Annotated in this window: 59 protein-coding genes and 1 riboswitch (1 of these 60 running past the window's edge); of the genes, 4 read left to right on the top strand and 55 right to left on the bottom strand. The window is 39.9% G+C overall.

The genetic code is table 11. The annotated features are described in order from the left end of the window. Positions 1-779: the 3' portion of a YitT family protein gene (locus tag AC1DVK_RS09315; RefSeq protein ID WP_410860454.1), read on the top strand. The gene continues 94 nt to the left of window position 1, outside the view; the window shows 779 of its 873 coding nt (coding positions 95-873); its start codon lies beyond the left edge, outside the window; the stop codon is at positions 777-779. Between the two features lie 159 nt (positions 780-938). Here AC1DVK_RS09315 and AC1DVK_RS09310 read toward each other — a convergent pair whose 3' ends face one another. From AC1DVK_RS09310 to AC1DVK_RS09140, 35 genes are all read right to left on the bottom strand, one after another. Next, positions 939-1613: a zinc metallopeptidase gene (locus tag AC1DVK_RS09310; RefSeq protein ID WP_061463861.1), complete on the bottom strand. Its 675-nt coding sequence runs from the start codon at positions 1611-1613 to the stop codon at positions 939-941. A gap of 85 nt (positions 1614-1698) precedes the next feature. Continuing rightward, a complete protein-coding gene (gene ypjB / locus AC1DVK_RS09305) occupies positions 1699-2484 on the bottom strand; it encodes a sporulation protein YpjB (protein WP_089363160.1) in 786 nt (261 codons plus the stop codon). A 119-nt stretch (positions 2485-2603) separates the two neighbouring features. Beyond that, positions 2604-3200, bottom strand: coding sequence for a lipoprotein heptaprenylglyceryl N-acetyltransferase LhaT (gene lhaT / locus AC1DVK_RS09300; RefSeq protein WP_089363159.1), 597 nt, complete (start codon positions 3198-3200; stop codon positions 2604-2606). Between the two features lie 178 nt (positions 3201-3378). After that, positions 3379-4146 (bottom strand): menaquinol-cytochrome c reductase cytochrome b/c subunit, encoded by a 768-nt coding sequence (locus AC1DVK_RS09295; RefSeq protein ID WP_061463864.1) that lies wholly within the window; start codon positions 4144-4146, stop codon positions 3379-3381. 56 nt (positions 4147-4202) lie between these two features. Continuing rightward, positions 4203-4877 (bottom strand): menaquinol-cytochrome c reductase cytochrome b subunit, encoded by a 675-nt coding sequence (gene qcrB / locus AC1DVK_RS09290; protein ID WP_034307974.1) that lies wholly within the window; start codon positions 4875-4877, stop codon positions 4203-4205. A 3-nt stretch (positions 4878-4880) separates the two neighbouring features. After that, entirely contained in the window at positions 4881-5387 is a 507-nt protein-coding gene (locus AC1DVK_RS09285; protein WP_061463865.1) for a QcrA and Rieske domain-containing protein, read from the bottom strand. 160 nt (positions 5388-5547) lie between these two features. Then, a complete protein-coding gene (locus AC1DVK_RS09280) occupies positions 5548-6009 on the bottom strand; it encodes a YpiF family protein (RefSeq protein WP_061463866.1) in 462 nt (153 codons plus the stop codon). A gap of 162 nt (positions 6010-6171) precedes the next feature. Further along, positions 6172-6723, bottom strand: a complete 552-nt coding sequence (locus AC1DVK_RS09275; RefSeq protein ID WP_477626341.1) for a ReoY family proteolytic degradation factor — start codon at positions 6721-6723, stop codon at positions 6172-6174. 41 nt (positions 6724-6764) lie between these two features. Continuing rightward, positions 6765-8036, bottom strand: a complete 1272-nt coding sequence (locus AC1DVK_RS09270) for a tetratricopeptide repeat protein (RefSeq protein ID WP_061463868.1) — start codon at positions 8034-8036, stop codon at positions 6765-6767. A 368-nt stretch (positions 8037-8404) separates the two neighbouring features. After that, positions 8405-9691 carry a 3-phosphoshikimate 1-carboxyvinyltransferase gene (gene aroA, locus AC1DVK_RS09265; RefSeq protein WP_089363158.1) on the bottom strand — a complete coding sequence of 429 codons (1287 nt, stop codon included), beginning with the start codon at positions 9689-9691 and terminating at the stop codon, positions 8405-8407. 22 nt (positions 9692-9713) lie between these two features. Next, positions 9714-10817: a prephenate dehydrogenase gene (locus tag AC1DVK_RS09260; RefSeq protein ID WP_284470317.1), complete on the bottom strand. Its 1104-nt coding sequence runs from the start codon at positions 10815-10817 to the stop codon at positions 9714-9716. A 48-nt stretch (positions 10818-10865) separates the two neighbouring features. Then, the gene (gene hisC / locus AC1DVK_RS09255; RefSeq protein WP_410860453.1) at positions 10866-11978 is read right to left on the bottom strand and encodes a histidinol-phosphate transaminase; all 1113 of its coding nucleotides are present in this window, start codon (positions 11976-11978) and stop codon (positions 10866-10868) included. Positions 11979-12061: 83 nt separating this feature from the next. Next, the gene (gene aroH, locus AC1DVK_RS09250; protein ID WP_061463872.1) at positions 12062-12430 is read right to left on the bottom strand and encodes a chorismate mutase; all 369 of its coding nucleotides are present in this window, start codon (positions 12428-12430) and stop codon (positions 12062-12064) included. Positions 12431-12455: 25 nt separating this feature from the next. Beyond that, a complete protein-coding gene (gene aroB, locus AC1DVK_RS09245; RefSeq protein WP_061463873.1) occupies positions 12456-13535 on the bottom strand; it encodes a 3-dehydroquinate synthase in 1080 nt (359 codons plus the stop codon). A 3-nt stretch (positions 13536-13538) separates the two neighbouring features. After that, positions 13539-14711, bottom strand: coding sequence for a chorismate synthase (aroC, locus tag AC1DVK_RS09240; protein WP_377384129.1), 1173 nt, complete (start codon positions 14709-14711; stop codon positions 13539-13541). A 251-nt stretch (positions 14712-14962) separates the two neighbouring features. Continuing rightward, positions 14963-15736 carry a CheR family methyltransferase gene (locus tag AC1DVK_RS09235; protein ID WP_477626340.1) on the bottom strand — a complete coding sequence of 258 codons (774 nt, stop codon included), beginning with the start codon at positions 15734-15736 and terminating at the stop codon, positions 14963-14965. A gap of 78 nt (positions 15737-15814) precedes the next feature. Further along, positions 15815-15967 carry a hypothetical protein gene (locus AC1DVK_RS09230; protein ID WP_477626339.1) on the bottom strand — a complete coding sequence of 51 codons (153 nt, stop codon included), beginning with the start codon at positions 15965-15967 and terminating at the stop codon, positions 15815-15817. A 105-nt stretch (positions 15968-16072) separates the two neighbouring features. Next, entirely contained in the window at positions 16073-16519 is a 447-nt protein-coding gene (gene ndk, locus AC1DVK_RS09225; RefSeq protein ID WP_034308008.1) for a nucleoside-diphosphate kinase, read from the bottom strand. Positions 16520-16615: 96 nt separating this feature from the next. Beyond that, the gene (gene hepT, locus AC1DVK_RS09220) at positions 16616-17578 is read right to left on the bottom strand and encodes a heptaprenyl diphosphate synthase component II (RefSeq protein ID WP_061463876.1); all 963 of its coding nucleotides are present in this window, start codon (positions 17576-17578) and stop codon (positions 16616-16618) included. Positions 17579-17612: 34 nt separating this feature from the next. Beyond that, positions 17613-18323, bottom strand: a complete 711-nt coding sequence (locus AC1DVK_RS09215) for a demethylmenaquinone methyltransferase (protein ID WP_061463877.1) — start codon at positions 18321-18323, stop codon at positions 17613-17615. Between the two features lie 3 nt (positions 18324-18326). Next, positions 18327-19157, bottom strand: a complete 831-nt coding sequence (locus AC1DVK_RS09210) for a heptaprenyl diphosphate synthase component 1 (RefSeq protein WP_477626338.1) — start codon at positions 19155-19157, stop codon at positions 18327-18329. 248 nt (positions 19158-19405) lie between these two features. After that, entirely contained in the window at positions 19406-19654 is a 249-nt protein-coding gene (gene mtrB, locus AC1DVK_RS09205; RefSeq protein WP_061463879.1) for a trp RNA-binding attenuation protein MtrB, read from the bottom strand. 20 nt (positions 19655-19674) lie between these two features. Then, positions 19675-20241: a GTP cyclohydrolase I FolE gene (gene folE, locus AC1DVK_RS09200; protein ID WP_410860447.1), complete on the bottom strand. Its 567-nt coding sequence runs from the start codon at positions 20239-20241 to the stop codon at positions 19675-19677. Positions 20242-20545: 304 nt separating this feature from the next. Then, on the bottom strand, positions 20546-20818 hold the full coding sequence (locus tag AC1DVK_RS09195; RefSeq protein ID WP_034308023.1) for an HU family DNA-binding protein: 273 nt from the start codon (positions 20816-20818) through the stop codon (positions 20546-20548). Positions 20819-21323: 505 nt separating this feature from the next. Continuing rightward, positions 21324-22802 carry a stage IV sporulation protein A gene (gene spoIVA / locus AC1DVK_RS09190; protein ID WP_061463881.1) on the bottom strand — a complete coding sequence of 493 codons (1479 nt, stop codon included), beginning with the start codon at positions 22800-22802 and terminating at the stop codon, positions 21324-21326. A gap of 231 nt (positions 22803-23033) precedes the next feature. Beyond that, positions 23034-23759: a hypothetical protein gene (locus tag AC1DVK_RS09185; RefSeq protein ID WP_375166216.1), complete on the bottom strand. Its 726-nt coding sequence runs from the start codon at positions 23757-23759 to the stop codon at positions 23034-23036. A gap of 13 nt (positions 23760-23772) precedes the next feature. Next, positions 23773-23970, bottom strand: a complete 198-nt coding sequence (locus AC1DVK_RS09180; RefSeq protein WP_061463882.1) for a DUF2768 domain-containing protein — start codon at positions 23968-23970, stop codon at positions 23773-23775. A gap of 220 nt (positions 23971-24190) precedes the next feature. Continuing rightward, entirely contained in the window at positions 24191-25561 is a 1371-nt protein-coding gene (locus AC1DVK_RS09175; protein WP_410860445.1) for a putrescine aminotransferase, read from the bottom strand. 299 nt (positions 25562-25860) lie between these two features. Beyond that, positions 25861-27966, bottom strand: a complete 2106-nt coding sequence (locus tag AC1DVK_RS09170) for a sigma 54-interacting transcriptional regulator (RefSeq protein ID WP_317777330.1) — start codon at positions 27964-27966, stop codon at positions 25861-25863. Between the two features lie 392 nt (positions 27967-28358). Beyond that, complete coding sequence (locus tag AC1DVK_RS09165; RefSeq protein WP_477626337.1) at positions 28359-28550, bottom strand: hypothetical protein; 192 nt, start codon at positions 28548-28550, stop codon at positions 28359-28361. A gap of 24 nt (positions 28551-28574) precedes the next feature. Next, positions 28575-28802 carry a hypothetical protein gene (locus AC1DVK_RS09160; RefSeq protein WP_410860443.1) on the bottom strand — a complete coding sequence of 76 codons (228 nt, stop codon included), beginning with the start codon at positions 28800-28802 and terminating at the stop codon, positions 28575-28577. A gap of 43 nt (positions 28803-28845) precedes the next feature. Beyond that, complete coding sequence (locus AC1DVK_RS09155) at positions 28846-30183, bottom strand: APC family permease (RefSeq protein ID WP_477626336.1); 1338 nt, start codon at positions 30181-30183, stop codon at positions 28846-28848. Between the two features lie 396 nt (positions 30184-30579). Next, the gene (locus AC1DVK_RS09150) at positions 30580-31632 is read right to left on the bottom strand and encodes an NAD(P)H-dependent glycerol-3-phosphate dehydrogenase (RefSeq protein WP_477626335.1); all 1053 of its coding nucleotides are present in this window, start codon (positions 31630-31632) and stop codon (positions 30580-30582) included. Between the two features lie 16 nt (positions 31633-31648). Beyond that, positions 31649-32959, bottom strand: coding sequence for a ribosome biogenesis GTPase Der (der, locus tag AC1DVK_RS09145; RefSeq protein WP_089364788.1), 1311 nt, complete (start codon positions 32957-32959; stop codon positions 31649-31651). A gap of 515 nt (positions 32960-33474) precedes the next feature. Further along, positions 33475-34095, bottom strand: a complete 621-nt coding sequence (locus AC1DVK_RS09140; protein ID WP_089364789.1) for a YphA family membrane protein — start codon at positions 34093-34095, stop codon at positions 33475-33477. Between the two features lie 134 nt (positions 34096-34229). Between AC1DVK_RS09140 and AC1DVK_RS09135 the strand changes: the two genes are divergently transcribed. Continuing rightward, positions 34230-34361, top strand: coding sequence for a YpzI family protein (locus tag AC1DVK_RS09135; protein ID WP_081108853.1), 132 nt, complete (start codon positions 34230-34232; stop codon positions 34359-34361). Positions 34362-34423: 62 nt separating this feature from the next. On the opposite strand, the gene fni is transcribed toward AC1DVK_RS09135, so the two are convergent. From fni to AC1DVK_RS09040, 19 genes are all read right to left on the bottom strand, one after another. Further along, a complete protein-coding gene (fni, locus tag AC1DVK_RS09130) occupies positions 34424-35470 on the bottom strand; it encodes a type 2 isopentenyl-diphosphate Delta-isomerase (protein ID WP_089364804.1) in 1047 nt (348 codons plus the stop codon). Between the two features lie 19 nt (positions 35471-35489). Beyond that, complete coding sequence (gene rpsA, locus AC1DVK_RS09125) at positions 35490-36629, bottom strand: 30S ribosomal protein S1 (protein WP_061463893.1); 1140 nt, start codon at positions 36627-36629, stop codon at positions 35490-35492. 215 nt (positions 36630-36844) lie between these two features. Then, positions 36845-37426 carry a lysophospholipid acyltransferase family protein gene (locus tag AC1DVK_RS09120; protein WP_477626361.1) on the bottom strand — a complete coding sequence of 194 codons (582 nt, stop codon included), beginning with the start codon at positions 37424-37426 and terminating at the stop codon, positions 36845-36847. Between the two features lie 2 nt (positions 37427-37428). Continuing rightward, entirely contained in the window at positions 37429-38103 is a 675-nt protein-coding gene (cmk, locus tag AC1DVK_RS09115) for a (d)CMP kinase (RefSeq protein ID WP_061463894.1), read from the bottom strand. 189 nt (positions 38104-38292) lie between these two features. Next, on the bottom strand, positions 38293-38478 hold the full coding sequence (locus tag AC1DVK_RS09110) for a YpfB family protein (protein WP_061463895.1): 186 nt from the start codon (positions 38476-38478) through the stop codon (positions 38293-38295). A gap of 502 nt (positions 38479-38980) precedes the next feature. Further along, positions 38981-40336 (bottom strand): germination protein YpeB, encoded by a 1356-nt coding sequence (gene ypeB / locus AC1DVK_RS09105; protein WP_318686070.1) that lies wholly within the window; start codon positions 40334-40336, stop codon positions 38981-38983. A gap of 14 nt (positions 40337-40350) precedes the next feature. Then, the gene (gene sleB, locus AC1DVK_RS09100; RefSeq protein WP_061463897.1) at positions 40351-41199 is read right to left on the bottom strand and encodes a spore cortex-lytic enzyme; all 849 of its coding nucleotides are present in this window, start codon (positions 41197-41199) and stop codon (positions 40351-40353) included. Positions 41200-41324: 125 nt separating this feature from the next. Further along, complete coding sequence (gene prsW / locus AC1DVK_RS09095) at positions 41325-42011, bottom strand: glutamic-type intramembrane protease PrsW (RefSeq protein ID WP_061463898.1); 687 nt, start codon at positions 42009-42011, stop codon at positions 41325-41327. Between the two features lie 89 nt (positions 42012-42100). Beyond that, positions 42101-43063 (bottom strand): asparaginase, encoded by a 963-nt coding sequence (locus tag AC1DVK_RS09090; protein ID WP_089364794.1) that lies wholly within the window; start codon positions 43061-43063, stop codon positions 42101-42103. A 28-nt stretch (positions 43064-43091) separates the two neighbouring features. Beyond that, positions 43092-44060 (bottom strand): YpdA family putative bacillithiol disulfide reductase, encoded by a 969-nt coding sequence (locus tag AC1DVK_RS09085; RefSeq protein WP_089364795.1) that lies wholly within the window; start codon positions 44058-44060, stop codon positions 43092-43094. Positions 44061-44210: 150 nt separating this feature from the next. Continuing rightward, positions 44211-45488 carry a Glu/Leu/Phe/Val family dehydrogenase gene (locus AC1DVK_RS09080; RefSeq protein WP_089364796.1) on the bottom strand — a complete coding sequence of 426 codons (1278 nt, stop codon included), beginning with the start codon at positions 45486-45488 and terminating at the stop codon, positions 44211-44213. 271 nt (positions 45489-45759) lie between these two features. After that, positions 45760-46335, bottom strand: coding sequence for a genetic competence negative regulator (locus tag AC1DVK_RS09075; protein WP_061463902.1), 576 nt, complete (start codon positions 46333-46335; stop codon positions 45760-45762). An 88-nt stretch (positions 46336-46423) separates the two neighbouring features. Continuing rightward, positions 46424-47317 (bottom strand): MerR family transcriptional regulator, encoded by an 894-nt coding sequence (locus AC1DVK_RS09070; RefSeq protein ID WP_477626334.1) that lies wholly within the window; start codon positions 47315-47317, stop codon positions 46424-46426. Between the two features lie 98 nt (positions 47318-47415). Next, complete coding sequence (locus AC1DVK_RS09065) at positions 47416-48231, bottom strand: metallophosphoesterase (RefSeq protein ID WP_410860437.1); 816 nt, start codon at positions 48229-48231, stop codon at positions 47416-47418. A gap of 100 nt (positions 48232-48331) precedes the next feature. Next, entirely contained in the window at positions 48332-48790 is a 459-nt protein-coding gene (locus AC1DVK_RS09060) for a YpbF family protein (RefSeq protein WP_061463905.1), read from the bottom strand. A 140-nt stretch (positions 48791-48930) separates the two neighbouring features. Continuing rightward, complete coding sequence (locus AC1DVK_RS09055) at positions 48931-49734, bottom strand: LysM peptidoglycan-binding domain-containing protein (protein ID WP_477626333.1); 804 nt, start codon at positions 49732-49734, stop codon at positions 48931-48933. Beyond that, positions 49712-50338, bottom strand: coding sequence for a CPBP family intramembrane glutamic endopeptidase (locus tag AC1DVK_RS09050; RefSeq protein ID WP_089364800.1), 627 nt, complete (start codon positions 50336-50338; stop codon positions 49712-49714). The genes AC1DVK_RS09055 and AC1DVK_RS09050 overlap by 23 nt, the downstream gene beginning before the upstream one ends. Further along, positions 50328-51839 (bottom strand): RecQ family ATP-dependent DNA helicase, encoded by a 1512-nt coding sequence (locus AC1DVK_RS09045; RefSeq protein WP_477626332.1) that lies wholly within the window; start codon positions 51837-51839, stop codon positions 50328-50330. The genes AC1DVK_RS09050 and AC1DVK_RS09045 overlap by 11 nt, the downstream gene beginning before the upstream one ends. Next, on the bottom strand, positions 51839-52903 hold the full coding sequence (locus AC1DVK_RS09040) for a YpbB family protein (RefSeq protein WP_477626331.1): 1065 nt from the start codon (positions 52901-52903) through the stop codon (positions 51839-51841). Before AC1DVK_RS09040 ends, AC1DVK_RS09045 begins: the two co-directional genes overlap by 1 nt. A gap of 290 nt (positions 52904-53193) precedes the next feature. On the opposite strand from AC1DVK_RS09040, the gene AC1DVK_RS09035 reads away from it, so the two are divergent. Beyond that, positions 53194-53442, top strand: coding sequence for a ferredoxin (locus AC1DVK_RS09035; protein WP_034308087.1), 249 nt, complete (start codon positions 53194-53196; stop codon positions 53440-53442). 136 nt (positions 53443-53578) lie between these two features. Here AC1DVK_RS09035 and AC1DVK_RS09030 read toward each other — a convergent pair whose 3' ends face one another. Beyond that, entirely contained in the window at positions 53579-54160 is a 582-nt protein-coding gene (locus tag AC1DVK_RS09030; RefSeq protein ID WP_477626330.1) for an ECF transporter S component, read from the bottom strand. A gap of 166 nt (positions 54161-54326) precedes the next feature. Next, positions 54327-54463: riboswitch (FMN riboswitch) on the bottom strand. Between the two features lie 1360 nt (positions 54464-55823). Here AC1DVK_RS09030 and serA point away from each other — a divergent pair. Further along, positions 55824-57398, top strand: a complete 1575-nt coding sequence (gene serA / locus AC1DVK_RS09025; RefSeq protein ID WP_061463911.1) for a phosphoglycerate dehydrogenase — start codon at positions 55824-55826, stop codon at positions 57396-57398. Positions 57399-57671 lie beyond the last annotated feature (273 nt).

The following is a 57671-nucleotide window of genomic DNA, read 5'->3' as shown; positions in this document are numbered from 1 at the left end:
ATTTGGCCGAAGGCGGATTCACCGGTCTCACCTTGATTATATATCAACTTATTGGGATAAATCCTTCTTATTCTAATTTGGTTTTGAATATTCCCTTATTTGCAATAGGCTGGAAATATTTAGGTCGCACATCTTTCTTTTATACGCTTATCGGAACGGTTGGCCTCTCCGTTTGGTTATGGGTTTTCGAGAAATATCAAATCGAAATCAATCTCGGAAACGATTTGATGCTGGTGGCATTGTTTGCCGGGGTATTTGTTGGTGTCGGGTTGGGCATCATCTTTCGTTATGGGGGGACTACAGGCGGTGTAGATATCATTGCCCGTTTTGCCCACCGGTACTTGGGAATTGGCATGGGACGGACCATGTTCATCTTTGATGCCGTCGTTATCGGCCTGTCCATCCTTACCTACCTGGATTACCGGCAAGCGATGTATACCCTCGTTGCCGTATTTATAGGTGCTAGAGTAATCGACTTTATGCAAGAAGGAGCTTATGCCGCTAGAGGTGCCATGATCATTAGTGAGAAAAACAAGGAAATTGCAGAAAAAATCATGAATGATATGGAGCGGGGCGTAACAGTATTAAGGGGATATGGGTCCTTTACACGCAATGACCGGGAAGTGCTCTATTGTGTTGTTGGGAAAAATGAGCTTGTCCGCTTAAAAAATGCCATAACATCGGTGGACCCCCATGCATTCGTATCTGTAAGTGAAGTGCATGACGTATTAGGTGAGGGCTTTACCCTTGATGAGAATAAGAACCCGATTGAAAGATAATCGATTGGCAGAGGCATTACCGAATTGAATGTAATCCTTTTGAATTTTTCCCCGAATACTGAAATTTATAAGCAGTGTACAACAAATATTTTTATAGGCTTTTAAAAACGCATATTAATTTATAAAAGGACGCCATAATGATGGCGTCCTCCTTCTAAATTAATCCTCTTCTCTCATTCCTGAATACATAAGCAGAAGACGAACTAATTCCAGTACGGCAACTAGAGCGGCAGCAACATAAGTCATCGCAGCTGCACTTAATACTTTTTTCGTTTCCCGTTCTTCGTCATTACGGATAACTCCTACAGAAACGAGTTGATCCATTGCCCGAGAGGAAGCATTGAACTCCACTGGCAGAGTGATTACTTGAAATAATACTGCTGCTGCCATAAATACGATACCTGCTATTAGTAAGCCTGGAATTCTGGCTAACACCCCGATTAAAATTAAGATCCAAGATATATTGGAACCGAAGTTAGCGACAGGCACTAAAGCATGACGGAAACGTAAGAATGCATATGCTTCTTTATCTTGAATCGCATGTCCCACTTCATGGGCTGCAACAGCTACGCCTGCAACTGAATGGCCGTGATAGTTATCCGTTGATAAACGCACCGTTTTATCCCTTGGATCATAATGGTCCGATAGCATTCCAGGTGTCTCTTCGACCCTGACATTGAACAGTCCATTTTGATCCAAAATGGCCCGCGCCGTCTCAGCACCATTCATACCAGAAGAAGCCTGTACTTTTGAATATTTTTTATACGTGCTTTTCACTTTCATTTGTGCATAAATCGGGATTAAAATGATAATCGCCAAATAAATGAAATACATGGTATCCTCCTATAACTATTATTACTCTTAATTCTATGGAATGAAGGCACCCCTGTCAAATATAGTGTTCTCTTCCCATGTCTTTTTAATCATTATGTCCTTTCCTTGGCTTTTCCCTATCACCTTTATATTTTCTCCAGCCTACATAAGAAAGCGTCATGATAATGATGCTGCCGGTTGATATGATGACCCACCAAAGGGAAGGGTCGGCATCATCTTCTCCCATATCATCAAAAATGGAGGTTAGTTCGTTTTGTAACGCATCAAGTTCCTTTTGACTTTCTTCATCTCTGATCACTTCCGGGCGGTATTGGTTGATGTATTGAATTCTCGTGTCCAGTTGCTGCATCGTTTCTTTAGAAAGGTCGACTTTCAAGCTTGGATATATCATTTCATATTGTGAAAGGAATAAGTTCAATTGGCTATTGAATGTAATTGTGTCTTGATTGATTGCGGCATTCTTTGTCTGCTGGAAAGAATTCATCATTTGATCCTCCATCTCTGTCCAAAGGGGCTGATGGGTAGACTTTACCGCATCGACAACAAGCCGGAACTTTGTGACAGAATTAATCTTTTCGGAGTCTCCCTTATTCATATCCTTTATTGTCATCAACGCCTCGTTATGAGCTACAGTGATAATTCGAAGTTCGTCCATGTCAAGTATCTGCTCTTTCGCTGTCTCTTTTAAAAACCGATCAGAAAAAAACGTCAGCATCTTTTCCGAATCTCCATATCGCTTCAACTTGGTCATTTCCAAGGCTCTATCGGAAATGTTATCTAATTGCTCCAAACTTGAAGAGGATTCTGCATAGACAGGGAAATGTAAGACGACAAATAAAACAGCAATGGTTAATATGAATTTTTTCAACATGCTACTCGTCCCTCCTCATATCTCTACTAAAACGATATGAAAGAAAAAACATGAGTAGACCTCGTTCAACATAAAAAAGTTAACCCCGCTTTTACAAAGCTATACGCGGGGTTAACTTTTTAATGGATGAAGGATAGGGTGAACCGCTTTTTTCTATACCCAAAGTACCAGCCGACAAAAATGGAAAGTATGCTGAGCCAGAATGTAAAATAACCAATCGAATTCATATATACCAATAGATCACGGTATATAGGCATCATTTCAAAAACATAATCGATTATGTCATTATGTATGGTCCAAATCCCTGCCACTATCAAATGCCATGGTTTTATTCGATAAAATGGTGCATATAATATCCCTTGAATCGCCATCCCCAAATGAGAAGCCATTAGCATATAGCCTTCCCATGGCAATGATCCTGTTGTCACCAAGGTCAGTAAATTCATAACGACTGCCCATATACCATATTTGAAAAGTGTTATTATCGCCAACGCTTCCATAAGTCCAAAATTTCTTTTTAATAGGAACGCCAATAATACAAATACAAAAAATAGGCTAGCCGTCGGGCTGTCCGGTACAAATGCCAAAAAAATGGCCGGAGTATTTTCCAATTGACTGCCGTACCAATAATATCCAAAAGCGGTACCAAATATATTTATTACTAATAACAAAACGAGCATTTGCCGATTCGCAAGCCAGCTGTAGATAACATTCATTCTTTAACCCTCTTTTACATTCTTATGTACACTCATTTTACAGGTCATCAACTTGAAAACCAAGCTTCATTTCAAATTATTTTCTTTTACGCTTCAATTTACCAATAAAAAAGCCGACAACCGTAGTCGTCAGCTTTTCATTTGCAGCATATGAAAGAAAATGCTGTTGATGGTTATATTATTTTGCTGATAATCCAGATACAAATTCAGCTAATGTTGCCAATTCCTCATCTGTACCTTTGAACATGCCAGCTGGCATGGCACCCTGTCCTTTGACAGCGATTTTAGAGATTTCTTCTGGCTTTAATCCAGTGTCAATTAAGCTTGGCGCTCCAGCTCCACCAGTTAATTCTGCTCCGTGACAACTAATGCAGCCATTGGAATCCATCAATTTATACCCATCGCTCTCTTTATCAATGTCTGCACCTTCCACGATTGCCCCTTGCTTCTTAGAAGCTTCCCAATCGTGATGGGCTGCGGACTCCCATGTTAAATAGAATACCCCTGCCATTGCCAATAGCATGAAGCCTACAGCAAAAGGACGTTTCGCGGGGCTCCGGTCTGGGCCACGGTCTAAAAAAGGTGCCAAGAGCAATGCCCCGAAAGCCAAACCAGGTATTACCATGGACCCTATTGCATTATAAGGTCCTGAAGCATAAGTATACTTAAGTAATTGGTAAAGGAAAAGGAAATACCAGTCCGGCAGCGGAACATAAGCTGTATCCGTAGGGTCTGCTATCCTTTCCAATGGTGACGGATGTGCGATTGTCAGGCATAGATAACCTACAAGAAATACAGCTCCGACCATCCATTCTTTTAAAAGGAAATTAGGCCAAAATGCTTCAGTTTTCCCAGGATACTCTGAATAATCTTTCGGAATATTCGGTTTACGGTCCGCGGAGATACGCGAGTCACCTACGAATTTCATACCTTTCCCACGATGCATTGAACAATTCCCCTCCTTTATGAAAAGGTTTTTTTGGATCTTGGTTCATAATTCTTTTATAGTGGACCTGAAATACCTTGTTTTCGGATCATTAGGAAATGAGCCGCTAGTAAAGCAAATAATGCTGCAGGCAGGAAGAATACATGAATTGCAAAGAATCGTGTTAAAGTCTGTGCTCCAACAATGGTTGGATCTCCTGCTATCAATGTCTTTAGTGCCGGTCCCATTAACGGTACCGATTCGACGATTGTCAAAGTAACTTTCGTTGCGAATAGCGCTTTCATATCCCATGGCAATAAATAACCGGTCAATCCTAATGCCAGCATGATGAAGAAAATCAATACGCCGACCATCCAGTTCAATTCGCGCGGTTTTTTGTATGCTCCCTGGAAGAAGACACGAAGAGTATGTAAAAACATCATAACAATAACTAGACTTGCTCCCCAGTGATGCATACCACGGACAATTTGACCGAAGGCAACTTCATTTTGTAAATAATAAACGGATTCCCAAGCGTTTTTAATGTCCGGGACATAGTACATCGTCAAGAACATTCCTGACAAGATTTGGATGACCGTAATAAAGAAAGTTAACCCGCCAAAACAATATACGAATGCAGAAAAATGATGTGCGGGGTTAACATGTTCAGGAACCTCATGGTCAGCAATATCCCGCCATAATGGCGTAATATCTAAACGCTCGTCCACCCAGTCATATAACTTTGTTAGCAATGTTTACGCCTCCCCATGCGGTTTTAGTTGACCCAAATAAAGAATTCCATCTTTTTCTTTCGTGGCATAGACATCCAATGGTTTAACCGGCGGTGTCCCTTTCACGTTCACTCCATCTTTCGTATACCTGCCATAATGGCAAGGACAGAAAAATTGATTCGGATTAGACTTATCCGTATTCCACGCTACCGTACAGCCTAAATGCTTACAGATTGGAGATAAAGCAACGATAGTACCATCATCCATTTTGTAAACCCAAGCTGTATTTGTTTCTTCAGACTCATACCACCCATCGACCTGCTTAAAAGTAAAGTCGACACGGGTCGGTTCGGTAGTCAGTTCACTTACCTTCTGTTTAGTTGCAATATAATCCCCGCCTTTATCTGCTGATAATACAGGATCAATTGCAAACCTAACCATAGGCATCAACATACCGGCCGCCATAAATCCACCAACGCCAGTAAGTGTGTAATTAAGGAATTGACGTCGTGAAACATTATGCTTGCTCATGCGTTTTCCCCCCCTCTATTACTATACTGAGAGCCCAAAGGACCAATAAATAGCAACACTATAAAACTAGGACATTTCCATGATATCTCAATAATTTACCAAGGTCAATATTTGTAAAACCCAAAAGGTGGCAACTATGTGTCAAATAATGCGAAAAATCCTACTTTTTTTCATTTTTCCAATTATAAGTGAAAACATCAAGTATTTGGAGAACCTGCTGGTTAATCATTTCCCTTGCTTGTTCAGTTTCAAGACTCTCCAGGGGGATGGCAGGAATCCATACTAAATTATTTTCCAATTCCCTCTCTTCCTTTTTCCACTCAAAATCTGAAGTTAGGAAAAAAATATGCTTGAAATCTTTTTCTTTCACTTCCTTGGCCCAACGATTTAACCGCTCTACCTTATCCATTTCATCACTTAAATAATGGAATGTTGGCAATAAAAGAATTCTCCCTTTCATCTGCTTTTCAATTTCCAAGCTTAAAATGGTAAGAAATTCATTCATTGAGCCCGTTTGCTTCATTTGCCCCCCAAAAGATAAGGGAACCAAAGGAATTAAAACGGTATCCACATACTCTTTTGACTGTATATACATGTCAAGATCTTTTGCTGTCCATTTCATGTTTTTTCTTCACTCCCGATTTTTCAAATCAACTCCTTATCATTTTACCATTATTTTTATAATATCTTTACCATATACCCATAGTCTTTACAAAAATGTTGATTTTATCTATCTTTTATAAAAAATAAAAACCTTTCCTGATTACGGAAAGGTCATTTTATTTCATCCAAGTACTTTTAATTGATTCAATTGCTCTGTTAAGTTTTTAAATGCTTGTTCATCATGCTTATCAAGTGCTTCATCGATTTCCTTAAGCAGGCGGTCCCTCTGAAAATACAACATGCTTCTTTCTAAAAATTGTTCAGCTAGCAGCTGATCCTTTTCGTTCGCTGCCATAGATTTCGGCATGAAGGGATTGCTTTCCAGTACCGCTGCATATTGATAGGAAGAGTAAGATGATTTAAAGTTGAGCTGAATATAAATATCTTCATCCCGATTTAAGCGGATATCGTGAAAGGATTTCTCTGCATCGGTCGTCATGATATTAGACTTATAGAACCTGAAAGGGACCTCATCCACACAATGTGTCGACATTATTAGTCCACGTGGGCAATATTGGGCATTTTCTACAAAATGAACCTTTTTCATTAGTTGATCATGACTCATTAAGTAATTCAATATCCACACGCATTCTCTTCGTTTCAGTTGATAATGATTTAAAAACCACCGAATAAAATCCTTCTTCTCATTCACAGAAACAGGGGCAGCCACCATGAATTCCCTCCTCTGTCTAGATTTAGTTTTATTTCCCTTATCTACATTCCATCTGTACTTTCACCTAGCCGCTCCAAAATCATCACATACTCATCATTCGCTGGGTTTATCTCAAGCAGCTTATTAAATATTTCTCTAGATGTGGCTCTGTCTCCTTCTTCAATTAAAAAGAAACCATAGTCTTCCAGGAAATCTTGATTGTCCTTGAATGAATTATATGCTTTATGATAGCTGGTTAATGACTCTTTAAATTGTTCGGTGTGTTGATAAGATACAGCAGCGATCCATTCAAACTGCGGATCATCCTCTCCATATCTCCTAACTTCACCAATACACTCCAATACATCTTCATACCTTTCGTGATGCATATACAATTTCAAGAGGGTGAGTGCAGCTTCCAAATAACCTGGATCTATGGCAAGAGCTTCTTTAAATAGATTTTCCGCCTCTTCTTCAAGTCCGCTTTTCAAGGCTATCTTTCCGCCGAAGAAGTAAAGTTCCTTATTGAATTCATCAGCCTTGATTCCTTCTTTGACCACTTTCAAGGCATTTTCCAAATCTTCAAGATGTTCATAACTCTTTGCCAGATATAAATATAGGGAATGGTATTCATGATCCATTTCTTTCAGTTCTGTAAACTTACGAACGGCTGTCTCGTAAAGGCCTGCCTGAAATGCTGTAAATGCATATTCAAATAGGGTATTGATTTCAAGTCCCTCATTTAAGGCCTTTTCAAAGTGCGGAAGGGCCTCCTCGAACTTTCCGGAGCTGCTTAATGCTTCAGCAAGTCTCTGATTGACATTGACTCCTGCGATTTCTTGTTCCTGTTCCAAAACCCTTATGTAATTTGCAATGGCTTCCTGATCCCTTCCTTGATGAAAGTACAGTTCACCTAGCGCAAAATCAATGATGACTTCATCTGGAAGTATTTCCTTGGCCTGAAGCAATTTTCGTTCACTGACCTCATCCATCCCCTGTAATTGATAAAGGTCCGCTTCTAAAAGTAAAGCACTTGGATATACTTCATCATCTACACTCACTTTTTCAAGCATTAGCATCGCTTCATCTTCCTGGTCCATGTCAATCAGGATTTCCGCCAACGAAACAATCAATTCTCCTTCATCAGGATAAAGTTCCAATAGATGTTCAAATAGATCCTTTGCCTCCTCCACAAAACCAAGCTGGAGCATTTCCTCGGCCAGCATCAATATGTCCTCTGCTGACTCTGATGATTTAATTCGATTTATATGTTTAAGAGCTTCAGTTAATTCCCCTTTTTTTAAATGCTGTACAACTTGTTCCACTGTGTTCATTGTTGATTCCTTCCTTTTGCATGATAGACTTGGTTTCTAGTCATACACACTCACGCCATAATGTCATCTTCTCTGCCATAAAGAACCAAATCCCCTTGTAATCGTGAGATGCATAGTAAACAGTATTCATTAGTTTACCATACTGTAGCCCTGTATTCCATTGATGAAGTCCCCTCCATTCTCATTAAAAAAAGGTTACTAGTTAATTCTCCATTCTACGGTCAATCTCCTTTTTGATCAGGGATCCCTTTTTCATAATTTTCTTGAATAATAGAGGCATAAAAGCCCATATGTTAGCGCTTTCAACACTTTCAAGCAAGTAAAAAAAAGTTTACAAACCAAATAAGGTTTGTAAACTTTTTATATATTTACTTTATCAATTGTGTCAAATGCCCAAAAAATTGTGGGTATGATACATCTATGGCATCAGGGTCAGCAAGTTCCACTTCCCCATCCGTTATTAAAGCCGCGACAGCGAGCATCATCCCGATACGATGATCTCCATGACTTGTAACCTTGCCCCCATTGAGGGCTTTACGTCCATTGATAATCAATCCGTCTGCTGTCGGAGTTATATCTGCCCCCAGGATGGAAAGCTCATTTGCGACCGTATCAATTCTATTGGTCTCTTTCACTTTAAGTTCTGCTGCATCCTTGATTGTCGTTATCCCTTCAGCCTGTGTTGCCAGAAGTGCAATTACCGGTATTTCATCGATGAGACGGGGAATCAGTTCACCGCTGATGGTGGTTCCTTGTAAGCGGGAGCTTCTGACAGTGATATCTCCTGCAGGTTCACCTTCACTCGTCTTCTTCTCTATCGTAATATCTGCCCCCATCGATTTCATGACTTCGATGATTCCAGTCCTTGTCGAATTAAGGCCCACATTCTTTAACACTACTTCACTATTTTCCGTAATCGCTGCAGCCACCATGAAGAAAGCCGCTGAAGAAATATCACCCGGCACATGGATGGTGGTTCCTTTGAAGACTTGATTTCCGCTTACTTTGATCGTTTGACCGTCCTTTTCGATTTTCCCGCCAAACTCTTGGATCATTCGTTCAGTATGGTCACGGGTCTCTTCTGGTTCGATAATGACCGTTTCCCCTTCAGCCTGTAAGCCTGCCAAGATTATTGCTGATTTGACCTGCGCACTTGCCACAGGCAATTCATAGCGAAACCCTTGTAACTTGCCTCCTCTTATGAAGAGCGGGGTATATTCGGCTCCTTTACGGCCATCAATGACCGCTCCCATCTGACGAAGAGGGTTTACTACCCGTGTCATAGGACGTTTGGCTATCGATTCGTCCCCTGCCAGCACGGCCGAAAAATCCTGCCCTGCCAAAATCCCCATCATTAACCTTATTGTGGTACCAGAATTTCCGACATCCAGCACTTCTTCCGGTTCCTTTAATCCATTAAAACCTTTGCCTTCAATTCTGACGTGCTGGCCTTCTTGTTCAATATGGACTCCAAGCTGCTTAAAACAGGAAATCGTACTTAAACAATCGGCTCCTGGAAGAAAATTAGTGACTGTCGTTTCCCCCTCGGCAAGGGCTCCGAACATTACCGAACGATGGGAGATGGACTTGTCTCCCGGTATGGCAATCGAACCACGTAATGATTGGATGTTCGTTTGTAATTTTTTTGTATTCATACAACCATCCTTCCTTATTATATTATGCCAGGATCGTTTCATAATCTGTATGTCTTGAGATACAATCTGCGGCTTTTATGCGATCTACATCCGTTTGGAAGCTGATGACCAGCACACCATATATCTCTTCCCTTGTTTCTATGATCCTTATGTTTGTAATGCTGATACCTTCTTGTGCCAAATATCCGGTAATCTCAGAAATTATTCCGGCATAATCCGGTATATCGATATATAAATCATAAAACGCTGGTATGGCGCCTTTCGCATCGGTTGGTAAATCATCCCTGAAAATCTTGGCATCAGTAAAGAATCGAAGGATTTCTTCACTATCTTCATTTGCTACCAACCCTTTTATATGCTCCATTTCATTCAGCCAATCATTCATTAATTCAAGTAAAACATCGCGGTTATGTAACAAAATGTCACGCCACATTTCCGGACTGCTTGAAGCAATTCTTGTAATATCCCGAAAGCCACCAGCTGCAAGCCTTGAAATCAACTTATTTTCCTTACTATAATTTTCTGCCTGCTTGACCAGCCCTGATGCGACAATATGCGGAAAATGACTGATGACTCCAGTCAGCTTATCATGTGTAGCAGGGGTGACAACCAAAAAGTTCGCTCTTGTCCCTTGTAACCACTCTTTCAATTGCTCAACTTTTTCTTCGTCAATTGAATCTCCAGGAGTTAGCAAATAAAACGCATGTTCAAATAAATGCAGTTTGGCTGCCCCGGCGCCGCTTTTATGTGAACCAGCCATAGGGTGCCCCCCAATGAAGGCCACCCCTTTATCTATCAATGGTTTTGCTGCCTTAACCACTGTATCCTTCGTACTTCCTGCATCCGATATGATGACATTACTTTTTAAATCCATATTAGCTAATTGAGCTAAAATCTTGACGGTTTCATTGACAGGCACAGCAAGTAGAATCAAATCAGCTTCACATGCTCCCGCTTCCAGAGATGATACAGAATCATCAATGATCCCCAATAGCATCGATAGCTGAATATTCTTTTCACTTAGGTCCGTACCAACAATCACGGCTTCAGGATGTGCATGGCGTATGGCCATGGCCAATGATCCGCCAATTAGACCTAGACCTATTACAAAAACCTTTCCCTTCACTCTTCTCTCCCCCGCATCTTTTATGCTCCTCTAGGTTTGATAAAAACGTTAAAGCAGCGAATCAGAAGGTGCCTCAACTTCATTCAAGAAAGTTTTAATAGCGTTAATCATTCCTTCATTTTCTTCAGTAGATCCAATCGTTACCCTTAGGCTGTTAGGAAAGCCGAAGGATTTCCCCGATCTTGCAATGTATCCGCGCTCAAGCAAATATTGAAACACCACATCGGCATCCTGTTTAAAATGGATAAAGATAAAATTACCTTGTGACGGGTAATAAGCTAAATTTTCCATATTGCAAAATTCATAGTACCGCTTGAGCCCTTTTTGATTTTCTTCCTTGCATTTTTCAATGAAAGCTTGATCTTCCAAAGCGACGATAGCAATATTCTGTGCGAATGTGTTGACATTGAATGGTTCCCGGGATGGATCTAGTTTCTGAATAATATCCTCATCTGCCAAACCGTACCCTACCCTAAAACTTGCAAGCCCATAAATTTTTGAAAATGTACGAAGTATGATCAAGTTTTTAAATTTATTAATCCATTGATTCGTTCTCGGGTAATCCTCAGCCGTTGCATATTCACAATAAGCTTCATCCAGAACGATAAGAACATCTTCCGGCACTTTTTCGATGAACGATAATAAGTCCTGTTCCGAAATGTATTTACCAGTAGGATTATTGGGTGTACAAAGCCAGACAACAGCCGTTTTTTCATCTATAACTTTTAGCATTCCTTCTAGATTATGAGCTCCGTCTATATGAGGAACTTCCCTTATTTCCGCACCTTCTAGCGTGGCATTATGGCGATACTGCGAAAATGTGCCTGTTGCCATGACCGTATTCTTTCCAGCTCCCAATAGGCTTCTGGAAATGATTTGAATGTTCTCATCAGATCCATTCCCAAAAATAAGCTGAGTTTCTTTCACACCTGTATGTTTTGCAACAGCTTCCCTAAGCATCGTTGCATATCCATCCGGATAGATGGCAAAAGAATGGGTTGAATTCCTAACGGATTCCTTGACCTTTTCAGAACAGCCAAAAGGATTTTCATTTGAAGCCAATTTCGTTATTTTTTCCAGCCCGTATAATTTTTTCACTTCATCAGTGGATTTTCCCGGTTGATAAGACTTCAAGGATAGGACCGCTTCATTCCATTTCATGTCAATCACCTCTATATTTTTTCACTTAAAGTAAGAAAGTGTTAGAATCGTATTCATATTCATATATTAAAATCATCTTATATTTATCTTTTTTGTTTTAAATCTGGTCGTAATACGGTAGCCCCTGCCTGGTATACATGCTGTATTTCTTTTTGAGATTTCGCCGTATTTACATGGATCATAACCCGGATGCAAAATGGCAAGGAATTGCTCACCGGTATTTCTTTCATGCATGTGACCGGTACATAGGTCCAGCCTTCGAATTTCCTCAAGGCTTTGGCAGGGAAGACAGAACGAATCTCATCCGTAGCAGAAAAAAATACAGAAGCCACCATATCGGGGTCAATCTCGTTGACCTGAATGATTTCTGCCATCAACTTTTCGACAGCGGCAATCACTTCCATTTCTGAGTCTTTTTCTACTGTTGTGGCACCCCTTATTCCTCTTATCACACATAGTTCCCCCTTATCCTGAACCCTATATCATATCAACCATTTCCTCTATCAGCTCAGAGTCGGCTATATCCATTAATAGTGGTGAACCCACTTGCTTTAGCAAGACAAAGGTAGCTGCATCATTGACTGACTTTTTGTCTGTTTTCATTAAATTAAGTAAAATTGCACTTTCCAGTCGGGTTGGAATTGTAACTTGATAACCTAAAGAAGATACCCAATTAATAAACTCCTCTAGTTTAAAATCGAGATCCTCTTTCTTTTTGCTTAATTTAAGAGCATATACCATCCCGATTAAAATGGATTCCCCATGCGTAAAGTTTCCATATCCCATTGAACCTTCCACTGCATGTCCAAGCGTATGACCAAAATTCAAAAAGGCACGAATGCCGTTTTCCTTCTCATCCTCTTCGACAATTTTAGCTTTAATGCCAATCCCTTTTGTAATCATTGTTAGGAATTGCTCATCCGTTATATCATTCAAATCCATAATATTCGACTTTAACCATAGATAAAACTCATTATCGGCTATCAAGGAATGTTTAATGACTTCAGCAAAACCTGACCTTAATTCTTTAAGAGGCAGGGTTTTTAAAAATTCAAGATCATATATGACCGCTTCAGGTTGATGAAAGGCACCAATCATATTTTTTCCTAGTGGGTGATTGATGGCAACCTTGCCGCCCACCGCACTATCGTGAGCGAGCAAAGTCGTCGGAACCTGTATAAATGGAATCCCTCTCATAAAAGTAGCCGCAACAAATCCAGCCAAGTCGCCGACTGCACCACCACCAAGGGCGATAATCAGCGACTTTCGATTAATCTGTTGTGATAAGCAGTAACTTTGGCATTCATAAAACACATCGAATGTTTTAGCATGCTCCCCCTCTGGCACAACATGATGCAGGACCGGTTTCCCCGTCTTGATCAGGGTGTTTTTCACGGTTTGCAAATGCAATTCCGCCACTTTCTCATCAGTTATGATCAGAATCTTGTTTAAATGATTTAATTCCTGTGTTATTAATTCGGGTAATTCATTTATCGCCTTCTTGCCAATTAAAACCGGATATTGCTTGGAAGCCGTTTTTATTTGGATGGATTCCATGATTTAAAACCCCTTTACTTCTTTCCGATATGATCTAATGTATTCCGCTAATTGCTCATAACGATCTGAAGGGAATTGCTCAACGATCGCAGCCGCCAGTTCCCATGCCACTACTGCCTCAGCAACCACTGCTGCGGCGGGAACTGCACAACTATCAGAACGTTCGACACTTGCTTCGAACACTTCCTTCGTATCAATATCAACACTTTTCAAAGGTTTATATAAAGTAGGGATCGGCTTCATTACACCGCGCACAACTATCGGCATTCCAGTAGTCATACCGCCTTCAAAACCGCCAAGGCGATTGGTTTTCCGGTAATACCCCTGTTCTTCATCCCATGCGATCTCATCATGGACATCACTGCCGAATCGATGGGCCGCTTCAAACCCAAGACCAATTTCTACCCCTTTAAATGCATTGATGCTCATTATCGCAGCGGCAAGTTTTGCATCAAGCTTACGGTCATAATGCACATAACTTCCTACACCCACCGGCATTCCTTCTACAATGACTTCAACGATGCCGCCGATGGAATCCCCTTTTTGTTTCGCTTCATCAATTGCGTCCTTCATCTGCTGCTCTACGTTTTTATCAAAACATCTAACAGATGATTCTTCTGTCACCTGCTGCAATTGCTGAATCGTTTCGTACTTTAGCGGTTCTGCCTTCACTCCACCAATTTCCAAAACATGTGATGCCACTTCTATCCCCAATAAAGACAAAAGCTTTTTAGCGACAGCCCCTGCTGCTACCCTTACGGTCGTTTCACGGGCTGAAGACCGTTCCAAAACATTTCTTAAATCGCGGTGCCCGTACTTAATCCCACCGTTCAAATCAGCATGACCAGGGCGAGGCCGGGTGATTTTACGTTTGATTTCTTCAGCTTCTTCCTCTGAAAGCCCTTCACTTCCCATGATCTTCGTCCAATGCTTCCAGTCGTCGTTCTCAACCACTAAAGCCACTGGTGATCCTAGTGTGTAGCCGTGTCTGATTCCCGAAGATATAAAAGCTTGATCTTTCTCGATCTGCATCCTTCGTCCACGCCCATGCCCTTTTTGCCGGCGTCCTAATTCTTGATTTATATCCTCAGTCGTAATCGGCATTCCTGCCGGTAATCCCTCAATAATAGTAGTAAGTTGCGGACCATGCGATTCTCCCGCTGTTAAATATCTCATCTTCCAGCCCCCTTTTAGCACTTTAAAGTGTATATGTATCAATATACCACAATTTTATGAGTTGTGGGTATATGTAAAACGTAAAAACTATATTGTTTGAATTTTATCACTTTTCGTTCCATTTTACATGTTCACCAACATTTTCGATATAGTTTAATCTTTCCGATCCATGGGTACTACGTTTGCCTGATTCCATGGCAAACGAAAAGGGACTGAATGCGCATGCAGGTTCAGCCCCTTTTAACAAGTATTTACTTTTTCTTATAAAAAAATGTGTCGACCGTTTCAAATTGATATTTTCCAGGAGTGAATATTTGCTCAGTACTTCCTACAAAGAATATCCCGCCGTTTTTTAGAGACGCACTGAATTTTTCATATAATAAACTTTTGGCTTCTTCAGTGAAATAAATTAAAACATTGCGGCAAACGACTAAATCGAACCCCCGATCGAACCGATCCGCAAGAAGATTTTGCTTTTTAAATGTCACTCTCTTCTTGATTTCATCATTGACACGATAAAAACTTCCTTCTTTTTCAAAGTATTTCCTTTTTACTTCTTCCGGCACTTCAGTTAAGGACCGTTCAGGATAAATCCCCAATACCGCACGCGCCAATACATTTTCATCCAAATCCGTCGCCAAGATCTCTATCTGGCTAAGTGGAACTAGATTGGATAATATCATTGCAATGGTATATGGTTCCTCACCCGTTGAACAGGCCGCACTCCAAATTTTCAACTTTTTTTTGCTTTCTAATAGCCCAGGAAGGATTTTCCGCTCTAGCACTTCCCATCTTTTCGGATTTCTATAAAATTCGGAAACATTGATTGTCATTCTATCCAAAAACTCATTTAAAACTCCCGGACAGGTTTGAATGTCTTTATAGTATTCACGAAATGAATGATAACCTCTTTTTTCATATAGAGATGTTAGTCGCCTTTTCATTTGGCCTTCCTTATATGATGCCAAATCAATGCCTGTCAACATTTTGATATTACGAATGAACTCTTCATATTCTTGAGGCATTCCTACGACTCCCCTGTACATAATTATTTTAAGTGGTTCTTCTCTTTATATATCGGAGAGTGCCATATTTTCTTTAAACTAATAATATTCCCTTACGATTGCAGCTCTAAAATAAAGGCTGTTTTCACATACTTTGTTGCTATTTATCAGGTAGTGAGTTGTGGTTGATTTCCCCTTCAGATGCTCGCTTTCCGCTCCAATCAACCTTAAATAGTTTCGATTTAAAAACAACAATCTTTACGAAAAGAGCCAAAATAAAAAAAAGCAATTCAAAAAAAAGCGGATTCCATCGCATAATGTCGATGGAACCCGCTTTTTATATAATGATCGTATTAATTAATAAACCCACTCGTTAACAAGTTTTGAATACTCAACAAGCTCTTCTTCTTTGAAGAATAAACCAATTTCACGTACAGCACTTTCAGCTGAATCAGATCCGTGAATGATGTTTTTGCCAACAGTTACGGCAAAATCACCACGAATTGTTGCTGCTGCTGCATCTTTAGGGTTAGTAGCACCCATCATTTGACGTGCAGTAGCGATTACATTTTCACCTTCCCAAACCATTGCGAAGACAGGACCTGAAGTAATGAAGTCCACTAATTCGCCAAAGAAAGGACGTTCTTTGTGCTCGCCGTAATGTTGCTCAGCCAATTCCTGGGAAATGACCATTAATTTTGCTCCTGCAAGAAGGAAGCCTTTCTTTTCAAAACGGGAAACGATTTCACCGATTAAATTGCGTTGAACGCCGTCAGGCTTTACCATTAAAAATGTTCTTTCCATGAATGTCACTCCTAATATGTATCATTGTTATTTGCCTTTATAAGGCAATCCTTTTAGAATATTACCATTGTTTGATAAGTTTCGCAACTCCTAGTATCAAAACTTTCTTTTTCCGATATTTTTTGCGATATCGGATAAAGTTTTTCTGGCTTTAATAGCAGGAAGACCTTTCAACTCAGTAAAAGCCTTTTCTAAATACATATCGCTGATTCTCGCTGCCTGTTCAATGGCCCCGGAAGATTTTATCGCATTGATTATATGCGACATTTCGTCTTTTGGCGTATCTTCCCGAACTGTTTCGATAAGTTTTTTCAACTTTGGATCTTCCATTGCAATCAAAACGGGTAAAGTGATATTCCCTTGAATCAAATCACTTCCGGCTGGTTTCCCAAGCTCTTCTTCCGAAGCCGTAAAATCCAATATATCATCTGTGATTTGATAAGACATACCGACATAATATCCGAATTTAAATAGCTTTTGGTGAACTTTCTCTTCAACCCCCGCTGAAATTGCTCCCAACTGGCAGCTGGATGCAATCAGTAATGCCGTTTTTCGTTTGATCCTTCTAAGGTATATCCGCCAATTCTGTTCGAAATTGTATTTATCTTTTATTTGTTCAATTTCCCCAAGACATAGTTCAACCATAGTATCAGCGAGAATTTGATGCGCAAGAGGAGACTCGATCACCGCCATCATTTCCAGTGCACGAGCAAAAATGAAGTCGCCTGTATACATGGCGACACGATTATCCCATTTTGATTTAATGGTCGCAGATCCCCTGCGTAAATCCGCATCATCCACAACATCATCATGTACAAGGGAAGCCGTATGAATCAGTTCCAATGTCGCTGCAACATGCTTTACGACATGGATATCATAACTGCCAAACTTCGCACCCAATAGGACGAATACCGGACGGATCCGCTTTCCACCGGATTGCAGTAAATGCAGGGAAGCTTCCCTTAAAACAGTGGAATCCGCTTCAATTGCGGCTTCTAGTTCTTTTTCTATTAATTGCAAATCTGCATTCAAAAATGAATACATCATTTTAAATTTCATACATTCCACCCAGCTTTGTCCATTGCTATTATGCTTATTTTGAAGGCTTGTACCCGAAATGTGTTGCTGCAACACCGCCGAAATGTGCCTTGTAACTGACATTTTCCATTCCAGCCTGCTTGAACATGCTTTCAAGCTTTTTCATGCCTGGGAAATCTCGAGCTGACTCCTGCAACCATGAATATTCGCTATAGCTTTTTGCGAATAATTTGCCGAACATGGGCATGATGAAACGGAAATAAAAATAATAGCCCTGTTTAAAACCAAGCATAGTCGGCTGTGAAGTATCCAGGCAAACGACCATTCCACCCGGCTTGGCTACCCGGTTTAACTCTTTAAGCACTTGCATGTAATCAGGGACATTCCGCAGCCCGAAACCGATCGTGACATAATCAAAGCTATTGTCCTCAAAAGGCAGTTCCATTGCATTCCCATGCCTTAGGGACACTTGATCTAAATTGAGTTCATTCACCTTTTGTTCGCCGATTTTCAGCATGTTCTTACTAAAATCCAAACCAACAACCTTTCCTTCTGGTCCTACTTCGTTAGCAAGGGCAATGGTCCAGTCCGCTGTTCCACAGCATACATCAAGTGCATGGGCGCCTTTTGGGACATTCATGATGGCCATTGTAGCCTTCCGCCATTTAAGATGCTGTTTAAAGCTGATGAGGGAATTCATCTTGTCATAGTTTCCATAGATCTTTTCAAAGACATGATGAACTTTTTGCTCTTTAGACTGCTCCATGACTCACCCTTCTTTCACATATGAATTTGCGATACTCTCTGTTTGCTCCAAGATGACATTCACTCTTTCCTGAAGTTCATCACCCAATTTAGACAGCTTCCGCATCGAGCACTGTACGGATTGCCTGGCATCCCTTAGGCACTTGTCGAATTGGGTCCGTACCCGTTCTTCTTTTTCTGACATCAGCATGGTTCCACTAATCGAGTCATCAAAAGGCATTTCCCTTAGGACATCAAAAACTATCGATTGACCCGACTTCAGATAACTCCTCTTCTCGGCAAGCAACCGATTCAAAAGCAGCAGATCTTCCGATATGTCTATCCAGTCAGGCTGATTATAGTAATCCGCCAGTTTATGAATCAGCGAAGCCTCGATCGCTTTTATCGTCTTTAAAAGCGTTGGCACATCATTAATGGACCCTTGTTGATAAAGGATGATTTTATTATCATTTATTTTTTTTATCGCGCTTGAAAGGATACGGATCATATCAACATTACCTACACTGGCAAGCCCTTGATAGTATAAGCCACTATAGTAATCGCCAGCAAGCACTTGTAGTTGGCGATTTTTCAAAACCTCAGGCAACTCGGCTCCTTCACCAGAATTCGATACGATTTCATGGGTATCCAGAGCTATTTGCACTAACATTGTTGAAATGATGTATTGATTCCGTTTTCCGCTTAAAACGTCCAAATCGCTAAACAATCCCCAAAGCAATAACAGTTTATCTTCATCTAAGCTTGGCTTTTGTATATACTTCAATAAATATGGATGTTGAGCTTTCGTTTCTATTAATCGTTTTAATTGCCTTATGTCGTCCGTTATGTTTAACAATTGAGATCACCCTTGCATCCCCGAAAGATAATTTTTTTCATACATATTGGTTTCTGTCCGTGTAAAATACACATTATTATACCATAAAAACAACCAGATGAAATGGACAACGTTTATAAAAAGAAACTTCCAAAACTAAGGAAACCATCGTCTTTTGTTCTTCAAAAAAATGGATGCGGGAAATTTACAGCTTGTTAAACGCGATATCAGATGATTGATTTAATATTTAACCCATTAGAGATAAGCTATCATTTGTCAGATGCATTCTTTTTAGAATCACTTTCTATCTCCCCGAATGGAGTATAAACTTTTGCATGTCCCCTGATTTTTATCGCCGAGGTGTGCTCCGTGAATTGTGCGATCATAACCTCTCCTGAGTCAAGTTTTTCAGAGTGATGAAACTTGGTGTCGGTTCCTCTTGTTAACCCGATGACATTCACACTATCCTCAATGGCCTTGATTACGACAAAATCATTCAGAATCTTTTTTTCATTCATTTTTCCCTGCCCCCAAGTCCTTAGTCTTTAATGAATGCCAACACTTCAGCTCTAGTGCGGTGATCCTTCGCAAACGTTCCCCTTACAGCAGAAGTCACTGTTTTAGATCCGGGTTTTTTCACGCCTCGCATGGTCATGCACATATGTTCAGCCTCCACTACAACCATTACACCATGAGGCTCGAGCTTTTCCATGATCGAGTCTGCAACTGTAGAAGTGATGCGCTCTTGAAGCTGCGGACGCTTCGATACAGCCTCAACCGCCCTTGCCAATTTGCTTAAACCAGTCACTTTTCCGTTTTTCGGAATATATGCTACATGGGCTTTCCCGTAAAAAGGGACTAAATGATGTTCACATACCGAGTAAAACGGAATATCCTTTACAAGTACGAGTTCTTCATGGTCCTCCCCAAAAACAGTATCGAAATATTCCTTTGGATCCTGATTAAGTCCAGAAAAAATTTCTTCATACATTCTGGCTACCCGAGCAGGAGTATCCAGCAGCCCTTCTCTCGTAGGGTCTTCCCCTACAGCCTCAAGAAGCATTTTAACCGCTTCTTCTATTTTGGCATGATTAACATTAGCCATTTATAGTACCTCCTAAAAATTCATTAATATTATGTATTCAGAAATTCAAGGCATTACACCCTGATATCCATATTTCCTATAATTAAAGCGGCCCATTACCTCCAGCAATGACAAGCCCAAGAAACGCAGCACCGCCGGAAACGGTTTTTTTACTGATTATTTCCTGATGACAAATTCACCATTTACAGCGTTTCTAAAATATTCACTGTCTTTTATATTATCACAGATAGAAATTAAGAAGCAAAAAAAGGACCGCGTTTTCACGCGGCCCTTTTCGGTTAAGCACCCGTATGTAATGGTAGAATTACTTCACTGCATCTTTCAGTGCTTTACCAGGTTTGAAAGCTGGCACTTTGCTAGCTGCAATTTCGATTTCGTCACCAGTTTGTGGGTTACGACCTTTACGAGCCGCACGTTCACGAACTTCAAAGTTACCAAAACCAATCAATTGGACTTTATCACCGTTTTTTAGCGCTTCTAAGATTGTATCAAAAACAGCATCAACAGCTTTTGTAGCGTCTTTCTTAGAAATTTCAGTTGCTGTCACAACTTCATTAATTAATTCTGTTTTGTTCATGCCATTCACCTCCTCCCAAAAGGATTCTTTATAAAAAATCATTATTACAACACTATAATAGTGATTTGATATTAGTTTCGGTTTACAAATTTTCATTCCCTGGAAATCAAGGATTACCTAGCCGAATTAATTTCCAAATAATGCATCCATAAATTTAAAAATAGGTTGAAATCGCTGTTATAACGCGTTTTCTGTATGTAGATTATCACAAATCCTATTAGCTTAGCAAGGGAATTCAAAAAATAATGGGAATCTTTTCATAAATAATTGTATATATTATAAATTTTGTCTTTCGCTATTCATCATTTCCCTTTTTTATAGAAATTAAACTTATTATATTACTGAAAATCGCTTAACCACAGGGTTTTTTCAAGATTATACTAAAAAACAATAGTTTTTTTCAACTATAAGCCTCCGCAAGTGATATTTTATTTGTGACCCTTCCGTCCATAGCATGCAAAAAGACCAATCCATTAATGGAGTTGGTCCAGCTTTTAAACGTTTTTTATAAGATGATGGCAATCAATCCCCCACTGCCCTCATTAATAATCCTCTCCAGTGTCTCTTTCAATTTATAGCGTGCATTGTCTGGCATCATTGCTAATTTCACCTGTATGCCTTCCCTTACATAGGAACTTAGGCTTCTGCCAAAAATATCAGAGTTCCATATGGAAAGTGGATTGTCTTCGAAATCCTGCATCAGATAACGGACCAATTCTTCACTTTGCTTTTCCGTTCCGATGATTGGCGAGAATTCGGATTCGACATCGACCTTGATCATGTGGATGGAAGGAGCTACAGCTTTTAGCCTGACACCGAACCTGGCTCCCTGACGGATGATTTCCGGTTCATCAAGACTCATATCGTTAAGGGAAGGGGCTGCGACACCATATCCAGTTTGTTTGACCATTCTCAATGCATCGGCCACCTGATCATATTCTGCTTTCGCATACGCAAAGTCCTGCATCAAAGATAACAGATGATCCTTGCCCCGAATCTCCACACCGACAATTTCCTTCAGAATATCATCATAAAGTTCATCTGGGGCGTATAGGTCGATTTCTGCAACACCCTGCCCCATCTCAATGCCTGCAAGCGCGGCACGGTCAATGAACTCGAATTCATTGAAATGACCGACTACACGATCTACATCCCTCAGGCGTTTAATGTCCTTGACTGTCTCTTTAACCGCTTCCTGGTAACTTTCCCTTAACCAATGATCCTCTCGCAGAACCATTACCCAACTTGGTAGATTAACATTGACTTCGAGAACAGGGAATTCGTACAGGGCCTCACGAAGTACGCTGTAAACATCCGATTCCCGCATTCCTTCGACACTCATGGCCAATACAGGGATATCATACTTTTCCTGCAAGGATTCCTTCAGTGCGACCGTATTTGGGTGGTGAGGCTGAACGGAATTGACAATCATGATAAATGGCTTGCCAACCTCCTTCAATTCTTCAACAACCCTTTCCTCGGCATCTAAATAATCACTTCGCGGGATTTCTCCTATTGATCCATCCGTCGTGACGACTACGCCTAATGTGGAATGATCCTGTATTACTTTGCGAGTACCGATCTCAGCCGCTTCATTGAACGGAATCGGCTCTTCATACCAAGGCGTATGAATCATGCGGGGACCATTTTCATCTTCATACCCTTTAGCCCCAGGTATTGTATAACCGACACAATCGACTAAACGGATGTTCACATCGAGACCTTCAGCTACCTGAATCGATGCTGCCTGATTCGGTACGAATTTTGGTTCTGTAGTCATGATCGTCTTTCCAGCAGCACTTTGAGGCAATTCATCCTGTGCCCTGGCACGGTCCGCCTCTGACGGGATATTCGGAATAACGACTAACTCCATGAATTTTTTAATAAATGTGGATTTCCCAGTCCTGACGGCACCGACAACCCCCAAATATATATCGCCACCGGTCCGCTCAGCTATATCTTTAAAAATATCTACCTTTTCCAAGGTATCCCCTCCCGAATTAGAGTTTTGGGATTTCGTTTATCCATTTGATTTTATTTAGGACACTATATATCTATGATGTTGTCCTAAAAATTTATTCCAATTATTTCCCTGGTTCAATCCCTTCCTCCACCAGAAATTTTATATAAGGGTTGTTATTTAAAATGTAGGATGAAATAAAGATAAAGAAATAACCCTTCCCCTACAATATATTTTGCAGAAGAAGGGTTATGCCTATTTTGTAAGAAATATTGGATTATTTGTTTTTTCATCAATTGTATATGGCAATGAATAGGCAGGGACGAACTCCGAACTCTGCACTAGCAAGTCCCGGATATCATCACCTGGCTTGATTTCCCCATCATGCTTCTTCAATGCCTCAAGTAAATCCGGGGTATAATCAACAAAAATATCACCTTGACCATCAACTACAAGGTATAAGTCTTTTTGTGAAAATGGACTCGTGACCGTAGGAGCTTCCTTCAGGCCCATTTTTTCATAATCAAGTGTAAAGACATTATCGGATAACCTTTCCCTAAATGGCGGATATCCGTTGCTTTGCTGATAAGCAGTCAATCTCAAGGAAACATCCTGAATCTTCTGTGCCATCCTGACATCCAACAGCTTTACAGTCGGATCTTTTTCAGCATTAACGAGGATGTATTGAAAGACGCCCCCTGATTCAAAGGCATTGTCCGGCGGTTCAGCCAGATACCTCGGTGAGATCTTAGAAAACTTTATAACATATTTTTGATAAATCGGTGTTTCTGCATCTTTTGTAACAATGGGCAGTATGCCGCCTTCATCTTTCTGAAATTGATCGACTGCACTTTGTACGGATTGTATCTGCTCTTTATAAGGCAGTTGGTTTTGCATTTTTTGCTTCTCTGGATATAAACAGCCAGATAATGATACGGCAATGCATAATAAACATAATATTTTGAAAAAATTTTTCATCATTTCTCCTCACCTATTAAGTGGTTGGCCCGCTAAGAACAACGATAAGGATGATCAAGCCGGCTAGAATCATAAGTATGTATGCGATAATTGCTGTCAAGCCTCTCCAAAAACCTTTTAATTTATAACGGCTAATGTAGATTAGAAATATAGAGATAACCATAAAGCCCATAGCTATAAAGGATATCCACATTTTTTGCAGAGCAGGTGTCATATCTTCATCACTCCTTTTTCCAGAAATTATTATAACATACCAAATTACGTTAAAGGAATTAAATCATTGTCAAAACTGTGTAATTCTCAATTTACATGACTCATTTTCGCGCAAAAAAATTTTAGGTACAGATATATAACAAAAAAATGTATAGTAATTTCCATACCTTCTCCCTCCAATCAAAAAAACAGCCCTAAGGCTGTTTTTCTGCTTACTTATATTAAGATTGAAGCGTCGGCAAAACCTCTTTAAACGCTTTTATGACTGTATCCACTTCATCCAAATGTATAGTCAATGACGGCTCGATCCTGATTGTTTTGGAGTTTATAAGCGTACCTGCCACCAAGATGCCTTTATCAAAGAGGGCTTTAGAAAATTCATAACCCACTTCGTCTTTATGGAACTCAATACCAATCATCAATCCTTGTCCGCGAATCTCCAATACCTTATCTTTGTGCTCTTTAGCCACTTCCCTTAACCCATTTAAGAAGTATTCACCAACTTCTGCAGCACGCTCCGGTAATTTTTCCTCCAAAAGCACGTCGATCGTAGCAATGGCAGCAGCACATGCAAGTGGATTTCCTCCAAATGTCGTAGTGTGCATGAATGGATTGTCGAACCAGCTTTTAAACACCTTCTCATTGGCTACAACGGCCCCTGCAGGCATTACTCCGCCGCCAAATGCTTTCGCTAAACAAAGAATGTCCGGAACCACATCATAAAGCTGGGATGCAAACATTTTACCTGTACGTCCCATTCCTGTTTGAACCTCATCCAATATCAATAACGCATCATATTCGTCACATAGTGCCCGAACCTGCTTTAAATAATCTTGCGGAGGGAGGATGACCCCTCCTTCACCCTGGATAGGCTCCAACAGCACAGCGGCAACGTCTTCACCGACCAACGCACAACTTTCAAACGTTTTTCTCATCATATCCACATCACCGAAAGGTACATGACGCACACCTGGAATCAGTGGAATGAACGGTTTTCGGAACATGCCCTTTGCTGTTGCTGATAAGGAACCAAGACTTTTACCATGAAATGATTTTGTCGTTGAAATAATCGTGAATTTGTCACTGTACATTTTAGCCAACTTAAGCGCAGCCTCCACGCTCTCCGTACCGCTGTTCGTAAAGAATGAGTATTTTAAATCTCCCGGCGTGATATCGGCTAGGATCTTTGCTAGCATTGCACGCAATGGATCAAGTAAGTCCTGGCTATGAAGGGCTTGTCTTTGCAATTGATCGGTTACGGCCTTTACTACTTTAGGGTTACGATGGCCAACATTATAAATGCCAAACCCACCTAAACAATCAATATATTTTTTTCCATTAACATCCGTAAAACATGAATCTTGATCAGACCACTCTACCGCAGCGAATTGTGTGTCTTTAGTGACCGTCTTCCGATATTCCAAAAACCCTGGGTTTACATGGTTACGGAAATTCTCGACCGTTTCTTTCGTTACCCATTGGGCATCTTCTTTTGAAATTTCTTTTTGCTCAATTAATTGAAGCACCTTTTTAATATAATCCTTGGTTTCTGATTGGTTGGCTTGAGTTTTACTTTCTACGTTAATTGACATTTTATACTCTCCCTTTTTTATAAATTTATTGGATGGTTAATTAAGGATGCTTTTAATGAATCTTTAATGCTTACCTCCCTTTTTTCTTATACTTACTTATCAAGCAAGTACCGTKCCAAGATAATTAACCAATAAAATCGCCTTTTTTTTAATAAATACCACTAAACCTATGCAATTTTGCATATCATTATTTTACTTTGCATAATCTATCCTTGGAAAACCATTAAAAAAGCTTACCAAATTCCTTCATAAAAAAAGCCGTTGATAAGTGAATAACATCACTCGTTAACGGCTTTTTTTCAATATGCATTTTTTTCGATCCTCTTACTCTGTTCAGCCAAGACTTTTTGATACTTCCTGCTCACTGATGATTGACTTATCCCCAACGCTTTTGCCGCTTTCGTCGTAGTCTTATACTGTTTCATGGCCAGCATGATCAATTGCTCTTCAACATGATCCTGGGCTTCCTGCAGCGGAAGGATTCTCGTAATGATGGGTTTTGTTTGTTTAAAGTCACTGCCGACCGGAATGAACCTTTGAATGAAGCCGGCATCGATCATCTCTTCATCTGCAGAAACAACCAATCTTTCAATCATGTTCTGCAATTCACGAATGTTCCCCGGCCATGTATAGACTTCCAGTATATTCAAGGCATCAGGGGAAAAGTGGTAATTCCGCTGATACCTTTCATTCAGTTTTTGCAGAAAATGAAAGGCTAGCGGCGGTATATCCTCCGGCCTTTCCCTTAACGGGGGCACATGTATGGGAATGACATTCAATCGATAGAATAAATCTTCTCTAAACGTCCCCATCTCGACCATTTTTTCCAGTCTCTTATTCGTTGCCGCAACAATTTGAACATCGATGGAGACAGGTGTCGTACTGCCTATCGGGATCACTTCCTGTTCCTGGAGGACTCGCAGCAGCTTGACTTGCAGATGTATAGGCATGTCACCCACTTCATCAAGGAATAAAACACCGTTATTGGCCTGTTGAAAGTATCCTACTTTCCCATTTTTATCCGCTCCTGTAAATGAACCCTTCGTATAACCAAACAATTCACTTTCGAGGAGGTTTTCCGGAATCGCCCCGCAATTTATCTTCAGGAAAGGTTGCTTGGAGCGCCTGCCCATTTTATGGATGGCTTCGGCTATCACTTCTTTACCCACTCCCGACTCCCCGTTGATTAATACAGTAGATGAAAAATGAGCGATTTTCTGGACTTGGCTGATTATCTGCTCCATTTTAGGACTGGCAAAAATCAACTCTTTATAAAATTGATCTTGTTTTTTGAATGAGTCCAGTTCTTTCTTCATTTCATTTAGTTCCGATTTCAATTGTGCCGTTTCCGTTATATCCCTAGATGCAATGACTATACGCTCTATATCCCCTTTTTCATTGAATACTGGAGTACCGACGGAAAGTACTTTTTTATTCATTTTCGTATCTTGGACAATCGATACTTTCTTTTTTTGTTCAAGGACTAACCGGGGGACCGAAGGATTGAAAATCCCTTCATCTTCTAATTGCAAGAGATTCTTTCCGATATAATCTTTTAAATCCTTTCCCCAGAAACCTGAGATGATGCTGTCACTATAGCGTAATAGCTCCCCTTTTTGATTGACGACCAGAATTTCATCATAGATATTCGCTAAAATGGCATTCAAGTCTTTATTCGAGCTTTTTATCAAATCTATTTCCATGGCCATTTCCTCAACCATCGGTAAATCCTGAACGATGATGATCAGGCCTTCGACTTCTTTTTCATGATTTAAAATCGGGCTATAATCGACAAGCACACTCATGACATCAGTAATCTCCAGCTGATTAAGAATACTGCTCCCGCTGGCAAACACGTTATGTATATGCTGCTTATCGAAGATGTTTGCAGCAGGTTCATTAAGGACTTGTTCTGAAGGTTTTTTTATCATTTTCAAGCCAGATTCATTGAAGTTCACGATATTTTTTTCTTTATCAGCCACAAAAATCCCCATAGGAATGGATGTTAAAATAACATTTAGCAGGTCTAAGTTTTGTTTGCTGTCCTGCTTGAATAATTCAGCTAAAACATCTTCCCTTTTTACATAACCGGTAAGCAGGCCTTCATCCGTTTTTATCAGTACGATAGGTTCACCGATAATTTGAAACAGGAGCGGCATAGAAATGTTTGGATGCAATTTACAAACATTTTCAATCGAGAAAGCATACTGTAAAAGCTGATCGACTGTTGTTACTCTTTCATTTAACGGGAGGTCATCCATGCGGATATAGGCAAATACTTGATTATCCTTCATAAGAAAGAAGAAAGGTTCCTGTATCTCATCAATTTTTTGCTCTGAAAATGTTGGTTGATCAATTGTTATAGATATGAATGGTCTAATTTTATCATCCGGAATAGATAACACAGTTTCACTCTCCTTTTGTAACCCAACCTATATTTTAACACAATTCTGAATTGCAAGATAAAAAAATAAATATGTCCAGCTTCTCATACCCAACATTTACCTTTATTCGATCCATAATAAAAGGGGTTCCTTCTACATGTTAAAACAAAGTGATTGGAACGGGTGCGTGAGACTCCTGCGGGAAAAGCCCGTCCATGGGGAGACCCCGCAGGCGCAAAGGGCCGAGGGCGGACCGTCCGTGGAAAGCGAGTGCCCTACGTTCCAATCAACGTTCTATTTTACAAACCCTCAAAAAGACTGCAGACAAACTCAATTATTATCGAGTTTATCTACAGTCTGAAGAGTTCTTTATTGAACCCTTTTGACCTAAAGATCAGTTATACATCTTTTACTTATTTTTCATTGGACAAAGGGGCGTTCACCTTTTCGTATTTAATATCCTCCACAATATCGATATTCGTCGCAATAGTCAGTAAATTCAAAGCCCGCACATAAGCCGGTACAGAAGGAAAGCTGCTGAAAAGAACGGCTGAACAACAAACAATTGACCATTGGAATGAATAAAATCCATTAGTATCGACCAACCCACCAGAAAACCGGCATATGGATTAATCGACTTTTGCGTAGGCATATGCTGAACCTGCCGATGGAATGACCTTCGCCGTCTGTCCATAACTGTTTTCCGTGAAAAGCATCACCATTAAAGCGAGTATGTAGGCTCCAGGAACCACATGTGACATTTCTGCTGCGATGCCATATGTGCTGAACACCGTTGCTAAAGCCATGAATGAAAAACCGAATAGAATAACAGGCATGAAACCTCTCCATTTTCTCATCAGACTTATAACCTCCCCCCTTCGTTACATCAATAGAGTGGATTCACTGGGCTTCTTTAAAATGAAATAGCGGAGGGGATTCCGTAAACCATTTTGTCCGGTACAGAAGATAACAAATTCCAATTAACGCCCAGACAACCCCTAGGATCAATGAACTCATATCGAGATTAAGCCACAGAATGAATACCGATGCCCCTCCAATAACCGGGGACAGAATAGTTGAAAGAAATCCTTTCATCGTTCGGAAACTTTTGTTTCTTATTGCATGGACGATTACACAAATATTCACGAAAGTAAAAGCAATTAGAGCCCCAAAGTTAATGAGGGAAGCGGCCGTAACCAAATCAAGGAATAAGGCAATCATTGATATGGTCCCGACAAAGATGACATTAAAAAATGGCGTATTATATTTGGGGTGGACAAACCCAAAAAGTTTTTTTGAGATCATTTGGTCACGCCCCATGACATATAACAACCTAGAAACACTAGCATGGGATGCAAGACCGGAGGCAAGGGTACCGGATAAAGTTCCAGCGAGAAAGAAAGCTTGAAATAACTTCCCGCCCACAAAAAGGGCAATTTCCGGGGAAGCCGCCTCAGGATCGCCAAAACGGGAAACATCAGGGAAAAATAACTGTGTAAAGAATGCAGCCGTCACAAATAAAACCCCACCGATCAGGGCAGTCAAAAAGATGGCCCGGGGAATCGTTTTAGATGGATTTGGTGTTTCTTCCGATAATGTAGTGACAGCGTCAAACCCCAGAAACGAAAAACAAAGGATTGTAGCGCCTGTAATGAGTGTCGACATTTCCATATGAGGCCCGATGAATGGCTGAACTGAAACAACGTCACCTGTTCCTTCTCCACCCATGACCCCTTTGACCACAAGAGCCACAAAAATAATGATGACCAACATTTGAAAGAAAACTAGAAAGCTATTAAAGTTGGCAGCAAAATTAACATTGAATAAGTTAATCCCTGTCATTAAAAGAACAAATGCCACTACCCATATCCACGGGTATACTTCAGGAAAAAGAGCTGTTAGGTATATTTTTGTTAAAATGGCGTTCACCATCGGTAAAAATAAATAATCAAGCATCGATGACCACCCGACAAGGAAGCCTAAATGTGGATTTATCGTTTTTTGAGTATAAGTATAGGATGAACCTGCCTGCGGATAAATTTTCACCATTTTTCCATAGCTAGCTGCAGTAAACAACATCGCCATAAGAGCAATGACATAAGCTGTTGGCACATGCCCCCCCGTTTCTTCTGAAACTATCCCGAAAGTATCAAAAACAACCATCGGCGTCATATAACCAACACCAAGCAATACGATATGCCATAAGTTTAAAGACCTTTTCAGTTGACCTGTTTGCATGTATCCTTCCCCTTCCTTGTTTAACCAGAAAAGTTATCCAACTTTCCCGGCCTCCTTTATAATTTTTTTGTTATAATACACTTCGCAATTTTCATACCAAAAAAAAAGTCGATTTTTAACAAAAAACAAGGAAATAAGTAGAATATTTCATGCAAATTTGAATAACTCATGCAATTATTCATAATCCCTAAAGTTAGCTAAAAGAGAATCAATGATTTTTACCCATAAAAAAAAGCAGAAGATATAAAGATACCTTCTGCTCATTTGACTAAATCCCCCGTGCCGAGGTCAAATTACTAGTTTACTTTCGTTGCATTGTATGCTGATACACGGCAAGGCGCATCATCGAATGCCTAATTTAATGAAATTCTTTTATTAAAATCAACAAACGCGAGGTTAATCCTGCTGTCTGCTATCCAATATGTTAAAAAGTTCTTCCATTTCATTCGTTTTTGAACGATTCATTAAAAGGTCAACTGCCTTTTTCACTTCTTCCCCATTGAATAAAACATCGTACAAGGCTTCTGTGATCGGCATGTTCACTTCGTATTTTTTAGCTAGTTGATAGGCGGCTTTAGTGGTTCTGACACCTTCAACGACCATACCCATGTTTTCCAAAACTTCTTCAAGCTTTTGCCCTTTACCAAGCATATTCCCAGCTCTCCAATTACGGGAATGGACGCTTGTACAAGTGACGATCAAGTCGCCAATCCCAGCTAAACCTGAAAACGTTAGTGGGTTGGCCCCCATGGCCACCCCCAGGCGGGATATTTCAGCCAATCCCCGTGTCATTAATGCAGCCTTGGCATTATCACCATAGCCTAAACCATCCGTAAGGCCGGCACCCAAAGCAATGATGTTCTTCAATGCCCCACCGATTTCAACACCAATCAAGTCGGGATTTGTATACACACGGAAATTATTATTGATAAAGATGTCCTGAACCCTTTCGGCTGCCTTCATATTCTTTGAAGAAACGGCAACTGTTGTCGKGTGACGCAGACTGACTTCTTCTGCATGACTCGGTCCTGAAAGAACCACTATATCTTTAAGCCAATCCGCCGAAGAGACTTCTTCAATCATTTCCGATATACGAAGCAGTGAATCAGGTTCAATTCCTTTACTCACATGAACGATCGTCAATGGTTTATCATGAGCCTCTTTAATCTGACCAAGCACTTCCCTGTAGGCTTTGGTCGGCACCGCCAAAATAATTATTTCAATCCCGGCCAACGCTTCTTTAATGGACGAATATCCTTTAATCCCCAAAGGCAATTCAATCCCAGGCAAGTATTTTTCATTCGTATGATTTTGATTCATTTCATCAATTTGTTTCTGATTATGTCCCCATAATCTCACTTCATGCTGGTTATCAGCTATTACCATCRCTAAAGCAGTTCCCCAGCTCCCTGCACCAATCACAGCGATACTTTCTTTTGCTTTCACCATTGTATAACCACCTTTACTATTTCCTTTGGCGTCCAAAAATTCGTATCGGTGTTCCTTCAAAACCAAAGGCATCCCTAATTCGATTTTCTAAAAATCTCTCATATGAGAAATGCAATAACTCCGGATCGTTAACGAATACAACGAAAGTAGGCGGCTTAATCGCAACCTGAGTCGTATAATAGATTTTCAAACGGTTGCCATTATGAGTCGGTGTCGGATTCATCGCCACGGCATCCATGACCACTTCATTCAATACATTTGTCTGAACACGGATAGCATGATTCTCACTAGCCTGATCGATGACTGGTATTAAGGTATGTGTCCTTTTTCTAGTTAAGGCAGAAAGATAGATGATTGGCGCATAATCCAAGAATAGGAAATGGGCACGGATCTTTTCTTCAAAATCCTTCATCGTTTTTTCATCTTTCTCGATGGCATCCCACTTATTGACGACGATGATGACCGCTCTACCCGCTTCATGGGCATATCCGGCAATTTTTTTATCCTGCTCACGAATACCTTCTTCAGCGTTCAGGACCACAAGAACAACGTCTGAACGTTCAATTGCCCTTAATGCACGAAGAACGCTATATTTCTCCGTACTTTCATACACTTTCCCTTTTTTCCGCATCCCAGCAGTATCAATTATGACATATTCTTTGCCATTATATTTATAAGGGGAGTCAATCGCGTCGCGAGTCGTTCCTTCAATTTCACTTACAATGACACGATCTTCACCTAACAATGCATTGACCAGTGAAGATTTACCTACATTCGGTCGTCCAATCAAACTGAATTTAATGACATCATCAGCATAATCCTGGCCGCTGAATTTAGGGAAGTGTTTGGCCGCTTCATCCAGTAGGTCACCAAGACCGAGTCCATGAGACCCGGAGATCGGAAATGGATCGCCAAAACCTAACGCATAGAAATCATAGATTTGATCTCTCATTTCTGGGTTATCAACTTTATTTACCGCAAGGACAACTGGCTTTCTCGATTTAAAGAGAATCTTAGCGACCTCTTCATCTGCAGACGTTACCCCTTCACGACCATTCGTCATAAAAATTATCACATCGGCTTCATCGATGGCAATTTCAGCCTGCTGGCGAATTTGTTCTAGGAACGGCTCGTCACCGATATCAATTCCACCCGTATCAATAATGTTAAAATCATGTGTCAACCATTCACCTGAACTATAAATCCTGTCACGTGTTACTCCAGGAACGTCTTCGACAATCGAAACCCGTTCTCCCACTATTCTATTAAAGATTGTCGATTTTCCCACGTTCGGACGACCGACTATCGCAATTACCGGTTTTGGCATTGCTATTCACCCTTTCTGCTACTATATCTCTGTCAAAGTCACGAAATTCATGAATGCATTTATTAAGGTTGCTTTTTGCATTATTGATTTTCATTATTTCCTTTTAAAGGAAAAGGCTGTATCCATCATCATATAAAGGAAAATTTCATCAGTAAGAGAATTCCCTACTGATGTTCAGTTAAACGTATCAAGTATTTACAGGCAGTTTGTCCACTTTACTCCCCAGTTCCTCAGGTGACGTGAAGCTGAACCCTCAGCATGCTAAAACGTGATTATAAACAGCCCCAAAAAATGAAGAAGCTTTCGGCACACTGCTTCCTTTTAATTTTTTAGAGCATTTTACGATTTATCTACAGAACTCTAACTATCCTATAGTAACAAATTTCTCGCCAATCAACAATGATTGTATGCATAAAAGCCTTCCATTTCCAATTGATTCCATTTAAACCTGCAGCATTTTGGATAAAAACGGATAAGACCCCAAATCTTTTTTCCTTAATCTTTCCCAATACTCCTCATTGATTAAAATTCTCTTTTCTTTGTTTTGATAACAATCTCGATTGGGATGATGAATAAATGTATTGGCCAACAAGCTCCAACATTCTCCACAGTATGTTCGTGCCCAATATCAGCACTGCATTATCGTGCCATGCGTATGCAAGGGCCACATAAGACAAAGAGTGATAAACAAGCAATCCAGAATATATGATATCACCCATTATCAAACCGATTAAAAGGACGAACAATCGATGTTTCCAATTTTTAAAAAGTAATAGGATAAGATAATTCAGGAAAATACACAAAAGATAAGAGGGTTTCATGATGAGCCATATCGGATCAAGTAAAGAAAAAAGTTGAAAACTGGCATAGGCGAGAGTGATAATAAGACTTCCGCAGATCAGTTCCATCACCTTGATGATTGATTGTTTCCTAATATACACACATAGTATAAAGAAAAGATATGGACCGCTCAAATGCATGGAAAATAAGGAAACCTCCAGTTTATACCCCGTTAATACCATTACGGCTAATAGATGAAAAAGAAAATCAAAACGAAATGGAACCGTTTTTGGAATAAAATACATGACAATGACCCAAACTATCCATGACATCCAATAAAACAAAATTCCATCCATGCATGCATCCCCCTTTTAGGAACATTATGGCTTGTTTATTCAAAGAATAAACGTAAAGGCGGGGATTTAAATGAGGAACTGCAATATTCATCCATAAAACCGTCCCCCTATCATTTTAAAAAGGAGGTGTAAACATGGGCAAAGATCGACAAGAAAAGAAATTGAAAGAAAGTAAACGGGTGGAGTCCGATAGGGACCAATCCTTGGGTCATAAAGGGGCAACAAGAATGGAAAGTCCCGAAGAGGCACGAAAAAGGAATAGCTAAGTTATCCCGAACAAAAAGAAGCATCTCAATCGTTTCAATTGAGATGCTTCTTTTTGTGGAATTCATTTAGCATATGCCGAACAATTTATGCCTCTTTGAGATAACCAATGATAGGTGTTGCCTTTGATGACTATTTTCGCGTTCCTTAATTCTGAGATATTACCGCACCCTAGTGCAGTCATGATGATCTTTAAATCTTCATGTATGTAGTTTATTTCTTTAATCAATTGTACCAGGCCAAACTCTTTATGCAGCTTGAGGAAATGTCCGGCTAACCCGACACCTTTCGCTCCTAAGGCCAGGCTTTTTGTAATTTCCAAAGGGCTTTGAATGCCCCCCGATCCAATAACTGAAAGCTGAGGTGAAACATTAACGGCTTCGACTATCGAAGCAGCTGTCGGTATGCCCCATTCATTAAAATATCCGAGTATTTTCGCTCGTCTTTCATTTTCGATTTTAGCAAAATTCGTTCCGCCAAACCCGCCTACATCAATGATCGATACACCAACGGAATGTAATTGCTGCACCGTTTCCTTACTCATCCCAAATCCAACCTCTTTTACGATGACAGGAATTCCGATACTTCTGTTGATTTTCTCTATTCTCGAAAGGGTACCCGCAAAATTCCTATCTCCTTCAGGCATCGTCAATTCCTGAATGACGTTAAGATGAATCTGCAGGGCATTTGCCCCGATCATTTCGCTGGCTCGCTTTGCCTGTTCGACTGTTGCTTCACCGCCAAGATTACCAATCAGCACCCCATCAGGATTTTCCTGTCTTACCACTTTAAAGGAGTCTTGCTGACTAGAATCCTTGATGGCTGCCATTTGTGATCCAACCGCCATAGCGATTCCTGTTTCCCGGGCAGCAATGGCCAGGTCACCATTCAATTTTTCAGTTTCAGGGCCTCCGCCACCGGTCATGGCATTTATAAAAATTGGCGAACTTAATTCAAGTCCGCCAACTTCCGCTGATAGGTTCACATTATCCAAGGAAATTCCTGGTAAGCTTTGGTGAATAAACGAAATATCCTCTAGCCCGGTTTTATGCTGCTGACCTGTTTTTAACGCAAATTCTATATGATCTAATTTTCGTTGTTCTCTCTGCAAGGCCCTCACCATTATTATCTTATTTTAGTTTTTTCAATTGATCACCAATCATTTCACCTAGCTGAAAGCCCTTCGATTCTTCAGGAAGCTCATAATCCGATGTGTTGTATTTGGATTGAGGTTCTTCAAGTTCTTTAATGCTCAATGATAGACGTTGATCCGTTTCATTGACATCCAGGACCTTCACTTCGACAGACTGGCCTTCTTTAAGAATTTCTTGTGGTGTTGCAATATGCTTGTGCGAGATCTGTGAAATATGGACAAGACCTTCTACCCCTGGGAAAATCTCAACGAATGCACCAAAAGAAACAAGGCGTTTAACGATACCATCTTGTGTAGAGCCCTTTGCCGCTTTTTCTGCAATTCCTGACCATGGTCCCGGAAGAGTATCCTTTATGGAAAGTGAAATCCTTTCATTATCTCGATCAATGGATAGAACTTTCACCTGTACATTATCCCCTTCGGAAACCACATCGGATGCCTTTTCGACATGCTGATGGGATAGCTGGGAAATGTGGACAAGACCATCTACGCCGCCAATATCCACGAATGCACCAAAATCGGTAATCCTTTGGACCACACCTTCAAGCACCTGCCCGCTTTCGATCTTATCCAAAACGTTTGCTTTTTGTTTTTCCTTTTGGTCTTGGACGACTGCCCGATGTGAGAGGATTAAGCGATTCTTGTCTTTCTCAAGCTCAACGATCTTGAATGTTAAGGTTTTGTTTTTGTAATCAGAAAAGTCTTCAACGAAATAGTCTTCTACTAGAGAAGCTGGAACAAAACCACGTACGCCTAGATCTACAACAAGCCCGCCTTTGACGACATCTTTAACTTCAGCCTCAAATACGTCCCCGTTTTCAAATTTCAATTCCAGGTCATCCCATGCTTTCAGAGCGTCAATCTTACGTTTAGATAGAATGAGAGCTTCTTCTTCTACTTTAATGATTTCCAGCTCCAATACATCACCTACCGAAACGGCATCTGACGCCTTTTCGACATGAAGGCTCGATAACTCACTGATAGGAATGATTCCATCTGTCTTGCTGTTTTCACAATCGACAATGACCTGTTTTTCTTCTACCTTTGAAACGGTACCTTTAACTTGATCCCCAACTTTGTAATTGTTCACTTCTACCTGGTTCATATCTTCTGTCATTACTAACTCCTCCTTAACCCATGACTGATCAGCAAACTTCCTCTTCATCGGCCACATATTTTATTTAAAGTGGTTCAATAAAAACACTTTCCTAATAAAGATAAAAACAGTTTTTTTTAGAGTAATAAGGTTATATTCCTTTTCATCCCCAATAAGGAACAATACCCTTATTTTATAAATTCTAACAAAATCAGAAAATTGTCAAGTATCAAGAACTATTTATGCTTGGAAATCAATTTTCCAATTTGTTCCATGATGATTTTAGTAGCTTCATCAGCTGATATTTTCCGTTCCCGATATTCGGTAAAATTTATAGGAGGTCCGTAAACCACCTTCAAAGGACGCAAAAGTTTATATGGGCCGATAATCGCACATGGTATGATCACGGCATCAGATCGCAGTGCGAAAAATCCGGCGCCAGCCAAACCTTCTCCCAATTCACCTGTCTTACTCCTGGTTCCCTCGGGAAACAGCCCAATAGCCTTGCCCTCTTTCAATAGCTTTAAACCTTTTCTAAGGGATTCCCGATCGCTATTGCCCCGCTTCACGGGAAATGCATTTACTCTGGGTAATATATCCTTTAAAATAGGTGCTTGAAACAACTCTTCTTTCGCCATGAAATGGATGTCCCTTGGAGATGTCATGCCAACTACAGGCGGATCAAAATTATCAATGTGATTGGCACAAATCAATACTCCGCCCTCTTTAGGGATATGTTCCTTTCCAAGCGTCTTAACCCTATACGCTGGCATTAAAACGCCTTTTACGACGTTTTTGCCAAATGTGTAAAAATCCAATTTCATCTTTTCCTCTCTTCTATTAAAGACATGATACTTTCTGCCACTTCTTGAATCGATAATGAAGTCGTATCAATTTCGATGGCATCCACTGCCTTTTTCAGGGGCGATACCTCGCGTTCCGAGTCCAGCTTGTCCCTTGTTGCAATTTCTTCCCTTAACTTTTCGATATCGGATGGGAAACCTTTCAATATATTTTCCTGATGTCTCCGCTGTGCCCTTTCATCTACAGAGGCGACTAGAAATACTTTTACTTCGGCGTTGGGAAGAACGTGCGTTCCGATATCCCTACCATCCATGACAACTCCGCCATTTTCACCAAAGATTTGCTGCCTGCAAACCATTTCTTCCCGGATGCTCCGGTGCTTTGCCACCTCCGAAACAGAACCAGTCACTTCATTGTTTCTGATTTGGGCTGTCACGTCCACATTATCCACGAACACCAACTGCCCATTTTCACTTGGTCTTAATTCGATATCTGTATTGATGAGAACTTCGGATAGTGCTTGTTCATCATTCAGTCGAATCTGTTGGTTAATGGCCTTATAAGTAAGGGCCCTGTACATTGCACCTGTATCCACATATATGTAATTGAACTTTTCTGCAACAATTTTAGCAACCGTGCTTTTTCCAGCAGCAGCTGGTCCATCGATTGCAACTGATAATTTTTTTTCCATAAATCCTCCCAAGAATCCTACAATCATGCTGATTATTTAGTACCCTTATATTTTATCACATCTAGCGGGAAAATCATTAATAAAAGGGAAGTGTACGTTCAAAATCACCTAGTTCATCTCTCGATCATACATCCATCAATCATTTCCCTTTATCGAAAATCTTCATACAAAAAAAGCGGATCACCGCTTTTACTTTGAGGTCCCATTGAATGTTTCAATGATTTTCGTATAATTATTGCTAGTGACACCTTCATACCTCGAAAGCTTGGTCAAATCAAAGATTTGATCCTCCCTGCTCAAAAGGAACTGGAAAAAAAATAAGCAGGCCAATTGGATGATTATCACTTTAATTAATAGTCTTTCAAATGTTTTCATAAGCCGCACCTTCCATACTGTTTATATTAGCAGTATGGATGGAATAGCTGTTTTTCATTCAATCATGTCAAACTTACAAGCCTTTTTTCTTTAAATCGACCTGCTTTTCAAAAATGAATCTCATTAGTGTCTGTACTTCATTTTTAGTCAATCCAAGAAATTGACGTACAGTAGCTTATCTCCATGCTCTTTCTCCGTTACACTAAACGTAAATAATGGATCTCCCCGATTTTAGTGTAAGCGCCATCCACAGGTATCATTGCGAAACCGATTGTATATGAGCCCMTTTTTAAAGCCTTTAGAAGCTCTGCTACTGATATCCACCATTGCGAAAGGGAGTACACCCGGAATGTTCTGGATATATGCCGTATCAAGGGTTACAACCATTCGCACGTATTTGAACATATCAGGAAACAACATAACATTACCAATGAATTTTCCCATATAAAAAAGGGAAAGTGACTTGGCACATTTCCCTAAATGAATGAAACATCCTGACAGTTTAAATTAAATTCTCGTATACGGGTTCGGAGTTCTTTAATTTTTCCACCTTTTCTTCTTGACCAGTATCTGCATTAATGAAAATACGGTAGGTATCCTCTTTAATCGTGCCGAGAAATTCATAACAAAGTACTTCTTCACCAATATCATTGATGATTAACGCCTTTCCTTCTTCCATTACTTTCACATTCAAGTTGATTTTGTCCTTAGCTTCTTTCTCGGATATTTTCGGATTTCCTATTTCCCTGGTTTTATGTGATTTTAAATACTCGTCAGCTGAAAATCCTATAACGGATCCGTCATCCAATGCGATTTTGACCTTGACTGAATCAGGATAAATCTTGACTCCATTTTCAGATGATACGAAATTAAGTAAAGCGATATTATCGTACTGAGCACTTTCAAATAATTCAAGTGAACTGAAATCATGTTCCTTTAAAAAATCTATGGCTTTTGTATTGGCTTGATTCAAATCAATATTTGTTTTGTTCACGTCCCTATTATTGATATACCAAATAGGGTAACCGCCTTTTTTTGTTAAATCCATATTTAATTCGGTACCGGAGTCCTTATCGAGGATGCTCACACTATAAAATCCATAATCGGAACCTTTGCCGTTTTCTTCAACATTCACCTTCAAATTTTTGCTTTTTGAATGAGCATAGCTTTTTGCTGTCGCAATCGCTTCTTGTTTTGTAATGGTTGCACCTTGCAAATTTTTGAAGTTTTCATCCCTCTGTGGTGCAGTAGTAAACGTCGGATTCATCTCATTTGTTTCCCCATATCCAGAAACTTTTTTCTCTACAGTTTTTAATCCGTCGATGATCGTGTTATCTGAATTTTCTTTTCCAGATGCAAGAGCCATTTCGACATCCATCCATCTTAAATTGTTTTTAAGGACTAGATACTGGACTTTTCTTAACTCGTCCTGGATGTCCCCTGCCTGCGTGTACAAGGATTGCAAAGTCGAATATTCCTGATCATTCAATGGTTCTTTTTCAAGGTCACGTACAGCTGTTTTATAACTGAAGTCCGCAATTTTTGATAAAAATTCTTCTGTCTTATTAAAAGGAAGCAAGGTCAATGGCAATTGCCCTACATCACTTTGGGCTTCGGAAGTGATACGCCAAACATCTGTTAAAGCTGGACTTAATGAATATCTTGAATTCATCGCCAAAGTACCGCCGACCTTATCGTGCAATAAATCTACTTGGTAGCTTAAATCATGAAAGGCTCGCTGATACGTATTTTCCGCGTTAATTAATATAGCATTTTTTTCCTTATGTTCTTGATAGCCCCAGAATGCAGTTCCTGCAACAACTACAACAAGCAGGGCAATCACTATATTCCTGATCATTTTCCTTCACCTCTTTACTTACAAAAGATATGTTTTCCGATTCTTTTAATTTGTTGTCTTGACCAGATCCATTTACTTGTTGCCGTATCGGGATTAAAGTAATATTCTGCATTACTGCTTGGATCCCAACCATTGATGGCATCCACCACGGCTTCTTTTGCCCTTTCGTTTGGAGTCAGCCAAATCTGTCCATCCGCAACAGCCGTAAAGGCCCCAGGTTCAAAAATTACTCCTGAAATCGTATTCGGGAAAGCTGCACTTTCCACCCTATTCAGAATTACTGCTGCAACAGCAACCTGACCTGTATATGGCTCCCCTCGTGCCTCTCCATAAACGGCATTGGCCATCAGCTGTATATCGTTTTGAGAATATCCTCCCGGAAGATTGGCTGATGTCGCCGTTTTGGAAGGGGCATTTCCGGAAGCATTGCCTCCACCTGACTTGGATCCATTTGCATTTCTTTTCACTTTCACCTGTTTTTCAATGGGGACCCCCCCATAATAGGTGAACTCGTTCCCTTTATTGATCTGTTCGTGAACAAATTTTTTATTGAAGTTAGAGGCATTGGTCAACTTCTGTTTTGTTGTAGTTCCTGCTAAACCATCGATAGGAAGCCCGAAATCTTGTTGAAAGTTTCGAAGTGCCCAATAAGTTCCCCACCCATAGGCTCCATCAATCTTTCCATTATAGTAACCGATGTTTTGTAATCGTGCCTGCATTTCAATTACATCATCACCAACCGCACCTTTTTGAATGACTTGGCTCGAAAAGGCATTTGTTCTTGTTTCCGGGTAAATTCCGAAACAAATAGTTATACACGAAAACAGCAATAGCCATTTCCATTTTGACGAAATTCCTTTCATCAAAAACACTCCTCTTTTTCTTGAATTAATGTAATACTATTTTCTTCTTAACTGGCTTTTTTATTCCATACCATAAAAAAACGGAGCGGGCAAAATATGCCAGCACTCCGTTTTGGAAGTATTTATCATTTGCTAATAAAATGTTTTTGAGAAAGTTTTTCTGCGTGAAAGTCAGACAACAAACGTGCTTTTTTTACTTTTTTCATACCTAACCACCATAGGCAAATCATAAATGGCATAATGAAGTATACCCAAAATTTTTGGGAAACTAAAATATAGTCATAAACCCCATGTAAAGCGATTGGGATGACCAATGCCAATAATAAATAGAACCTATTATTCGAAGCTGAAAATTTCGCCTTGCCCAAATAATACCCCATGAGCACACCGAACAAAGCATGACTGGATACAGGGAGAACCGCCCTGAGAAAAGCATGTTCCACCCCGTTGGCCAGCAGGTATAAAATATTCTCCATCGTAGCGAATCCAAGGGAGACTGCAGCGCCGTACACGATCCCATCATATGGCTCATCGAATGCTACGTGCTGATAAATAACATAAATGAGAATGAACCACTTGAAGAATTCCTCAAGCAGTGCAGCCCATAAAAATGCATTAGCTAAGTCGGTATTCAAGATATGTTCCGTTTCGAGCACATACTGTATGAACATTATCGGCAAAACCAGAAAGACACCGAATAAAAATGTTTTGACCACAACCGATATAGGCTCGGTTTCATATTGATCTTTCAAATAGAAATAGCTAAGTAGCGCCAACCCTGGCGCAATAGCCGCTGACAACATGACCAGCATTAGCTGACCCTCTTTTCCTCTTCTTTTCCTTAATCGTACCACGGAATGAAGAAAAACTGAATCCAAGAATCAAGTCTTCCAGCATTTATTTACTTAAAGAAAGTTTCATCTACAGAGTTTTCGCTTGCCAGCACGACAGCTAACTTAATTCTAGCCTTTTTGCTGTCATAATCAGCACCTAATATCACACCGCGCTGTTTTAAATCAAATGCGCTGCCTACATAATCATATGCCGGGTAAACTTTACCTTCTTCGGCACTTGTTGTCATGACGACCGTAATGCCATTATCGATTACATTTTGTATGGAAGTTACCATTTCAGGGGTGCCTTGTCCCCTTCCTACACCCTCGAGCACGATGCCTTTTGCACCATTTGCAACCGCTGCCTCAATAAAGATGCCATCAGCACCTGTGTGGCACTTGATGATATCCACTCTGGGAATGCAATTCTGAATCTCGTAATACTCCCTATGTAAAGGTTTTTGATAAATGCTTACGACATCATTATCAATTATCCCCAAATATCCATATCCAAATGATTCGAATCCCTGCAAATTGGAAGCATGGACTTTTTTAACATACTTTGCTGAATAGATCCGCTCATTAAAAACGACAACTACGCCAACATCCCTAAGCAAATCACTCGCAGCGCATAATATTGAATTCCTTAGATTGGAATATACATCGGTTCCCACGTCATGGGGAGACCGCTGGGAGCCGGTTAATACAATTGGACGTTGATCTTTATTCGTGACATCAAGGAAGTAAGCCGTTTCCTCTAGTGTATCCGTACCGTGGGTCACAACGATTCCCGTAACTTCCGGATCTTCCAATTCCTTATGAATGGCTAATTTAAGCTGTTGCATTTTCTCAAAGGACATGGACATGCTTGAAATCTGGAAAACATCCACCACTTTAACCTCGATATCGTTGGGTAGTTCGCAAAGTGATGCCAACTCCTGGCCAGTCAATGCACCTGAGGCCAACATACCATTAATTGTTTCTTTACTGGCAATAGTCCCGCCTGTCGTTATCAATGTTATTTTATCCATATTTCCACATCCTCCTTTTTCATTCCATTCACTTTTCTTTAACAGCCAAATGATAGGCAATCAAACCACCATGGAACCTGCCATTTTCAATGAAGATTTCGTTCGCATTATTTCCAGCTGCCAGAACTCCTGCAATATAAAGGCCTTTAACGTTCGTTTCCATCGTTTCCTCGTTATATTCGGGCCTTCCAGTCTCCTTATCAATATTTATGCCCATTGAAGCTAAAAAGGTATGATCAGGATGGTAGCCAGTCATGGCAAACACAAAATCATTTTTAACAACTTTTTCCTCTTCACCTACATGATATATGACGCTATCTTCAGTTATCTTATCAACATTCGCATTAAACTCCATCTTGATCGTTCCATTGCGGACTAATGATTCAAATTCCGGGAGAATCCATGGTTTGACTTTTGAAGAGTAATCCGATCCTCTATAAAGGACTGTAACTCTTGCGCCTGATTTGACCAATTCCAGTGCCGCATCCACACTTGAGTTTTTACCACCGATGACTGCAACATCACAATTAAAGTAGGGGTGGCCCTCCTTGAAGTAATGAAACACTTTAGGAAGCTGTTCGCCTGGAATGCACATATAGTTAGGATGATCATAATATCCGGTCGATACGATCACATGTAGAGCAGTATAGTCACCTTTTGATGTCTTGACCAAAAATTTTCCATCTTTACGTTTTTCCACTTTTTCTACTTTTTCAAATTTATTGATCCGCAATTCTTTCCTTCTGACCACTTCCCTATAATAGGCTAGAGCCTGATTACGGACCGGTTTACGATTTTCGATAATAAAAGCGGTATCACCAATCTCCAGTTTTTCACTTGAACTGAAAAATGTTTGGTGAGTTGGATACCGGTAAATGGAATCCACCACATTACCTTTTTCAATGATCAGGGACTGTATTCCCACTTCTTTAAGAGCGATAGCAGCAGCCAATCCACAAGGCCCCCCGCCTATGATAATGACTTCTTCAACATTCATCTATACTCCACTGCCTTTCCATTCACTATATAATTCGTTCGTCTAAAAATAAAAACTCCTATCAATACATGATAGGAGTTTTTACAAATCATTTCAATGATAAAGCAATGAACATGATTTTAATTATAATCAATACATGATCTGAATCTTTTAGATCCAACCACGGAAGCGTGAAGCTTCAGCCATTTTTCTTACACCGATCATATAAGCCGCAAGACGCATATCAACACGTCTGGATTGTGCAAGTTCATATATATTATTAAAAGATTTGACAAGGATTTTTTCCAGCTTTTCGTCCACTTCTTCTTCAGACCAGTAATATCCTTGATTATTTTGTACCCATTCGAAGTAGGAAACCGTTACTCCACCAGCAGAAGCAAGAACATCAGGAACAAGAAGGATTCCACGATCCGTTAGGATTTGTGTCGCTTCAATTGTTGTAGGTCCGTTTGCTGCCTCGACAACGATCGATGCTTTGATATCAGCAGCATTTTCTTCAGTGATTTGGTTTTCAATTGCAGCCGGAACTAAAATATCACAATCTAATTCAAGCAGTTCCTTATTTGAAATTGTGCTTTTAAACAATTTCGTAACGGTTCCGAAACTATCTCTCCGATCGAGAAGATAATCGATATCCAAGCCTTCAGGATCATGAAGAGCACCATATGCATCTGAAATCCCAATAACTTTAGCACCTGCATCATGCATGAATTTAGCTAAGAAACTACCTGCGTTACCAAAACCTTGAATGACGACACGTGCACCTTTAATATCAATGCCGCGTTTCTTGGCAGCTTCATTGATACAAATCGTTACACCCTTGGCAGTGGCTGATTCACGGCCATGAGAACCGCCAAGTACAAGCGGTTTACCCGTAATGAATCCTGGTGAGTTGAATTCATCCATACGGCTGTATTCATCCATCATCCAAGCCATGATCTGAGAATTTGTAAATACATCAGGTGCCGGGATATCTTTAGTCGGCCCAACGATTTGGCTAATTGCGCGAACATAGCCACGGCTTAGCCTTTCCAGTTCACGGAAGGACATATTACGAGGATCACAAACGATACCGCCTTTACCCCCGCCATATGGTAAATCAACGATTCCGCATTTCAAACTCATCCAAATGGATAATGCTTTCACTTCACGTTCCGTTACATTTGGGTGAAAACGGATACCACCTTTTGTAGGCCCAACAGCATCGTTATGCTGTGCACGGTAACCAGTGAAAATTTTAACTGACCCATCATCCATGCGGATTGGCATCTTCACCGTTAATAAACGCAATGGTTCCTTCAAAAGCTCATAAACTTCTTCCGGGTAACCCAGCTTATCTAAAGCTTTATGTATTACTGTTTGGGTAGACCTCAGTACGTCGTGTTTTTCCTCTTCATTTACATGGCTATTGCCTTTTGCCGATTCCATTAAAAGTACCTCCTAGAAAATCTCATCCATATATCAAATTATAATCTTCAAATAGTCCTCTTCATGTGCTAGTATACACCTTCGTTATATTTATGCAAGAGTTAAAATGGGAATTTAAAAGTTGGAAATATTCTAAAAATGAAAACGTTATCATATCAACTGTTTTCTTACCCTGTTACCATATATTTTCTTCGGCAGGAAAGGTGAGACAAGTAAGGCAACCCGCATTGTTTTTCCATTATGTGGCTGCCTTGTCTCTTTCGGTTTACATCTAACTAAAGTGTGAGATCAAAACATGTATCGCTTCATTTTCGATTATACATGTTCCATATTCATTGATGCGGCAGAGTGTCAGTGTTGATGCATGGCCATACTCAGCCGCTAAAGAGATGATCGTGTCATATGTCGCGTCTTTAATATTTTCGATAAGTAAATAGTATCTTCCCTCATAATGATAAAGATTACTCTTTATCAAACCTTGAAAAGACAATCTTTGAGATAATTGGACGATATCTTCAAAATCATCGAAAACATACAGAATATGGGGATGGTCATCAATTTTCACCTGTAAATCCAAAAATTCCTCTTCGTCTGTCAATAACTCCTCTTCTTCCTTCGTTACAATGATTATTAACCCTTGAGCAGGCAGGGAAAAAATTTCGATTGCAATGGAACCACTCATTTTAAAGCTGAGTTCTTCGCACGCTTCTTCGACCATATCCTGAAATAACTTGTGGACCTTTAAGGAATTCCCTAAAATATCTTCTTTTGTTATACCTCTATCAATCAAATCATCAAGGGTCAAAAAAATCTTGATTTTATTATTAGTTAATCGCTCCAGCTTCATAAAAAAATGCCCCCTGGTTACCATCTTCATACATCATATGAAGCCTTGGTCTTAGAGTGCATATCCATTATTTCTCCAAAGCCTGCCGCTAACCCTTCAGCCATTCCTCCCATTCCGATTGTGAATCACCCATTAAAACTCCGCTGAAGGAAGTACGGATTTCTTCGGATACAAGGCTCAGCGCCGCACCCCCAAGACCCACCTTCAAATCCGGAAAATCATTTATTAAGGCTTCAACCAGCCTGAATGTTCCATCGAGATTCTCTTTCAGTGAACATGACATGAATAAGTATGAGGGCCTTATGATGTTTAAAACAGTAAAAAGATCCTTATCGACGATGGATTCTCCCAAATAAATGGTTTCATATCCTTTCCGTTTCAAAAAAACGGTAAAGACCAACAGTCCGAATTCATGTTTTTCACCAGGGGCACAAACGGTAAGGGCTTTCGGAAGAAAACCGTTAGTCGGAATCGTATGCATGACTGAACTGATCCTGGATTTTAGGATGTTCGAAGCAAAGTGTTCATGGGCGGAAGTAATTTCTCCCCTTTCCCACTTATCCCCTACCTGAACCAATATGGAACCGAGTATATCAACTATGGTATGTTCGAGTGTATACATACTGAATGCTTGGCTTATCAGCATGTGTGCTTTATTTTCATTGAAATTCAATAGGGCCTCGATTAATTGATCCGATAACTTAATCGTTTGTTCGTCCTTAAGGGTCATTTCAGGAACTTCAGTCGCTGGAGTGCCAGTACTTTCAAGAAGTGAAACGGCCTGGCTGATTGTGAAACCTTGCTCTGTTTTATTGATGAGCCATTTTAGGATTTGCAAATGTTTTTCTGTATACAGCCGGTGCCCTGATTCATTCCTGACAGGTTCGATAAATTTATAGCGCCTTTCCCATGCCCTCAAGGTTCCCGGCTGAATGTCTAGCAGTTTTGAAACTGCCTTTATATTATATTTACCTTCTTGCATGGTTTTACAAGGCCTCCAATAACTGTACGTTCATTTGTTGAAATTATAGTTGATTATTTTAAGTCTGTAAAACCCAGATATGCTAGATTAAAAGCAGCTTAATAGGTCTTCACCACCGGAACGCCCACCTCCGTGCTCGTCCCCCTTTTCAGGTTGAATAGATGCGTTTCCGGCTTAGCCTCAAGCCTTAAAGGGACTGTGCTTGTCCCATAACCATTACTCGTCATAAACAAACACTCCCCCTCCTTTTTAATGCTGCCTATCTTATAGGGCCCTAATCCGAATAGGCGGATCTGTCCGCCATGGGTGTGACCGGACAGGACGAGACCTATCTGGTGTTCCGGAATCAATTGTTTCATTATCAAAGGGTTATGACTCACCAAAATCCGAAAAGTCTCATTCCCGCAATCCGACAGAGCAAGGTCAAGCCTATCTCGTTCCTCCGTTATATCATCAATGCCCAGAAGAGCGATTTTCCTGCCATTTTGAGACTCAAAAGAAACAGCTGTATTATCAAGCATTTTTACTCCATGCTTCAGAAGAGTTGCATCAAGCTCATGGAAATCCCCTTCATAATCATTATTTCCCCAAACAAAATAAAGGGGACCAAGTTCTTTTAATTTTAATATATTTTTTTCCACACGTTCTATGGGGACCCCTCTTTCCCTTATGTCCCCGCCTATGATTACCAAATCTGCCTTGTCACGGGCACCCTCAATTAATTTATCCGATATGATCCGTCGATGAAGATCGGATATGAAGAAAATCCGCATATCGCCAAACCCTTCAGGAAAGTCTTTGAAATATAAATCTTGAAAAATCAGCCTATCTTGCTTAGCAGTACGCCACATATAAATGATCGTGGCAACTATCAGTAAAATGATGACTAATAGTAATCCAGATACCAATAACATCCTTCGTTAAACCTTCTTTCCATCCTAATCCCAAGAGTTACCTTCATATAACCATAAAACAAAATTACTCGCAATCAAATATGATTTTTAACGTGATCATTCATTTATTTTCATGATATAAGTTAATATCATAATTTTTTTTCATCATTTCAAATACTTTATGTCGATTTTTCCATTCTTCCTCTTTTTCCCATAATTGCTTGCTTTTATTAATAATTTCGCAGCGAAGAAGCTGAAACTCCTTTTCTGCTTTATCAAGCTTTTTTTTAATTAATACCATATATCCATATAGGCCAATGGCGGCCGCCAAAAAAAGGAAATGGCTAAAATGGTCGACGAAAACACTAAACATACTAAAAAAGGAATAGGAATAAGGTACAACGATATAAAAATAAAGATACACCAAAAAAAGGGCAGCAACAATCATGGTTGCCCACAAGCTTTGAAGATGCTTCTTTTTAAGAGCCTCGAACTTTTTTTTTCGACCCACAACATTCTGAAGCATTTGTTTTGTTGCTTGATCGGTTTTTTCATCCAATAAAATGATTGTCGATTCCATCGCATTTCCTCCTCTACTCTTACAAATCATGATATGAAGCTGTCCAGGAAAAAATGATAAAGTACCTGTCAAGTTTACATCCTAAAAACAAGCCAAACATTTAACAAAAACACCCTGCCTCTAAAGACAGGGTGCCATCATTATTTCTTGATCGGTATTTTTAACACCTGACCCTTGGAGATTTCATTGCCATTCAGCCCATTCCACTCCCTGATAAGGGCAATGCCTTCCTGTGATTTGTAGTAGTTCATGGAGATGCGGAATAATGTTTCCTCACCTTGTACAGTATGTAAGAGAACCTTGTAATCATCTTTATTCGGTTTCGCGTCTTGAACGCGTTCGGCTGTCACTTTCTTTTCGGCTGCTTCCCTCTTTGCTTTTTCATCAGCTATTTGCTGTGCTTTTGCTTTTTCGTCAGCTATTTGCTGTGCTTTTGCCTTTTCTTCTGCTACTTGCTGTGCTTTTGCCTTTTCTTCTGCCTTTTTCTTTGCTTGCTCCTCTTTTGCGCCTTTCCGCTTCTCTTCTTCCTCTGCTTTAGCTTTAGCTTTAGCTTCAGCTTCTTCTTTTTCTTTCTCCGCTTCAGCCTTTGCCGACGCTTTCTCTTTCTTTTCCTTTAAATCAGCTGCAGTTGCTGTAGTTGGAATCGTTTCTTTATCCTCGTCTCCCTTATTTTCATCAATGACGACTTGGTCACTTTTTGTATCATGTACAGGTCTATGCTGAAGATATGTATAAAGGCTGTAAAACCCAATTGGAAGCAAAATAAAAAATAACGCTAATAATTGTATCATTGGAAACTTAATCTTCACTTTACTTTTTTTCTTTTTATTTTGGTGGACTTTACTGCGCTTGGGCAATGATGACTTAGCCTTCTGACGTTCAATTCGCGAACGAAGTTCACCAGCCTGGTCGTTTTCTTTTTCATTCTTTTGGACTCGGCTCATTCAAGTCACCCCCTTTCTTGCTCAACCCTCTTTGCTTTTTGCTCCTGATTAGAACACCAAGGATAAAGTCAATCAAAAAGTGGGCCGTAATCGTCACGATGATATTATTAGTCATTTCAAATAGAAAACCGATAAAGAAGCTCAAAACCAAAACATTTAAAAATAAAAACCAATTAAAAAGGTAACGATAATGAACGGCTGCAAAAATCAGGCTCGTCCATAGCAATCCCAAATGTGTTTGCAACACTCCACGAAATAATAATTCTTCGCTTATAGCTACCACTAAAGCAACGACAAAAATCATCTGGTATGACAAGTTACTGAAAATGCGTTCGTTAATACCACCATCATCCTGATAGGAAGATGGTGTCACTCTCATCAATAAAATGTCAAATAACAAGACAATGACTCCAGCGGGAATTCCAATCAGCAAAATATTCAGGTCATCAAAGATAAATAAGTCGAAAAAAGCAGAACGGTCCTCAAATAAAATAATACCTAAAAAAGCGGCTAACGTTAAGAGAATAATTTGTGTAAGAAACAAATTATATAGCAACTGCTTGTCTGTTAGTTGTTTAATTAATTCAGCTTGCTTATTTTTCATTCCCATTTTCCTTCTTTAATAAGATTAAAGCCAATTCATTTTTCCACGTGGAAAAGGGATTAACTGGATCAACCTTAACTTCCGGCCATACATCAGCCATTTTTTCGGCATCCATTCCACAGATATCACAGCAAATGGGGTTCACTACTCGCTGCTTTTCTTCAAAGTAGTGCAGTATCCCTATACGGCGACATTCACGTGCATATAACCAATGAAGGAATTTATGCAGCTTTTCTTGATTACCGGATTTCCTCTTTTGGCAATACTCTTTCATTTCTGACATTTGGTCTAAAGGATTTTTAGTTCCATTAATGAGCTGGGTAAAAAAACGAAGTTGGATATCGTTCAAAGAAAAAGATTGAGACAGCTGTTCTTTTTCTGATAGGGTGAAATTCGCCAAACCCTTTTGTGAAGCATTAAGGAAAGAACAAACACCCTCGATTTGCATATCCGTAGGTAACTGTTGTTCCATCAAACGCAAGGGAAGCCCTTCATCCCCTTCGCCATATAATAAGACAGCGACACTTTGTTTCCGATCTCGTCCCGCCCTGCCTATCTCCTGAAGATATGCTTCCATCGTGGATGGCATATGAAAATGGATAACGTATCTGACATCCGATTTATTTACACCCATTCCAAAAGCACTTGTTGCACATATAATTTTCAACTGACCAGAAATGAATTGCTGCTGAATGAGCATCCTTTGTTCCTGTTCCATGCCACCGTGATAATAATTGACACTGTCAATCCCGTTTTCCTGTAAAAACCCAGCGACCGATTCCGCAACCTTTTTAGATGAAAAATAAATAATACCGCTCCCTGTCAATTTCCTGACAAGCTCCAGTACACGGGATAGCTTTTCATCGTAACTGATCAGGCGCTCGACAATTATTACAATATTTTCCCGATCAACAGATGAGACGATTTCTTCGGCTTGACCAATTTCGAGTTTACTTACGATGTCCCTTCGGACTTCAGTGGTTGCAGTTGCTGTCAGGGCAAGCGTCAACGGATTGTTCAACTCACGCCTCACTTCTCCTAAATTCAAATAATCCGGACGGAAATCGTAACCCCATTGTGAGATGCAGTGTGCTTCATCTATGACGAACAAACCGATTTCTATCGATTTCAAGGATTTTAGCACACTCTCAAGACTTAGCATTTCAGGAGATAAAAAGATAAAACGATAACTATGTAATCGATCGAGAGCTTTCCTTTTTTGATTTAGCGTCAAAAAAGAATTGAGGGTCAATACGCTTTTTTCGCCACTCATCTTCAGCTGATCTGCCTGATCCTGCATTAATGATAATAATGGGGAGACAATTAGGACAGTCTTATTTAAAAGGTAAGCCGGCAGCTGATAACACAATGATTTACCGGATCCGGTGGGTAGCATCGCTAATGTATGACGTCCGGACATCAATGATTCGATCACTTCTTTTTGTCCAGGACGAAATTCATCAAATCCAAATTTTTCTTTTAGGACACGTTCTATATTCATCATCCATCACCTATTTTCGCAAGTACAAGCCTGATTTGGAAAAAGCTTATCTGTTTATTATCGACCATCTGCTTGATAGCCTTAAGCTTTTTCGTACCAAGTTCATTAATAGCGGCTGCAATTTCCCTCTCATCGTCGAGAGACACATAATCGGCAATCGGAAAACTTTTATCCGATAGGACAATTTCGACTAGGTGATCCTCAATGGTGTTGACTTTCAATCGGCGGACCTCAGCTATTTCCCCAAGGTTTTTCCCTTCTTGGATGTATCGTAAAGTAGTTTGTGTAGATTGTGTCAAATGAGGATTTTCACCCCTTTGCCAATCATAGATCAACGTTGACAAAAGGGGGTAACCCGTTCCCGTTTCCATTTCAGAAAGCATTTGATGCAACGAGTCAAGGAAAGTAAAGCGGATAAACTCTTCTTCTAGATCTTTCCTTTTTGCAATCTGTTCAAACGTAAGCCCAATCCTGTTTGTCCCAGTTAATTTCATAATGAAAACATCTCGTTTCAAATCACTTTGACTTTCTAAAAGGGATATCAGTTCTTCATATAGATGTTGCGCAATCAACTCTCGGTCCTGACGATTGGCATGTAAAAATTCCTTTACGAAAAATTGGATTTTGGGATTTCTTTGTATCGGATAAAAACGTCTTTCATTGTGGACAATATGGGATATGGTTTGAATGAGTAAGTTTAACCTTCCCCAGAAAACCGGGGTGATATTGTGATACTTCCAACCATTTATAAAATTCGGAAAAGGATTATCATTGAAGTAATCGATTAACATCTCCTCACCTTGCATACTAATTTCAAATGCATCTGATTTATCCGTTGTATTTATGTATTCATGGTCAAGGAACTGTTCAATGTTTTGATTTAACTGCTGACGGGTAAATCGTGGTATTGTCCCAAATATATTCGTCAACCCGAATAAATGGGCATCCTGGATTGTTTGTGACGACTTCTTCCCCTGAAGCATATGGTATATAGCATAAATGGAACGTTCACCTTGAAATTTTTTTATCGCATATAGAATGATTGCCTGTAGATAATTTTTCATGGGACTCACATCCTTGTTTCATTTATCCAATAAACCTATTGTAACAAAAAACTGCAAAAATCGCCGTTATTATTGATGAAAACAAGGGAAATTATGTGACTAAATGACGCATCATGGAAAGGGCCATGTTAATTATTTCGATGATTTTCGTTGACATCCTGCTACATGATAGTTATTATCAATACAATTTCTATTGAAAAGTTTGGCATTCGGTCTTACAATAAGAAAGAGATAATAATCTGAAATAAAAAGATTATCAGTTGTCTATCAACTTAGGAGGGGTTATATTCATGGCTAAATTTACTATTGTGGATAAAGAAACATGCATCGCTTGTGGCGCTTGCGGAGCAGCAGCACCAGATATATATGATTATGATGACGAAGGGATTGCATTTGTTACCCTTGACGATAACGAGGGAATCGTTGAAATTCCAGATGTACTTATAGATGACATGATGGATGCATTTGAAGGATGTCCAACGGATTCTATTAAAGTTGCTGATGAGGCATTTGACGGGGATGCACTAAAATTCGAATAAAGATACAAGCCATTTTCAATCGAGAATGGCTTTTTTTTTGTCAATTTCATTGCATCTTCCCCTGCCAAATTAAACGGACATAAAAAACAACCGAATTTGGATATCGGTTGTTTTTATGTTTCTATCGTAAATGCCATTAAGCATTTTTATATAATGTTTGCTTATTGATCCATGCCTGTAATTTAATGAACAACAACATGAATACAGATGTTATAAGCACGCCTTTAATTACATTGAAAGGCAAGATTGCCGTCGTGATTAGCTTTCTTGATTCGGGTGCCGACATTGCATCCCATCCCATAAAGAAGGTATAAGCCGGTAAAAAGACATAATAGTTTAAAACACTCATAAATACTGCCATGGAAACTGTTCCCGCAAGTAAAGCGAACGTCATCCCTTTTTTTGAATTGATTTTCTGAAATACATAATAAGTTGGCAAGACAAACAGTATTCCAGCTATAAAGTTAGCAATATGCCCCACAGGTACAGCTGTCACGGTCCCTGTCATGACTAAATCCAATAGGTTTTTAAGAAATTCAACTAGAATACCTGCCATAGGACCAAAAATCAATGCCGCCATCAATGCTGGTATGTCGCTAAAATCAACATTCAGAAAAGGTGGAAATCCTGGAAACGGAAAATTCAAAAGCATCAATAAATAAGAAATGCTTCCCATCATTGCCAGTGTGACCGTTTTTTTCACTTTATTCTTTTTCATAGTTCTCTCTCCTTCTTTTCCGATCTACCTGAAAAGAGGTTAGTGTTCCTTAATGATGTCGATGCTCAATAAAAAAACCTTTAATTCCAATAGAATTAAAGGGATAAATTAAAGGTTACATCAAACAAACGTATCAGCAAATGACTGTTGAAACGCACTCAGGAACCTCCATCTTCTCCCATCCAGACTATACTGTCGGCTTTGGAATCACACCAAATCCTGCCCCGTAAGGCTCGCGGGCTTAGAAGGAGAACTTCCTTCATCACCGCCGGTGGGGAATTGCACCCCGCCCCGAAGATAGACCTATAAAATTTTTAGTTTCCTTTCGTTTCCGAAAGGTGCGTTAAGTAGCTTTGTATCAGCAGTTTATTCATATAGGCGATTTAATGTGTTTCCACTAATCCCCTTTGAAAACCCGCTTTTCCAACCAAGTTTCCTACCAAAAACCTACCGTTTCTCCACCACTTAATTTATTTGATTTTATCATGCACATTTAAAAAAGCAAGAAATAAATTTCCGCCTTTAACCTTTTTATCATTTGCTCCAAACCAATCCGCTAAGACTTACTTACTTTATCTTTGGTCCAGTAATCCACTTTGGGCTTACCAGTGGTTTTGAGCTTTTATCCAACAGGAAAAAAGGATTCTTTATAAGTAGTTCTTTTTAAATGAAGTTTGCACAAGGTTATATATTTTTTATTGTCCCATCAGCCAGGCCTTTATCTTGAAGTGTTTTTTATGGGACTCATCGAGATGAAAAAGATTTATTTTTCGAAGAGTTCAGGAATAAAGTGATTTTTAAGATGGCCTTCATACATGGCTAAGCAAATAAAAAACCATTTTTCCACCTATGTTAAAGCGCATCTAAACCTTGACACAAAAAAAGTAACTATTTTCGGACAAAAATAGTTACTCATTAAATGGGATCCATTTTAATTTATGCAAATGCTGCAAAATGAAGTTCCAAAACTTTTTAACCTATTAAAATCCCTGCGCAGATTGCCCCTTTAGCTTATATTCTTTTTGATGAAAATTGAGCGTGCGGAAGATAGCTTATTTAAAGGAACAATTTTTGCAAAATACTTTTATCTCGATTTTCTTATTGTTATTCTTATGCCCTCTTTGGAAAATGTGAGAAGACAATGAGCTTTGAATTACCGGAATTAGACAGGAGAAAAACATAGAAGGCGGTAGGAGAAATATAGATTATATAAATACTTATTATATGAAGAAAGAGAAACTTCAGTAACAGCAAGCCCAGACGTCTGGGTAACCTGGCCAGTATTCAGCTGAATCGTCAGAAGAGCAGAGGTAATGGTACTTGTCTACTCGAGAAGATAAGGAAGGACCGAAAAGTATTTTTTCTCTGTTACATGCAGTTAGGATGAATATCTATCGTCATGGTGAATGTCCATTTATAGATTAAAAGGTTTAAAACAATAATTGGATATACAAAATGATAATTCGGAATAATGTAAATAATTTTTCTTTTTTAGCAATCGATGAGGAAGCCAATATTATGGCGGCCTTCCACACACGATCAGGATGATAATTATTGTTTTAAGCGCTTACATCCATTTAAGTCAAATTGACATAATTACCATTTCAATTGTAAAATTAACTGAAATTTAAGATAATTATTCTCCCCTAGGAAGGTGTTTAGCATGTATCGGATTTTAGTGGCAGATGCCATCAAACCAGAAGGACTCGGACCGCTATCAGAGGCATCCCATATTCTTCTTATTCAGAAGACAGTAGAGGAAGCGGCAAATGAACTTGATCGGATTGATGCAATACTTGTAAGAAGTGCAACGAAGGTAACGGAAGATTTAATGAACCGTATGCCGCAGTTGAAAATCATAGCACGCGCTGGTGTCGGCGTCGATAACATAGACATCCCCGCAGCGACAAAACGCGGAATTGTCGTGGTTAATGCACCCGACGGAAATACCATTTCAACAGCAGAACATACATTTGCGATGATGGCTTCCATGATGCGACATATTCCGCAAGCTTATGCTTCATTAAAGAATGGGGAGTGGAAACGTTCTTCATATACAGGAACGGAACTTCGCGGCAAAACATTGGGTATAGTCGGCTTTGGACGTATCGGAGGGGAAATTGCCAAACGTGCTAAAGTATTTGGTATGGATGTCATTGTCTACGATCCGTTCCTTACTGCCGATCGTGCAAAGAAAATGTCCGTTACATCCCTGCCCTTAGATGAATTGCTTCCTAAAGCAGACATCATTACTGTGCATACTCCCCTAACGAATGAAACTAGAGGATTGATCAATAAAGAAAAACTGCTTACCTGTAAAAAAGGCATATATGTACTGAACTGCGCCCGTGGCGGTATTCTGGATGAAGATGACTTATATGAAGCGATAGTTGAAGGACATGTTGCCGGAGCGGCACTGGACGTTTTCGTCGAAGAACCTCCACTTGGCCATAAACTGCTTGAACTGGATAGCGTCATAGCTACACCTCATCTAGGTGCATCTACGAAAGAGGCCCAATTAAATGTGGCCGTACAGGTTGCCCAAGAAGTATTGACCTATTTCGAAGGAAATCCAGTCTCAAGTTCCATCAACCTTCCAGCCATTTCTAAAGAAGTCTTTGAAAAGGTACAACCATTCTATCAACTTGTTCAGCAAATGGGATCCATTGCTTCTCAATGCATGAAAGAAGGAATTCAGGAAATCTCCGTTACGTATGCTGGAGAATCATTGGACTTCGATACAGCGATTCTGACAAAAAGTCTGATCTCAGGTTTCTTCAAATCAAGAGTTGATGCAGCCGTCAATGAAGTGAATGCCCTGCTGATCGCAAAAGAGCGTGGCATCACAGTTGGTGAAAAAATCTCTACGGACTCTTTAGGGTACTCTAACTTGATCAGCCTTAAAGTAAAAGGTGACAACCGTGAATTAACAATCAGTGGAACTTATATCGAAAATTACGGTTCTCGAATTGTTAGTTTGAATGATTTCAAAATCGACTTTCATCCGGAATCGAATTTACTTTATATCCAGCATACCGATAAACCTGGTGTTATTGGTAACGTAGGTAAGATCCTTGGTGACCACGGAGTGAATATCGCCACAATGCAGGTAGGTCGTAAAAAAGCTGGCGGGGAAGCCATCATGGTTCTGAGCTTTGATGAACCCTTAGAGGACAACATGAAACAATTTTTAATGGAAATAGATGATATTACGTTCATGGCCCGTATTTCATTATAAGAAGAAAAAAAGTGCCCGTCATGCGGAGGGCACTGAAAAAGTCCCTTCCGGGCCAATAGAGGTAGATTTTCTCAGTTTATTCTGAGGAAATCTACCTTTTTTTGTTTTATAATCAAGGTAATAAATTTATGTGGGTGAGTACGATGATTCAAAAACAAACGTCTATGGTTTTTAGTCCTCATATGGCCATTTATGATGTAGTGGTTCCAAAGGATAACATGTTACGCAAGATCAATGAACTTATTGACTTTTCTTTTGTGTTGGAAGAATTGA

The organism is Peribacillus sp. P4_B1 (assembly GCF_056402395.1).
Note: the sequence above shows the minus strand (reverse complement) of the source record. Positions and strands in the feature narration are given on the sequence as shown.

What these genes read in the sequence shown, in the direction of transcription:
- AC1DVK_RS09310 (WP_061463861.1), bottom strand. Translation starts at nt 1,613, where the DNA reads ATGTATTTCATTTATTTGGCGATTATCATTTTAATCCCGATTTATGCA.
- ypjB (WP_089363160.1), bottom strand. Translation starts at nt 2,484, where the DNA reads ATGTTGAAAAAATTCATATTAACCATTGCTGTTTTATTTGTCGTCTTA.
- lhaT (WP_089363159.1), bottom strand. Translation starts at nt 3,200, where the DNA reads ATGAATGTTATCTACAGCTGGCTTGCGAATCGGCAAATGCTCGTTTTG.
- AC1DVK_RS09295 (WP_061463864.1), bottom strand. Translation starts at nt 4,146, where the DNA reads ATGCATCGTGGGAAAGGTATGAAATTCGTAGGTGACTCGCGTATCTCC.
- AC1DVK_RS09285 (WP_061463865.1), bottom strand. Translation starts at nt 5,387, where the DNA reads ATGAGCAAGCATAATGTTTCACGACGTCAATTCCTTAATTACACACTT.
- AC1DVK_RS09280 (WP_061463866.1), bottom strand. Translation starts at nt 6,009, where the DNA reads ATGAAATGGACAGCAAAAGATCTTGACATGTATATACAGTCAAAAGAG.
- AC1DVK_RS09275 (WP_477626341.1), bottom strand. Translation starts at nt 6,723, where the DNA reads ATGGTGGCTGCCCCTGTTTCTGTGAATGAGAAGAAGGATTTTATTCGG.
- AC1DVK_RS09270 (WP_061463868.1), bottom strand. Translation starts at nt 8,036, where the DNA reads ATGAACACAGTGGAACAAGTTGTACAGCATTTAAAAAAAGGGGAATTA.
- aroA (WP_089363158.1), bottom strand. Translation starts at nt 9,691, where the DNA reads ATGAATACAAAAAAATTACAAACGAACATCCAATCATTACGTGGTTCG.
- hisC (WP_410860453.1), bottom strand. Translation starts at nt 11,978, where the DNA reads ATGAAATGGAATGAAGCGGTCCTATCCTTGAAGTCTTATCAACCGGGA.
- aroB (WP_061463873.1), bottom strand. Translation starts at nt 13,535, where the DNA reads ATGGAATCCATCCAAATAAAAACGGCTTCCAAGCAATATCCGGTTTTA.
- aroC (WP_377384129.1), bottom strand. Translation starts at nt 14,711, where the DNA reads ATGAGATATTTAACAGCGGGAGAATCGCATGGTCCGCAACTTACTACT.
- AC1DVK_RS09235 (WP_477626340.1), bottom strand. Translation starts at nt 15,736, where the DNA reads ATGCCTCAAGAATATGAAGAGTTCATTCGTAATATCAAAATGTTGACA.
- ndk (WP_034308008.1), bottom strand. Translation starts at nt 16,519, where the DNA reads ATGGAAAGAACATTTTTAATGGTAAAGCCTGACGGCGTTCAACGCAAT.
- hepT (WP_061463876.1), bottom strand. Translation starts at nt 17,578, where the DNA reads ATGAAATTTAAAATGATGTATTCATTTTTGAATGCAGATTTGCAATTA.
- AC1DVK_RS09215 (WP_061463877.1), bottom strand. Translation starts at nt 18,323, where the DNA reads ATGGAGCAGTCTAAAGAGCAAAAAGTTCATCATGTCTTTGAAAAGATC.
- mtrB (WP_061463879.1), bottom strand. Translation starts at nt 19,654, where the DNA reads ATGAATGAAAAAAAGATTCTGAATGATTTTGTCGTAATCAAGGCCATT.
- folE (WP_410860447.1), bottom strand. Translation starts at nt 20,241, where the DNA reads ATGGCTAATGTTAATCATGCCAAAATAGAAGAAGCGGTTAAAATGCTT.
- AC1DVK_RS09195 (WP_034308023.1), bottom strand. Translation starts at nt 20,818, where the DNA reads ATGAACAAAACAGAATTAATTAATGAAGTTGTGACAGCAACTGAAATT.
- AC1DVK_RS09185 (WP_375166216.1), bottom strand. Translation starts at nt 23,759, where the DNA reads ATGATGAAAAATTTTTTCAAAATATTATGTTTATTATGCATTGCCGTA.
- AC1DVK_RS09180 (WP_061463882.1), bottom strand. Translation starts at nt 23,970, where the DNA reads ATGACACCTGCTCTGCAAAAAATGTGGATATCCTTTATAGCTATGGGC.
- AC1DVK_RS09175 (WP_410860445.1), bottom strand. Translation starts at nt 25,561, where the DNA reads ATGTCAATTAACGTAGAAAGTAAAACTCAAGCCAACCAATCAGAAACC.
- AC1DVK_RS09160 (WP_410860443.1), bottom strand. Translation starts at nt 28,802, where the DNA reads ATGAGAAAATGGAGAGGTTTCATGCCTGTTATTCTATTCGGTTTTTCA.
- AC1DVK_RS09155 (WP_477626336.1), bottom strand. Translation starts at nt 30,183, where the DNA reads ATGCAAACAGGTCAACTGAAAAGGTCTTTAAACTTATGGCATATCGTA.
- der (WP_089364788.1), bottom strand. Translation starts at nt 32,959, where the DNA reads ATGCCAAAACCGGTAATTGCGATAGTCGGTCGTCCGAACGTGGGAAAA.
- AC1DVK_RS09140 (WP_089364789.1), bottom strand. Translation starts at nt 34,095, where the DNA reads ATGGATGGAATTTTGTTTTATTGGATGTCATGGATAGTTTGGGTCATT.
- AC1DVK_RS09135 (WP_081108853.1), top strand. Translation starts at nt 34,230, where the DNA reads ATGGGCAAAGATCGACAAGAAAAGAAATTGAAAGAAAGTAAACGGGTG.
- rpsA (WP_061463893.1), bottom strand. Translation starts at nt 36,629, where the DNA reads ATGACAGAAGATATGAACCAGGTAGAAGTGAACAATTACAAAGTTGGG.
- cmk (WP_061463894.1), bottom strand. Translation starts at nt 38,103, where the DNA reads ATGGAAAAAAAATTATCAGTTGCAATCGATGGACCAGCTGCTGCTGGA.
- AC1DVK_RS09110 (WP_061463895.1), bottom strand. Translation starts at nt 38,478, where the DNA reads ATGAAAACATTTGAAAGACTATTAATTAAAGTGATAATCATCCAATTG.
- ypeB (WP_318686070.1), bottom strand. Translation starts at nt 40,336, where the DNA reads ATGATCAGGAATATAGTGATTGCCCTGCTTGTTGTAGTTGTTGCAGGA.
- sleB (WP_061463897.1), bottom strand. Translation starts at nt 41,199, where the DNA reads ATGAAAGGAATTTCGTCAAAATGGAAATGGCTATTGCTGTTTTCGTGT.
- prsW (WP_061463898.1), bottom strand. Translation starts at nt 42,011, where the DNA reads ATGCTGGTCATGTTGTCAGCGGCTATTGCGCCAGGGTTGGCGCTACTT.
- AC1DVK_RS09090 (WP_089364794.1), bottom strand. Translation starts at nt 43,063, where the DNA reads ATGGATAAAATAACATTGATAACGACAGGCGGGACTATTGCCAGTAAA.
- AC1DVK_RS09085 (WP_089364795.1), bottom strand. Translation starts at nt 44,060, where the DNA reads ATGAATGTTGAAGAAGTCATTATCATAGGCGGGGGGCCTTGTGGATTG.
- AC1DVK_RS09080 (WP_089364796.1), bottom strand. Translation starts at nt 45,488, where the DNA reads ATGGAATCGGCAAAAGGCAATAGCCATGTAAATGAAGAGGAAAAACAC.
- AC1DVK_RS09075 (WP_061463902.1), bottom strand. Translation starts at nt 46,335, where the DNA reads ATGAAGCTGGAGCGATTAACTAATAATAAAATCAAGATTTTTTTGACC.
- AC1DVK_RS09070 (WP_477626334.1), bottom strand. Translation starts at nt 47,317, where the DNA reads ATGCAAGAAGGTAAATATAATATAAAGGCAGTTTCAAAACTGCTAGAC.
- AC1DVK_RS09065 (WP_410860437.1), bottom strand. Translation starts at nt 48,231, where the DNA reads ATGTTATTGGTATCTGGATTACTATTAGTCATCATTTTACTGATAGTT.
- AC1DVK_RS09060 (WP_061463905.1), bottom strand. Translation starts at nt 48,790, where the DNA reads ATGGAATCGACAATCATTTTATTGGATGAAAAAACCGATCAAGCAACA.
- AC1DVK_RS09055 (WP_477626333.1), bottom strand. Translation starts at nt 49,734, where the DNA reads ATGAGCCGAGTCCAAAAGAATGAAAAAGAAAACGACCAGGCTGGTGAA.
- AC1DVK_RS09050 (WP_089364800.1), bottom strand. Translation starts at nt 50,338, where the DNA reads ATGAAAAATAAGCAAGCTGAATTAATTAAACAACTAACAGACAAGCAG.
- AC1DVK_RS09045 (WP_477626332.1), bottom strand. Translation starts at nt 51,839, where the DNA reads ATGAATATAGAACGTGTCCTAAAAGAAAAATTTGGATTTGATGAATTT.
- AC1DVK_RS09040 (WP_477626331.1), bottom strand. Translation starts at nt 52,903, where the DNA reads ATGAAAAATTATCTACAGGCAATCATTCTATATGCGATAAAAAAATTT.
- AC1DVK_RS09035 (WP_034308087.1), top strand. Translation starts at nt 53,194, where the DNA reads ATGGCTAAATTTACTATTGTGGATAAAGAAACATGCATCGCTTGTGGC.
- AC1DVK_RS09030 (WP_477626330.1), bottom strand. Translation starts at nt 54,160, where the DNA reads ATGAAAAAGAATAAAGTGAAAAAAACGGTCACACTGGCAATGATGGGA.
- serA (WP_061463911.1), top strand. Translation starts at nt 55,824, where the DNA reads ATGTATCGGATTTTAGTGGCAGATGCCATCAAACCAGAAGGACTCGGA.